Here is a 57,161-nt window from a genome sequence, read left to right as displayed (position 1 = left end):
CTCGTCGGTCTCCTCGACGACCAGCGCCCCCACCAGCGAGCCCCGGCCCTCGACGATCTTCGCCGCCTTGGTACCGAAACCGCCCCGCCCCTGGACACGGTACTCGTCCACCGGGGTCCGCTTGGCGTAACCGCCGTCGGTCGCGGTGAAGACGAAGGTGCCCGGACGGACCACGTTCATCGACAGCAGCTCGTCGTCCTCGCGGAACGACATGCCCTTCACGCCCGAGGTGGCGCGGCTCATCGGGCGAAGCGCCTCGTCGGTGGCGGTGAAGCGGATCGACTGGGCCTTCTTCGACACCAGCAGCAGGTCGTCCTCGGCGGAGACCAGCTCGGCGCCGATCAGCTCGTCGTCCTTGCCCTCCTCGTCCTGCCGCAGGTTGATCGCGATCAGGCCGCCGGAGCGCGGGGAGTCGTAGTCCTTGAGCGCGGACTTCTTCACCAGGCCGGCCCGGGTGGCGAGCACCAGGTACGGCTTGTCCTCGTAGGTGCGCACCGCCATCACCTGGGTGATGTGCTCCTCCGGCTGGAAGGCCAGCAGGTTGGCCACGTGCTGGCCGCGGGCGTCGCGCCCGGCGTCCGGGAGCTCGTAGCCCTTGGCGCGGTAGACCCGGCCCTTGTTGGTGAAGAACAGGATCCAGTTGTGGGTGGTCGTCACGAAGAAGTGGTCGACGATGTCGTCCTGCTTCAGCTGCGCGCCGCGCACGCCCTTGCCGCCGCGCTTCTGCGAGCGGTACAGGTCGGAGCGGGTGCGCTTGACGTAGCCGCCACGGGTGATGGTGACGACGATGTCCTCCTCGGCGATGAGGTCCTCGATCGAGAGGTCACCGTCGGAGGGGATCAGGGTGGAGCGCCGCTCGTCGCCGTACTTCTCGACGATCGCGGTCAGCTCCTCGGAGATGATCTCGCGCTGGCGGACGGGCGAGGCCAGGATCGCGTTGTACTCGTTGATCTTGGCCTGCAGCTCGTCGTGCTCGCTCAGGATGCGCGCGCTCTCCAGCGCGGCCAGGCGGCGCAGCTGCATCTCGAGGATCGCGTTGGCCTGCAGCTCGTCGATCCGCAGCAGCTCCATCAGGCCGGTGCGGGCCGCGTCCGCGCTCTCCGAGGCCCGGATCAGCGCGATCACCGCATCGATCTGGTCCAGCGCCTTGAGCAGCGCGCGCAGGATGTGCGCCCGCTCCTCGGCCTTGCGCAGCCGGAAGGTGGTGCGGCGGACGATGACCTCGACCTGGTGGCTCACCCAGTGCCGGATGAAGGCGTCGATCGAGAGGGTGCGCGGCACACCGTCGACCAGGGCCAGCATGTTGGCGCCGAAGTTGGTCTGCAGGTCGGTGTGCTTGTACAGGTTGTTGAGCACGACCTTGGCCACGGCGTCGCGCTTGAGCACGACCACCAGGCGCTGGCCGGTGCGCGAGGAGGACTCGTCGCGGACGTCCGCGATGCCCGCGATCTTGCCGTCCTTGACCAGGTCGGCGATCTTCAGCGCGAGGTTGTCCGGGTTGACCTGGTACGGCAGCTCGGTGATCACCAGGCACTGGCGGCCCTGGATCTCCTCGACCTCCACCACCGCGCGCATGGTGATCGAGCCGCGGCCGGTGCGGTAGGCGTCCTCGATGCCGCGGCGGCCGACGATCAGCGCCCCGGTCGGGAAGTCCGGGCCCTTGATCCGCTCGATCAGGGCCTCGAGCAGCTCCTCGTTGGAGGCCTCCGGGTGCTCCAGCGCCCACAGCGCGCCCGAGGCCACCTCGCGCAGGTTGTGCGGCGGGATGTTGGTGGCCATGCCGACCGCGATGCCGGTGGCACCGTTGATCAGCAGGTTGGGGATGCGCGAGGGCAGGACGGTCGGCTCCTGCGAGCGGCCGTCGTAGTTGGCGGCGAAATCGACGGTCTCCTCGTCGATGTCGCGCATCATCTCCATGGCCAGCGGCATCATCTTGCACTCGGTGTAGCGCATGGCCGCCGCCGGGTCGTTGCCCGGCGAGCCGAAGTTGCCGTTGCCGTCCACCAGCGGCATCCGCAGCGACCACGGCTGGGCCAGGCGCACCACGGTGTCGTAGATCGAGGTGTCACCGTGCGGGTGGTAGTTACCCATCACGTCACCGACGACGCGGGCGCACTTGTAGTAGCCCTTCTCGGGCCGGTAGCCGCCGTCGTACATCGCGTACAGCACCCGGCGGTGCACCGGCTTGAGGCCGTCGCGGACCTCGGGGAGCGCCCGGGAGACGATCACGCTCATCGCGTAGTCGAGGTAGGAGCGCTGCATCTCCGTCTCGAGCTCGATCGGCTCGACCCGGGAGACGAAAGTGTCGATGGCGGTGCTGTCGTCCGGCTGCTCGCCGTCAGGACGGTTCTCGTCGACCACTGGTGGTCAGTTTCCTTTCACGCGGACTGGAGGTGTGCGGGACTGTGCGTCCGTCACACGTCCAAGAAGCGGACGTCCTTGGCGTTGCGCTGGATGAAGGACCGGCGGGCCTCGACGTCCTCGCCCATCAGGACGGAGAACAGGTCGTCGGCGCGGGCCGCGTCCTCGAGGGTCACCTGGAGCAGCAGGCGGTGGGCCTGGTCCATGGTGGTGACCCGCAGCTCCTCGGCGTTCATCTCGCCGAGACCCTTGAAGCGCTGGATCGCGTCGTCCTTGGGCAGCCGGCGACCGTTCGCCACGCCCGCCGCGATCACGGCATCGCGCTCGCGGTCGGAGTAGACGTACTCGAAGTCGTCCTTGCCCCACTTGATCTTGTACAGCGGCGGCATCGCGAGGTAGACGTAACCGGCCTCGACCAGCGGGCGCATGAAGCGGAACAGCAGGGTGAGCAGCAGGGTGCGGATGTGCTGCCCGTCGACGTCGGCGTCCGCCATCAGGACGATCTTGTGATAGCGGAGCTTGGCCTCGTCGTAGTCCTCCTGGATGCCGCAGCCGAAGGCCGAGATCAGCGCCTGGACCTCGGTGTTCTGCAGCACCTTGTCGATCCGGGCCTTCTCCACGTTCAGGATCTTGCCGCGGATCGGCAGGATGGCCTGGGTGCGCGGGTCGCGGCCCTGCTTGGCCGAGCCGCCGGCGGAGTCACCCTCGACGATGAAGATCTCGCACTCGGCCGGGTCCTTGGACTGGCAGTCGCTCAGCTTGCCGGGCAGCGAGGCCGACTCGAGCAGGCCCTTGCGGCGGGTGAGGTCCCGCGCCTTGCGGGCGGCGACCCGGGCGGTGGCCGCCTGGATCGACTTGCGGATGATGTCCGCCGCCTCGACCGGGTTGCGGTCCAGCCAGTCGTTGAGCTGCTCGTGGACCACCTTCTGGACGAAGGTCTTCGCCTCGGTGTTGCCCAGCTTGTCCTTGGTCTGGCCCTCGAACTGCGGCTCGCCGAGCTTGATCGAGATGATCGCGGTCAGACCCTCGCGGATGTCCTCGCCGGAGAGGTTGTCATCCTTCTCGCGGAGCAGCTTCTTGTCACGCGCGTAGCGGTTGACCAGGCCGGTCAGCGCCGCGCGGAAGCCCTCCTCGTGGGTGCCGCCGCCGTGGGTGTGGATGGTGTTGGCGAAGGAGTACACGCTCTCGGTGTACGAGCTGTTCCACTGGAGCGCGATCTCGACGGAGATCCGCTTCTCCTTGTCCTCCGCCTCGAAGTCGATCACCGAGGGGTGGATGACGTCGCCCTTGCGCGAGTTCAGGTGCGCGACGAAGTCGGCGATGCCGCCGTCGTACTTGTACGTGACCGAGAGCGGCTTGCCCTCCTCGTCCACGTGCTCCGGGCGCTCGTCGGTCAGCGCGATGGTCAGGCCCTTGTTGAGGAAGGCCATCTCCTGGAAGCGCCGGGAGAGCGTCTCGAACGAGTAGACGGTGGTCTCGAAGATCTCCGGGTCCGCCCAGAAGGTGACCGTGGTGCCGGTGGTCTCGCTGGCCTCGTGCTGCTCCAGCGGGGCCACCGGGGCGCCGGCCTTGTACTCCTGGGTCCAGCGCGAGCCCTCGGTGTGGATCTCGACCGCGAGGCGGGTGGAGAGCGCGTTCACCACCGAGATGCCGACTCCGTGCAGACCACCGGAGACGGCGTAGCCGCCGCCGCCGAACTTGCCGCCCGCGTGCAGGACGGTCAGCACGACCTCGACGGCGGGCTTCTGGTAGGCCGGCATGATGCCGACCGGGATGCCACGGCCGTTGTCGACGACACGGACACCGCCGTCGGCCAGCAGGGTCACGTCGATCCGGTCGGCGTGCCCGGCCATCGCCTCGTCGACGGAGTTGTCCACGATCTCCTGCACCAGGTGGTGCAGCCCGCGCTCACCGGTCGAGCCGATGTACATGCCAGGGCGCTTGCGGACGGCGTCGAGGCCCTCCAGCACCTGGATGTTGCTGGCGTCGTAGGACGCGGCGGTCGACGGGTCGGTGGGGTCTGGGTTCTGGCTGGGGTTGCCGGAATCGGCCACGAAGCGCCCTCTCTGGCACAGCGCGCGGTCGCACCCCACCCCCGGTTCGGGCGGGCCTGCGACCACGGCGTTTCGACTCGGTTGCTGCGAGCAACAGCGTTTGGCTTCTAGTCTACCGGTAGGACTGACATAGATGGGCGTTTGGCAGCCCCTGAGGGCAGATGTGCCGCCCTGAATCCCCGCCGGACATGTCCCGATACTCGCCAGGGGGGCTTAGCGGCCGCAAAAGGGCCGTCAGCGGTTCCGGAGGATTCAGTTCCGGAGTCGCCCCGTCACCCCCAGGTGTCACCCGGGCCGCGACTGCCCGGCGCCCGCAGCCGCCCGTAGCCCCGGGCGGGGGCGTCCGGCCCCTGCACCTTGATCACCTTGACCGTGCCATGGCCCAGCTCGTGGTTCAGCCGGGCCACCAACTGACGTGCCAGCAGTCGGAGTTGAGTCGCCCACGCGGTGGAGTCGCACTGCACCGTCAGCACCGCGGCCGCCTCGTCGAAGGTCTTCGGCACACAGTGCGCGGCGATGTCCGGACCGACGATCTGGGCCCACCGCCCCATCACCCCGCCCACCGCGGCCGGCGCCTCCCAGCCCCGCTCGGTGATCAGCCGGCTCAGCGCCGCCCCCAACGGCACCGGATCCCGCCCGTCCGCCCGGGCCCCGCTGCGCAGCCCGTGCTTCTTCGCTTCCCGCTTCTCCCGCACCTGCTCCCCGCGCAGCCGCGCCTGCTCCTTGGCCGCACGCAACGCCACCCGGGCAAGATCCACGCCCGACAGCTCCGGATCGCTCACCGCGATCTCCTTTCCCCAGGCTGTGGACAGACCAGAGTACGTCTGAAAGGGACGGCCAGTTGCACGACCCAGGGGCGCAGGGCTCTGCTCATTAACTGCGTGCGCTGCCGACCATGCACCTCCGTCGAGGGCTGATCGCGCCGTTCCCCGCGCCCCTGGGTCGTGCAACCGACTAGAGGAGGGTCACTTCTCCGTCGGAGACGGCGTACCGGGCCCCGGAGAGAGCCTTCGGCACGTCCTCCGCCACCGCCGCCGTCACCAGCACCTGCTCGGCCGGAGCCACCAGCTCGGCCAGCTGCTCCCGCCGCCGTGCGTCCAGCTCCGCGAAGACGTCGTCCAGGATCAGCACCGGCTCCCCGCCGTCCGAGCGCAGCAGCTCGTACGAGGCCAGCCGCAGCGCCAACGCGTACGACCAGGACTCCCCGTGGCTCGCGTACCCCTTGGCCGGCAGCTCGCCCAGCCGCAGGCCGAGCTCGTCGCGGTGCGGTCCGACCAGCGTCAGCCCCCGGGCCAGCTCCTGGCCGCGCGCCTCGGCGAGGGCCGCGAGCAGCTGCTGCTCGGCCTCCTCCCGGCTGCTCGGCCGCTCGCCTTCGAAGGAGGAGCTGCGGTACTCCAGGACGGTGTCCCCACCCCCGGGCGCGAGCTGTGCATAAGCCGCCGCCACCAGCGGCTGCAGCGCGGCCACCAGCTGCAGCCGGAAGGCCGTCAGCTCCGCGCCGGTACGCGCCAGATGACCGTCCCACACCTCCAGCGTGGCCAGGTCCGAAGCCCGGCCACCACCGCTGCGGCGGGCCGCCGCGGCCGTCTTCAGCAGCGCGTTGCGCTGCTTGAGCACGCGCTCGTAGTCGGACCGCACCCCCGCCAGCCGGGGCGCCCGGGCCACCAGCAGCTCGTCCAGGAAGCGCCGCCGCTCCCCCGGATCACCCTTCACCAGGGCCAGGTCCTCGGGGGCGAAAAGCACCGTCCGCAGCAGGCCCAGGACGTCCCGCGGCCGCACGTTGTCCGAGCGGTTGATCCGGGCCCGGTTGGCCTTGCCCGGGGTGATCTCCAGTTCGACCAGGGTGGTCCGGGCCTCGCGGACGATGCTCGTGCGGACCACGGCGCGCTCGGCGCCGAGCCGGACCAGCGGGGCGTCGGTGGCCACCCGGTGGCTGCCCAGGGTGGCGACGTAGCCGATGGCCTCGACCAGGTTGGTCTTGCCCTGGCCGTTGGGGCCCACGAAGGCCGTCACGCCCGGACCGAGGGGTACCTCGGCCCGGGCGTAGGAACGGAAGTCGGCGAGCGACAGATGCGCAACGTGCATGGCTGTGGACTACGCCGCCTTCTGTGGAGAACTTCTGTGAACTACTTCGACTCGACCGCGTGGCCGCCGAACTGGTTGCGCAGCGCGGCGATCATCTTCATCTGCGGGGAGTCGTCCTGCCGCGAGGCGAAGCGGGCGAACAGCGAGGCGGTGATGGCCGGCAGCGGCACGGCGTGGTCGATCGCGGCCTCCACCGTCCAGCGGCCCTCGCCCGAGTCGGCGGCCCAGCCGCGCAGCTTGGCCAGGTGCTCGTCCTCGTCCAGCGCGCGGACGGCCAGGTCGAGCAGCCAGGAGCGGATGACCGTGCCCTCCTGCCAGCTGCGGAAGACCTCGCGCACGTCGGTGACCTCGGGGGCCGCCTCCAGCAGCTCCCAGCCCTCGGCGAAGGCCTGCATCATCGCGTACTCGATGCCGTTGTGGACCATCTTGGCGAAGTGGCCGGCGCCGACCTTGCCCGCGTGGACGCTGCCGAAGTCACCCTCCGGCTTGAGCGCCTCGAAGACCGGCTGGACCTTCGCGACGTGCTCGGCCTCGCCGCCGTACATCAGCGCGTAGCCGTTCTCCAGGCCCCAGACGCCGCCGGAGACGCCGCAGTCCACGAAGCCGATGCCCTTGGCGGCCAGCGTCTCGGCGTGCTTGATGTCGTCGGTCCAGCGCGAGTTGCCGCCGTCCACGACCACGTCGCCGGGGGAGAGCAGCTCGGCCAGCTGGTCGACGGTGTCCTGGGTCGGGCCGCCGGCCGGGACCATCACCCAGACCACGCGGGGGGCCTGCAGCTTGGTGACCAGCTGCTCCAGGCTGTCGACGTCGGCGAGTTCCGGGTTGCGGTCGTACCCGATGACGGTGTGGCCGGCGCGGCGGATGCGCTCGCGCATGTTGCCGCCCATCTTGCCGAGACCGATGAGGCCGAGCTCCATGACAGAGTCCTTCACTGTGGTGACGTGCCTGACAGCGGCGCCGTTGCCGCCCTCCGAGCCTATGCGGTGAGCGGGACGCCGCCGCGCAGCCACCTCGGGGAGGTTGTCCCCAGGTGGCTGCGCGGTTGTGGACGGCGCAGGTACGTCAGCCGGAGAGGCGGACCGGCATGATCAGGTACTGGTACGCGGCGTCGGCCTCCGCGTCGATCGCGGGCTTGCCGCTGAGCAGCGCGGGCTTGGTCGAGGTGGTGAAGGCGAGCTGCGCGTACGCGGCGTCGATGGCCTTCAGGCCCTCCTCCAGGTAGCCCGGGTTGAAGGCGATCGAGATGTCGTCGCCCTCGAGGTCGGCCTCGATCCGCTCCACAGCCTGTGCGTCGTCGCCCGAGCCGGCCTCCAGGGTCAGCACGCCCTGCTCGAAGCTGAGCCGGACCGGGGTGTTGCGCTCGGCGACCAGCGAGACGCGCTTGAGCGCCTCGAGGAAGGGCTGGGTCTGGATCGCGGCGGTGGCCGAGAAGTCCGTCGGGAAGAGGTTGCGGAACTTGGGGAAGTCGCCCTCGAGCAGCCGGGTGGTGGTGCGGCGCCCGGCGCCCTCGAAGCCGATCAGGCCCTCACCGGCGCCGCCGGAGGCCAGCGCGATGGAGACGTTGTCCCCGCTGCCGAGCGACTTGGCGATGTCCTGGAGCGTCTTGGCGGGCACCAGGGCGACGGCCGAGATGTCGGCCTGCTCGGGCTTCCACAGCAGCTCGCGGACGGCGAAGCGGTACCGGTCGGTGGCGGCCAGGGTGATCTTGTCGCCCTCGATCTCGACCCGGACACCGGTCAGCACCGGCAGGGTGTCGTCGCGCCCGGCGGCCACGGCGGCCTGGCTGACGGCGGCGGCGAACACGTCACCGGAGACGGTGCCGGTGGCGGTCGGCATCTGGGGCAGGGCCGGGTACTCGTCCACCGGCAGGGTCGGGAGGGTGAACCGCGAGCTGCCGCAGACCACGCTGACCCGCATGCCGTCGGTGGAGATCTCCACAGGCCTGTTGGGAAGGTTGCGCGAGATGTCGTTCAGCAGGCGGCCGGAGACCAGCACCGTGCCCTGCTCCTCGACGTCCGCCTGCAGCTCGACCCGGGCCGAGACCTCGTAGTCGAAGCCGGAGAGGGCCAGGGTGCCCTCCTGCGCCGTCAGCAGCAGGCCGGCCAGCACCGGCACCGGCGGCCGCGCCGGGAGGCTGCGGGCAGCCCAGGCCACCGCCTCCGCGAGGACGTCACGCTCCACCCGGAACTTCACCGGTAACCGCCTCCTGGGTCCTGCTGTCGCTTCGCTCTTGATCGTCTGCTTGGGGCAGCTGTGCTCCGGCCTCGACCGGTCGGCTCCAGTTGCCTAGGACAGTCTGACGTACTTCACCGACAGCCGGGGCAAGCGAGGGGTGAAGAGGCGAACAGTTGTCGGGTCGCGGTTGTCCACAGATTTCGGGCCACCCCACCGTTTTTCGGGTCGATGGCTCTATAGGTGTAGTGGTAGTAGTAGGGCCTGTGGATACCGTGGATAACCCTGTTTTCGCAGGTCAGACCCGGTTTTTTGTCCACAGTGCCTGTGGAGGGTTCCTGTGGACGAACACGGCCTTCTGTGGATGACCGAGAGTTACCCACAGCCCACTCGGAGTATCCACAGGTTATCCCCAGCTGCGTCCCCAGATCATGACCCGGTTATCCACGGGCGTCTGTCAACGCCACGTGACGCCTTTCACACCGGGTGGTGAACTCTTCCCCAAGCTTGTCGAACTGTGGACTCTGCTGTGGAGAAGCTGGGGATAACTGGCTTTTCCCTGGGGACAAGCGGTGGACAACCCGATCGGCCCCCTGACGGCCCGCCAGATTTCCACACCCTGTGGATAACCGTTGTGCACAAGTCCACAGGCCACTGACCTGCGCGGACGAGCGTAGCGGCGGCCGCCCTGTGGAGGAATTCTGGATAACTCCGAGCCCGGTGCACTGTGGACGGGGAAAACCCACCCGATCCTGTGGAAAACCGCCTCGCCGACCAGTCGCGTTCGAATTGCTGGTCAGATGTTCGGCAGGCACCCGGAGCTGACTGGGAAGATCCTGCCCCGCCCCACTTATAGCTACACCTGCTCGCGCCCCCGATACGCCGAAAGGGAGCCAGGACGGTGTCCTGACTCCCTCTCAAGGCCGCTGCGGGGCCCGGTACTAGGGCCTCTCTTTCGGATCACGCCGGGCGGTCGCCGCCGGGGCACGCACCTCGACGGCTTCTCCTCAGTCGCCGATGCTCCGCATGGACTCCCTCGTCGGCACCGCCGATGCACGCGCCCCAACGACGCCCGCTGATCCGACGTGATCCGAAAGAGAGGCCCTAACTCTTGATGCGGTTGGTGAGCTCGGTGACCTGGTTGTAGATCGAGCGCCGCTCGGCCATCAGCGAGCGGATCTTGCGGTCCGCGTGCATCACCGTGGTGTGGTCGCGGCCGCCGAACTGCGCGCCGATCTTCGGCAGCGAGAGGTCGGTCAGCTCGCGGCAGAGGTACATGGCGATCTGGCGGGCCGTCACCAGCACCCGGCTGCGCGAGGAGCCGCACAGGTCGTCCACACCCAGCCCGAAGTACGCGGCCGTCTGCTGCATGATGACCTGCGCCGTGATCTCCGGCCCGGCGTCCTCGTCCCCACCGGGGATGAGGTCCTTGAGCACGATTCCGGCCAGCTCCAGGTCGACCGGCGCCCGGTTCAGGTTGGCGAAGGCCGTGACCCGGATCAGCGCGCCCTCCAACTCCCGGATGTTCCGGGTGATCCGGGACGCGATGAACTCCAACACGTCGGCGGGAGCGTTGAGTTGCTCCTGGATCGCCTTCTTGCGCAGGATCGCGATCCGGGTCTCCAGCTCCGGCGGGGTGACGTCGGTGATCAGCCCCCACTCGAAGCGGTTGCGCAGCCGGTCCTCCAGCGTGGTCAGCAGCTTGGGCGGCCGGTCCGAGGAGAGCACGATCTGCTTGTTCGCGTTGTGCAGCGTGTTGAAGGTGTGGAAGAACTCCTCCTGCGTCGACTCCTTGGACGCCAGGAACTGCACGTCGTCGACCAGCAGGATGTCCATGTCCCGGTACCGCTTGCGGAACGCGTCCGCCTTGCCGTCCCGGATCGAGTTGATGAACTCGTTGGTGAACTCCTCCGAGCTCACGTACCGCACCCGGGTACCCGGGAAGAGGCTGCGCGAGTAGTGCCCGATCGCGTGCAGCAGGTGGGTCTTGCCGAGGCCGGACTCGCCGTAGATGAACAGCGGGTTGTACGCCTTGGCCGGGGCCTCGGCGACGGCGACGGCCGCCGCGTGGGCGAAGCGGTTGCTCGCGCCGATCACGAAGGTGTCGAAGAGGTACTTGGGGTTCAGCCGGGCCGCGGGCTCGTCCTTGCGGGAGCCGCCGGCCGGGGGAGCGCCGGGGGGCGCGGGCACGCCCGGGCTCGGGGTGCGCTCGGGCAGCCCCGGGGGAGTGGCGGGCCGCTCGGCGACGGCGCCGCCGGGGCGGGCCGCGGGGCCGGTGGGCCCGGCCGGGGGCCGCGGGGGAGCGGCCGGGCGGCGGCCTGCCGCACCGGGCCGCGGGCCGCGGTCGCCGCCGGGCGCGCCGTACGCACCGCCGAACAGGTCGCCCTGCCCGCCGCCGTCCTGGTCGCGCTCGCCGCCCTCCGTGCCGTAGCGGCTGCGACCCCAGCTCTCGGGCCGGTCCTCGCCCTGCGGGCCGGGCTGCTCGCCCCAGCCCGGCTGCTCCTCCCGGTACGGCGCGCCGCCCTGGTAGGGCTGCTCGTCGGCTGGCTGCGGGTTGCTCGCGTACGGGTCGGGGCGCTGGTCGTAGGAGGCGCTGTCGTAGCGGCTGCGGCCGGCCCCGCCGGTGCCGTAGGAGGGCTCGGCGGGCTGCTCGTAGGAGCGGCCGTAGTCGCGCTCGGGGTAGCCCTCGCCACTGCCGGGCCAGCGGCCGGCCTCGCGGGCGCCGTACGGCGGCTCCTCGCGGTAGGAGGGCTGCTGCCAGTCGTCCTGGCGGGGCTGCTCGGCGGCCGGGGGCTCCGCGGGTGCGGCGGCGGGCGGCACGGCGTTGGCGTCCACCATCACGGCGATCCGCACCGGGCGGCCGAACTCACGGCTCAGCGCCTCGCTCAGCTGCGGCATCAGCCGGCCCTCGAGCACCTGCTTGGCGAACTCGTTGGGGGCGGCGAGCAGCGCGGTGTCGTGCATCATCCACATCGGCTGGGTGCGCCGCACCCACGCCTTGTCCTTGTCCCCGACACCGGTGTCGTTGACCAGCCGCTCGACGACCCTCGCCCAGACCACGACGAGATCGCTGTTGACATCAGCCACTGGTGCACGCTTTCTCGTTCCCCGGCAGGGGGGTGTCAAAGGTCGGACTTGCGGGGCGGTCTCTTGCTGGGGGCGGTCCGGGCCGGATGGTGACGAACAAACCAGACAAGTCCTGCAACGGTAGTCAGCGGGCAGAGCTGATTCAAGTTGCTGTCCACAGGCTGTGGGCAGGCGGGCTCAGGGCCAGGGTACGGCGGCCCGGCGGGTGGGCGGAGTGCCAGCCGGTTTGACCCTCCACCCCCCTCCCGCGTACCGTAACCAGGTCGAGTTGTCGATGGCCGCTGCCGCATGTCCGCGGGTCCTCCCGCTTCCAGAGGCGCGCAGCACGGGCGCCGTGGAATGCTCCGAAACCCAGCCGACCTGGGAAGTCGGAGCCGTACCGCCACCCACCGGGAGACCGGTGGGCAGGGGATCACGCGGACGCACGGTGACGGCCAAGCGATCTCCCGTCATCCTTCGATTCACCTCAGGAGCCCCCGAGTGAGCAAGCGCACCTTCCAGCCGAACAACCGTCGCCGCGCGAAGACCCACGGCTTCCGGCTGCGGATGCGTACCCGCGCCGGCCGCGCCATCCTGGCGTCTCGCCGTGGCAAGGGCCGCGCCGCCATCTCCGCCTGATCCGCGCAAGGGTCTGCAGTGCTGCCCTCCGAGAATCGGCTGCGGCGGCGCCAGGACTTCGCGACCGCGGTGAAACGCGGTCGCCGAGCCGGTCGGCCCCTTCTGGTCGTCCACCTCAGCAGAGCTGAGGAGACCGAGGGGCCGGCCGACCGGAACAGCGACTCCAGCCCGCACGTCGCCGAGGGGCTTCCTTCGGCGCGTGCGGGTTTCGTCGTGAGCAAGGCCGTCGGCCCCGCCGTGGTCCGCAACCAGGTGAAGCGTCGTCTGCGTCACCTGGTCCGGAGCCATCTGGCGCGCCTGCCCGCAGGTAGCCTGATAGTGGTACGCGCGCTGCCCTCGGCCGGGTCGGCCACGTACGCCGAACTCGAGCACGACCTCGCAGCGGCGCTGCGGCGGCTGCTCAAGGAGCCTTCCGGCAGTACGCCGACGGGAGCAGGGCGATGAAGTACCTGCTGATGGGGCTGATCAGGCTCTACCAGTGGACGATCAGTCCGTTGCTCGGCCCGGTCTGCCGTTACTACCCCTCGTGCTCGCACTACGGGTACGAGGCGGTGCGGGTGCACGGAGCGGTCAAGGGCAGTGGCCTGACCGCCTGGCGCATCCTGCGCTGCAACCCGTGGTCGCCCGGTGGGGTCGATCATGTTCCCCCGCGCAAGCATCCGGTCTGGCACCGTCGGCTGCGCGATCTGCTGAGCCCGAAGAGCGGGACCGCCGGGCCTGAGCCGGTGGCCGAGCCCGATGCCCACCAAGGAGTCTGACCGGTGACCTGGTCCTTCCTCAACCCTCTGTACACCGCGGTGTCCTGGATCATCGTCCAGTTCCACTCGCTGTACAGCCACGTCTTCGATCCGAACGGCGGCTGGGCCTGGGGCCTCGCGATCGCCTCCATGGTGATCGTCATCCGGATCTGCCTGATCCCGCTCTTCGTGAAGCAGATCAAGTCGACCCGGGCGATGCAGGCCATCCAGCCCAAGATGAAGGCGATCCAGGAGCGGTACAAGAACGACCGGCAGCGCCAGTCGGAAGAGATGATGAAGCTGTACAAGGAGGCGGGCACCAACCCGTTCTCCTCGTGCCTTCCCATCCTGGTGCAGATGCCGTTCTTCACCGCCCTGTACGGCGTGCTGAGCAAGGTCGCGCACCACGAGCCGATCGGCGTCATCAAGGGTGACCTGCTGGCGAGCGCCGGCCAGGCCCACATCTTCGGTGCCCCGCTCTCGGCGACCTTCCTGGGCAGCCCCCAGACCAGCGTGAAGATCGTCACCGCGGTGATGATCATCCTGATGTCGCTGTCGCAGTTCATCACCCAGCGCCAGCTGATGACCAAGAACATGGACCTCACGGTCAAGACGCCGTTCATGCAGCAGCAGAAGATGCTGATGTACGTCTTCCCGGTCATGTTCGCCGTGATGGGCATCAACTTCCCCGTCGGTGTGCTGGTCTACTGGCTGACCACCAACGTCTGGTCCATGGGCCAGCAGCTGATCGTCATCCGCAACAACCCGACGCCGGGCAGCCACGCCTTCGCCGAGCGCCAGGAGCGCCTGAAGCGCCAGGGCCGGATCAACGCGGACGGCTCGATCAAGAAGGTCGGCCTCGCGGCGCTGTTCTCGGGCAGCAAGGGTGCCGCCACCGGCACCTCGGCCAGTGCCGGGGAGACCGTCGAGGCGGCCGTGCAGGTGCGCCGGCAGCAGCCGCGCAAGCAGACCAAGTCGCAGCGGCAGCAGACCGGCCACACCAGCCTGACCAAGGAGCCGCAGGACGCGGCACCCGAGGCGGCCCCGGCCGACGAGCCCACGGAGACCACGGGTGCCGGTGCGGGCAAGGCGGCGGCCAAGCCGGGCCAGCGCCAGCAGCCGAAGCGCGGCGGCCAGCAGGGCGGCCAGGGGCGCAAGAAGAAGTAGGCCCCGGCAGGCCCCGCCCAGCCCCTCTCGAACCTCGTTCTCGGCCCCACCCGCGGGCCCATTCCGAAGGAGTCCATCAGTGACGGAAGGCACCACCTCCGCGACCAAGGCCGAGGCCGCGCCGGAGAGCCTCGTCGCCCGCCTGGAGCAGGAGGGCGACATCGCGGCCGACTACCTGGAGGGTCTGCTCGACATCGCCGACCTCGACGGTGACATCGACATGGACGTCGAGGGCGACCGCGCCCTGGTCTCGATCGTCAGCGACGGCAACGACCGCTCGCTGCAGCGGCTGGTCGGCCAGGACGGCGAGGTGCTGGAGGCGCTCCAGGAGCTGACCCGACTGGCCGTGCACCGCGAGACCGGTGAGCGCAGCCGCCTCATGCTGGACATCGCGGGCTTCCGCGCGCGCAAGCGCTCGGAGCTGGCCGAGCTGGGCAGCAAGGCCGCCGAGCAGGCGAAGAGCAGCGGAGAGCAGGTCAAGCTGCGGCCGATGACGCCGTTCGAGCGCAAGGTCGTGCACGACGCCGTCGCGGCGGCCGGCCTGCGCAGCGAGTCGGAGGGCGAGGAGCCCCAGCGCTGTGTGGTCGTGCTCCCGGCCTGACGCGGTTGCCTGACGTCCGACCCCGCCCGCTGCTGCGGGCGGGGTCGTCGTCGGTCTGAGGGCTCTGGACGTGCCGTGTTTCACGTGAAACACCGCATACGTGAAACAGTGGGGTGAGCGGTGGTGGATACGGTGAGCGGAGAGGCTGAGATGGACGCGGACGGCGAGACGACCGAGGGCATCCCGGCGCAGGAACCGGAGGGGCTGCCCGAGGCGCCGCCCGTGGCGCGGGAGGTCTTCGGGGAGCGCTACGAGACCGCCGTGCGGTACACGGAGCTGCTGGCCACGGCGGGCGTGCGGCGCGGCCTGATCGGCCCGCGCGAGGTGCCCCGGCTCTGGGACCGCCACGTGCTCAACTGCGCGGTGCTCGCCGAGCTGCTGCCCGCGGACGCCTCGCTCTGCGACGTCGGCTCCGGCGCCGGCCTGCCGGGCATCCCGGTGGCGATGGCCCGCCCGGACGTCTCGGTGACCCTGCTCGAACCGCTGCTGCGCCGGACCACCTTCCTGGAGGAGGTCGTCCGCGAGCTCGGCCTGGACAACGTCACGGTGCTGCGCGGCCGGGCCGAGGAGATGGTCGGCAAACTCGCGGTGGACGTGGTGACGGCCCGCGCGGTGGCGCCGATGGAGCGGCTGGCGGGCTGGGGCCTGCCGCTGCTGCGCCCGTACGGGCAGATGCTGGCGCTCAAGGGCGACACCGCCGAGCAGGAGCTGGCCGAATCGCGCTCGGCGCTGGCCAAGCTGGGCGCCGTGAAGTGGACGGTCATCTCGGTCGGCGAGGGCACCCTGGAGACCTCGACCCGGGTCGTCCAGGTCGAGGCCGGCGAGAGCCCCGGCGGCGTCAAGGCCGCCACCCGCCGGGCCAAGGCCGCCCGGGCCGGCCGCGCCGGCAACAAGACCGCCGACGGCCGCGGCCAGTCCCGCCGCCGCCGCTGAGCTGTGTCCAAGGCTCGTTGACCAGCCCCGGGGCGTAATCCCCGGGGCTGGTTGCTGTCTACCGTCGGAGTGTCGCACCGTCAGATTTCCGACATTGCGGGCATGGTGTTTTACGTGAAACGTCGCTCGCTGCTTCCAGGAATCCTCCGTCGCGGCCGGGCGGCGACTGTTGCCGCTCCGGTTTCACGTGAAACACTGACCCCCATGCAGGACTCGGAGACCATCGACCAGATCGATGACACGCCTATCGCACGGGCTGCCCAGGCCGCCGTGCAGGCCATCGGGCGGGCGGGGGAGGGGCTGCCCAGGCCCGCTTCGACCCGGGTGATCGTGGTGGCGAACCAGAAGGGCGGGGTGGGGAAGACCACCACCACCGTCAACCTGGCCGCCTCGCTGGCCATGCACGGGCTACGCGTCCTGGTGGTCGACCTCGACCCGCAGGGCAACGCCTCGACCGCGCTCGGCATCGACCACCACGCCGAGGTGCCGTCCATCTACGACGTCCTGGTCGAGGGCAAGCCGCTCGCCGACGTGGTGCAGCCGGTGGTCGAGGTCGAGGGCCTGTTCTGCGTGCCCGCCACCATCGACCTCGCGGGCGCCGAGATCGAGCTGGTCTCGCTGGTCGCCCGGGAGAGCCGCCTGCAGCGGGCCATCGCGGCCTACGAGCAGCCGCTGGACTACATCCTGATCGACTGCCCGCCCTCCCTGGGCCTGCTGACCGTCAACGCCCTGGTGGCCGGCCAGGAGGTGCTGATCCCGATCCAGTGCGAGTACTACGCGCTGGAGGGCCTCGGCCAGCTGCTGCGCAACGTCGAGCTGGTGCGCCAGCACCTCAACCAGCAGCTGCACGTCTCCACCATCCTGCTCACCATGTACGACGCCCGGACCCGGCTCGCCGCCCAGGTCGCGGAGGAGGTGCGGACGCACTTCGCCCAGGAGGTGCTGGCGACCGCCATCCCGCGCTCGGTGCGCATCTCCGAGGCGCCGAGCTACGGGCAGACGGTGCTGACCTATGATCCGGGTTCCACCGGAGCGCTCTCCTACCTGGAGGCGGCCCGCGAGCTCGCGCTGCGCGCGGTCGGCGCGGGCACGGTGGGGCAGCAGCGCAGCGGCGCCGCTGAGATGGCACAGCACGGCACGATGGAGGACAACCGGTGAGCGGTGGGCGCAGGGGACTCGGACGAGGGCTCGGGGCACTGATCCCGGCGGCGGCACCCGCCGCCGCGCCCGGTGCGGCCACGGTGGCTCCGGCGCGCTCCGGCGCGGCGCCGATCGTCCCCGCGGGGGCGTCCGGCACGGGGGCCCTCTCGCCCGCCGCGGTGCCGCTGCTGCCGACCGACCGCGGCACGGTGGCCGCCAAGGCCGCCGCGGAGTCCGTCCGGGACCAGCTGCTGACCCCGGTCGAGGGCGCCCGCTTCGCCGAGCTGCCGCTGGACGCCATCACGCCCAACCCGCGCCAGCCGCGTGAGGTCTTCGACGAGGACAAGCTGGCCGAGCTGGTCGCCTCCATCAAGGAGGTGGGCCTGCTCCAGCCGGTGGTGGTGCGCCAGGTCTCGGCCGACCGCTTCGAGCTGATCATGGGCGAGCGGCGCTGGCGGGCCTCCCGCGAGGCCGGTCTGGAGCAGATCCCCGCGATCGTCCGGGCCACCGAGGACGACAAGCTGCTGCTGGACGCCCTCCTGGAGAACCTGCACCGCGCCGAGCTGAACCCGCTGGAGGAGGCCGCCGCCTACGACCAGCTGCTGCGCGACTTCTCCTGCACCCACGACGAGCTCGCGGACCGGATCGGCCGCTCCCGCTCGCACGTCTCCAACACGCTGCGCCTGCTGCGGCTGTCGCCCGCCGTGCAGCGCCGGGTGGCCGCCGGTGTCCTCACCGCCGGCCACGCCCGCGCCCTGCTCGGGGTGCCGGACGGTGAGCGGCAGGACGCGCTGGCCAAGCGGATCATCGCGGAGGGGCTCTCGGTGCGCACCACCGAGGAACTGGTCGCGGTGATGGACCAGGAGGAGAAGCCCCAGCGCGGCGCCGGCCCGAAGGCCGGCCGGCTGATCTCCCCGGCCTTCAACGACCTGGCCGGGCGGCTCTCGGACCGCTTCGACACCCGGGTGAAGGTGGAGGTCTCCCAGCGCGGCGGCAAGCTCGGCAAGGGCAAGGTCGTGCTGGAGTTCGCCTCGGTGGAGGACCTGAACCGGATCCTGGACAGCCTCGCCCCGGGCGAGGAGGGGCTGCGCCTCTCGCAGGGCTGAGCCGTCCGGAGCCGAACAGGGGCATGTTTCACGTGAAACATGGAGGTGTGGGGCGTGGGACGCCGGATCGCTCCGCTGACGCTGGACAACCTGGCCGATCTTCCGAGCACCTGCCGCTCCTGCGTGTTCTGGGAGCTGGACCCGGTGACCGCCAAGGCGGCCGTCGAGTCCGGTAGACCGGAGCTGGAGAAGGAGGGCTGGATCTCGGCCGTCCTGCTGGAGTGGGGCTCCTGCGGCCGGATCGCGTACGTGGACGAGGTGCCGGCGGGCTACGTGCTGTACGCGCCGCCGGCCTACGTGCCCCGGTCGGGGGCCTTCCCGACCAGTCCGGTCTCGCCGGACGCCGTCCAGCTGATGATCAGCCGGGTGCTGTCCGGCTACCAGCGGCAGGGGCTGGGCCGGGTGCTGGTGCAGCAGGTGGTCAAGGACGTGGTGGCCCGCGGCTTCAAGGCGGTCGAGGCCTTCGGCGCCGTCGGCCGGGAGATCCCCAGCTGTGTGCTGCCCGCCGAGCACCTGCTCGCGGTGGGCTTCAAGACCGTCCGGCCGCACCACCGCTACCCCCGGCTGCGCCTGGAGGCCCGCACCACGCTCTCCTGGCGCGGCGACGTGGAGGGCGCGCTGGAGCGCCTGCTCGGCGGGGCGCGGAAGAAGGAGCTGGCCCTGCGGCCGTTCTGAGGCCTGGGGGGACGGCTGAGGGCGGGCCCGCACCAGCGGACCCGCCCTCAGTCGTACTGCCTACAGGTACTCGGCCAGCTCGCGGAGCAGGGCCGCCTTCGGACGGGCACCGGTGATGGTCTTCACCAGCTCGCCGCCCTGGTACACGTTCAGCGTCGGGATCGAGATGACGTTGTACGCGGCCGCCGTCTCCTGGTTGGCGTCGACGTCGATCTTGGCGACGGTGAGCTTGTCACCGTGCTCGCCCGCGATCTCCTCGAGGATCGGGGCGACCATGCGGCACGGGCCGCACCAGGTGGCCCAGAAATCGACCAGGACGGGCTTGTCGCTCTGGAGGACCTCGGTCTTGAAGGTTGCGTCGGTCACTTCGATGGTGGCGCCGGCCACGGGGACTCCTAGGGGTGTGGGAGGGTGCGGTACAGGTGGAGCGGGGGTGCTCAGACGGCGGCGACGGCGGCGGCCTGCGCCTCCAGGTCGTCCAGCGCGGCCAGGTAGCGCTCGGCGTCCAGCGCGGCGGAGCAGCCGGTGCCGGAGGCGGTGATCGCCTGGCGGTAGGTGTGGTCGACGACGTCACCGGCGCCGAAGACACCCGGGATGTTGGTGCGGGTGGAGGGGGCCTCCACCTTCAGGTAGCCCTCCGCGTCTAGCTCCAGCTGGCCCTTGAAGAGCTCGGTGCGCGGGTCGTGGCCGATCGCGATGAACAGGCCGGTGACCGGCAGCTCGCGCAGCTCGCCGGTGGTGGTGTCGCGCAGGGTCACGCCGCTCAGCTTCGGGTCCCCGTGGATGGCCTCGACGGCGCTGTCCCAGGCGAAGCTGATCTTCGGGTCGGCGAAGGCACGCTCCTGCATGGCCTTGGAGGCGCGCAGGGTGTCACGGCGGTGGATCACGGTGACGGAGTTGGCGAAGCGCGAGAGGAAGGTGGCCTCCTCCAGAGCGGTGTCGCCACCGCCGACCACGGCGATGTCCTGGCCCTTGAAGAAGAAGCCGTCGCAGGTGGCGCACCAGGAGACACCGCGGCCGGAGAGCTTGTCCTCGTTCGGCAGGTCGAGCTTGCGGTGCTGCGAGCCGGTGGTGACGATCACGGCGCGGGCGCGGTGCACGGTGCCCTCGGAGTCGGTCACCGTCTTGATGTCGCCGGTGAGGTCGACCTCGACGATGTCGTCCGGGATGAGCTCGGCGCCGAAGCGCTCGGCCTGGGCCCGCATGTTGTCCATCAGCTCGGGGCCCATGATGCCGTCCCGGTAACCCGGGAAGTTCTCGACCTCGGTGGTGTTCATCAGCGCGCCACCGGCGGTGACGGCACCCTCGAAGACCAGCGGCTTGAGGGAGGCTCGGGCGGTGTAGAGCGCGGCGGTGTAACCGGCGGGGCCGGACCCGATGATGATCACGTTACGGACGTCGCTCACTGCATCTCCTGATCGCTTCGCAAGGCTGGACCGCGGGTGGGGCGCTTCTTGCGCGGAGGGCGGTCCTGCTCCGCCGCCCGGGACAACGACACACAAGTGTCGCTCATTCCCAGCCCGCTCCGCAGCCGACGCCCGAGGGGTGGGCGCTGTCTCGTCAGGTCGTGGACGCGAGGTTTCGCCGGCCGGGCCGCTGGATCAGGAGCCGGACGGGACGGTGGTGTGGAGCAGCACGGTGGAGCCGGGGCAGGAGGGGGTGACGAGATACACGTCGAGCTGACCCGGCTGCTCGGGCAGCGGGTAGACCAGGGCCTGCACCGGGGCGCCCTGGTAGCTGCCGGGGGTGCTGAGGAGTACGGCGGTGTCGGCCGGGTGGCCGGTGGCGGCGGCCTGGCAGGGGGCGGGCACGGTGGTCGCGTTCGGCTCCTGGGCGCTGGCCATGCCGTGCACGGCGCCCGGGCTGGCCTTGGCACCGGCCGGGAGCAGCGACCTGATCTGCTGGGGGAGGGCACCCTCGGTGAAGGTGACTCCCGGCCGGGCCGCCGCCCCGGCGGCCGCAGGGGAGCCGCTCGGCTCGCTCGGCCCGGACAGGTCGATCCGGGAGATCAGGGTGCCGAGGGCCAGGGCGGCGGCGAGCCCCAGGGAGGCGACCAGCAGGCGGCGACGGCGCCGGGGGCGGTGGACAGGGGCGGCGGGCTCGGGGAGGGCCGTGGCGGGCCGTGCCGGGGCCTCGGCGGGCCTCGGACGGGCCTCGGGGGCCGGGGCCTCGCGCGGGGTCAGCTCCTGGCGGGCGGCGGCCTCGGCGGCGAGGGCGGCGTCGATCCGGTCGGCGACCGCGGTCGGCAGCGGGGGAGCGGGCTCGGCGCCGAGCAGTTCGCGGACCTCGAGCAGGGCGGCGTAGCTGTCGGCGCACTCCGGGCAGGCCCGCAGGTGCTCGCGCAGGGCCGGGGCCTCGGCCGGGTCGGTCAGCTCCTCGGCGAGGTCGGCCAGCTGCTCCAGCTCGGGGTGTCCGTCGGTCGGCCGGGGGTCGGAGGCGTGCGGCGTCATCGGGGGGTCACATCCCCTTCCAGGGCCGGTCGTGGGGCGGCGTCTCCTTGGACGGACCGGGGGGCTTCCGGGTTCCCGCCCGTCTCCCGCGGCCTCGTTGTTTCACGTGAAACGGCGGCGGTGCCGGTCCCGGCTTCACGTGGCCCCGCTGTTTCACGTGGCCCCTCCGTTTCACGTGAAACTGCCGCCGACCGCCCGAGGTGACGCACCAGTGGCAGCAGGCGGGCCCGCCCCCGGGCGCAGCGGCTCTTGACCGTGCCGACCGGCACCCCGAGCACGGCGGCCGCCTCGGCCACCGGGTACCCCTGCATGTCGACCAGGACGAGCGCCGCGCGCTGGTCGGCCGGGAGGGTGGCCAGCGCGGCGCCGAGCTCCTGGCGGAGTTCGGCGCGGACCACCACGGCCTCGGTCGGCTCGGCGCTGGGGAGCAGGGCGTCCAGCCGCTCGGGGGTCTCGTCCAGCGAGCCGGTGCGCCGGGACGCCGCCCGGCGGGCCCGGTCGAGGCAGGCGTTGACCACGATCCGGTGCAGCCAGGTGGTGACGGCCGAGCGGCCCTCGAAGGTGCCCGCGGCGCGGAAGGCGGAGACCAGCGCGTCCTGCAGGGCGTCGGCGGCCTCCTCCGGGTCGCCCAGGGTGCGGACGGCGACGGCCCAGAGGCGGTCCCGGTGGCGGTGGACGAGCTGCCCGAAGGCGTCCGGGTCACCGGCCGCGTGCCGGGCCAGCAGCTCGGCGTCGGTGGGCTCCGCGGGGCCGGCGCCGGGCGGGGAGGCGTCTGCTGCGGGCATCTCGCCTCCCCTTCTGTCCGCCGGTCAGCCGGTGACCTTGATCTCGGCGATCCGGCCCTGGTACCTGCCATCCACATCCTTGGGCAGGTTGGTGAGCCAGATCAAGAGGTAGCGGCTGTTCAGTGGGTGCGCCGGGTCCAGCTCGATGTCGGTGCCGGTGCCCTTGGCCAGCGCGCTGCCGTAGGCCGGCAGGTCGCTGCTGTCGGTCGGGGCGGCACCGGTGACCGAGGCCGCCGTGGCGTGCAGCTCGACGGTGGTGGCACCCTTGGCCAGCACGTGGACGGCGGAGACGCGCTGCACCGAGCCGAGGTCGACCACGATCCCGGTGCCCGCCTTCGAGACGCCGAGCTGGTCGTAGTAGCCCGAGGTCTGCCAGAAGGTGTCCGGATTGCCGTCGAAGACGTTGCCGGTGCTCTCCGGGTGCTCGGCGCTGTTGCCGAGCGGGTTGAAGAACTGCGCCCCGACGATCTTCAGCGGCTTCCCGGCGGAGGCCGGGGGCAGCGGGGCGACGCTCTGCGAGGTGCCGCCCTGGGAGCCGCCGTCCGTCCCCTTGGTGCCGGCGTTGAGGTGGGTGACGAGCTGCCAGGAGCCCAGGCCGATGGCGGCCAGCGCCACGGCCGAGGCGGTCCACTTGGCCAGCCGGACGAGCCGGCGCCGGCGGCCGCGGCGGCGCGGCGGCGCGGGCGGGGCCGGGTGCGCACCGGGGTGGGCACCCGGGTGCCCGGCGGGCGCGGGAGCGGGCCGGGCGGTCGCGTACCGGGGCGTGGCGGCGACGGGCGGGATGACGGCGGTGGGCGGCTCCGGCTGGCGGACCCGGGGCATCAGCGCGATCGCCTTGGCCAGCTGCTCGGGGCTGGTGACCGGCTCCAGGTGGTGCGGCGGCTGCTCGCACAGCGCCCGCGCGGTGAGCTCGGAGAGGCCCTTGTGCACGCCCGCGCGCACCTGGTCCGGGGGCACGCAGCCGAGGTCCTTGGGCAGGCCCTGGAGGTCGTACCGGTCCTCCGGGTAGGGCCAGCGGTGGGTCAGCGCCGCGTACAGCAGGGCGCCGATCGCCCGGGTGTCGGTGCGCTCGGCGTCCTCGGTGGGCAGGCCGCGCAGGGCGGCGTCCACGGCGAGGCCGTTCAGCCGGTACTGGCCGGAGCTGGTCCGGAGCACGCAGCGCGGGGTCAGCCGCAGGTGGGCCTGGCCGCGCCGGTGGGCGGCGGCGACGGCGTCGGTGACCTGACGGACCATCTGGAAGGCGTCGTACGGCTCCATCGGGCCGTCGGTGAGCAGCGTGGCGAGATCGGTGGCGTCCGGCAGCCACTCGCGGACGACGTAGACCAGCTCGCCCTCCTGCACGGCGTCCAGGACCTGGACGAAGCGCGGGTCGCCCAGCAGGGCGGCCGACTTGGCGGCGGCCAGTACGGCCCGGGCGCGCTGGTGCCCGGGCGCCAGCAGGTGCACGCCGACGGCGCGGCGCAGCTTCTCGTCCACGGCCCGCCAGCTGCTGAAGGCCTGGCTCTGGGTGACGCACTCCTCCAGCCGGTACCGGCCGGCGATCTTGTCGCCGCTGTGGCGCAGCGGGGCGGGCAGCAGGAGGGGGAGTGAGCCGGTGTCAGCGTCGCCCTCGGCCGGCTCGCCGGCCGCCTTGGCGGCGGGCTTCCCGGAGCCGGCCGGGTCGGCGGCGAGCTGCAGGGCGGCGGAGGAGAGCGCGGCGGCGCCGACGGCCAGTTCGGCGGCGATCTCGGCGGTGGAGAGCGGGGCCGTCCGCTCGACCGGATCGTCGGAGGCCTTGGCGGCGGGCTCCTCGGCCACCGGCTGCCCGGTGGGCTCCTCGGCCACCGCGGACTCGCTCACGGCGGGCTGGGCAGTCGCCGCCTTGGCCTTCGGGGGCCGGGGCCCGGTGGTGTCGGTGCGGGCGCCCTGCGGCGTCGGGGCGGTCGGGGGAGTGACGCCCGGGGTGGACCCGAGTGCCACGGCCAGCGCCGCCCCGTCCGCCTCGGACGTGTCGACGACTGCCTTGGTGCCATCAGCCACCGTGGTCCTGCCTCCCCTTGTATCGCCCCGGTCCGCTCGGTCCGGCCGACCCGACCCCGTCGAAGGAGGTGCGCCGCGCCAGGACAATTGTGCCCACTGTTGGTGCCCGGCTTCGACCGGGCGGGGGCCGACTGGCCGCCTCCGGGTGTCCGGCAGGGGCGTTCACCTGCGAACGGGCCGGATTCGACGAATATCGCCGAATCCGGCCCGGTGTCCGCCGCCTGAGGGAGAGCCAGCCCGTGGCGTCCCGGATCAGCGGCCGAGGCGGCTGCGGACCATGCCGACCATGGCGTTGAGCTCCTCGATCCGCATCCGCCGGGCGATCAGCAGGAAGACTCCGACCTGCAGCCCGGCGGCCACCACCAGGGTCACCACACTGCCGACCCAGCCGTCGAGCACCCCGCCGAGCAGCAGCTCGGCGGCCAGGCCGACGGCCGCCGCGGGCAGCGAGGCGATCGCCAGCCGGACGTACGTCTTGGCGATCCGTCCGGTGTCCAGCCCGCCGATCTTCGCCTTCAGCTTGGGCACCGCCACGGCCACACCGACCGCGTACGCGGCGCCGTAGCCGAGTGCCATGCCGGTGACGGCCCACTGGGCGGGCAGCACCAGGTAGCAGAGCATGGCCGCAGCCGCCTGGCAGACGGCCACCCAGACGGTGTTGGAGAACGGCGTACGGGTGTCCTCGTACGCGTAGAAGCCGCGCAGCAGCACGTACTGGACGGAGTACGGGATCAGCCCGAGGGCGAAGGCGGAGAGCATGAAGCCGACGGCGGTGGTGCCGTGGGCGACGGCGCCGCCGTTGCCGAGGCCGTAGATGGCGCTGCCGATCACCGGGCCGAGCACGAGGAAGAGGAAGGCGGCGGGCACGATCGCCACGGCGGAGGTGCGCAGGCCGTAGCTGAGGTCGTCCCGGACGGCGCCGGGGTCGTTGTCGGCGGCGGAGCGGGAGAGCCGGGGCAGCACGGCGCTCATCACCGAGACGGTGATCACGGCCATCGGCAGCTGCCAGATCAGCAGCGCGTTGGAGTAGGCCGCCAGGCCGACGCCCAGGTGCCCGGCCCGCTCGGCCTTCGCCCCTGCGGCGGTGGCCAGCTGGGTGATGATCAGGTAGCCCGCCTGGTTGGCGAGCACGAAGAGGAAGGTCCACTTGGCCAGCCTGGCGGCCTTGCCGAGGCCGTGGCCGCGCCAGTCGAAGCGGGGCTTGAAGCGGAAGCCGGCGGCCCGCAGGTACGGGATCATCGACAGCGCCTGGACGGCCAGGCCCAGCAGGGTGCCGACGCCGAGCAGCCGGATGCCCTCGGGGGAGACGGTCTGCGGGGTGACCTCGCTGTGCTCGAAGGTGCCGAAGACCCAGAGGTACATCCCGAAGGTGAAGATCACCACGACGTTGTTGAGGACCGGTGTCCACATCATCGCGCCGAACCGGCCCCGGGCGTTGAGGATCTGGCCCATCACCACGTGCACGCCCATGAAGAAGATGGTCGGCAGGCAGTACCGGGCGAGCGCCACGGTGGTGTCGGCGCTGGCCTGGTCCTTCATCAGCGAGTGCGAGATCAGCTGCACCAGCAGCGGCGCCGCGATCACCGCGACGAAGGCGACTCCGGCCAGGCCGGTCATCACCAGGGTCAGCAGCCGGTTGGCGTAGGCGGTGCCGCCGTCCTCGTCGTGCTTCATGCTGCGCACCAGCTGCGGCACGAAGACGGCGTTCAGCGCGCCGCCGCCGATCAGGATGTACAGCAGCGTGGGCAGGGTGTTGGCCGCGTTGTACGAGTCGCCCATGGTGCCGACGCCGATCGCGGCGGCGATCACCATGGTGCGCAGGAAGCCGGTGCCACGGGAGACCAGGGTGCCGGCCGCCATCACCGCACTGGAGCTGAGCAGGCCGGCGACCTTGCCGCCGCCGTTACCGCCGCCGCTTCCGGGGGCCGGGGGCTCGGCGGTCTCCTCCGGCACCAGGTGGGCGGGCGGCAGCTGGACGGCCGCGACCTGGAGGTTGGCCTCCTCCTCCGAGAGTGGCGGGTCGAACTCGATCGGGGGGACGAGCGGCTGCTCCGGACGTGGTGGCCCAGCGGGCTCCTCGGCCGCCGCGCGGGCGCCGAGCAGGGCGTCCACGCCGACGTACTCGGTGGTCTCGGTGTTGTACGGGGAGCTCTCGACGGCCGCCGGCTCGGGGGCGCGCAGCTCCATGGTCAGCTCGGGGCTCTCGGCCGCCTTCGCCTCCGCCGCGCGGAGCTCCACCGTCAGCTCGGCGGGCTCGGCAGGCTCGGCTGCTGTCGGCTCGGGCTCGGGCGCGAGGTCGGCCTTGAGGTCGGCCAGGTCGGCCGCGAGCTCCGTCCAGTGCGTCGGCGGCGGAGTCAGGGCGGGCTCCGGCGGGCCGCTCTGCGGCGGGAGCGGCGCGGTGGCCGGGCGGGGCGGCGCAGCGTCCGCGGCCCCGGCGTGCTCGGCGTGCTCGGCGGCTTCCGTGGCCCGCAGCCCGTACGGGTCCGGCCCGCCGTCGGGGTCGTAGGCCCCGGCCGCGAACGGGTCCTGGGCGTAGGTGTCGGTGAGGTACCAGTCGGCGGGCCGCGCGGCCTCCGTGGCGCCGTCCGACTGGTCACGCCCTCGGGCCTGCTGCGGCCGCTGCTCGCTCATGCCACCTCTTCGTCACCGGTGTGGAGCGCCCGGGCGGCGCCGCCTCAGTGACCCACCTTCTCATCACCGGCGGCCCGATCAGTGGCATCTGCGGCGGCTTCCGGCTCCGCGTCCCCGCCGTCCTCCGCGCCGTCCGCCGCGTCCTCGGCGAGCGGCGCGTCCGGGTCCTCCACCGGCTCGCCCGCGCGCTTCTTGCGCTGCAGGTAGAACCGCCCCCCGGCCAGCAGCATCAGCACCGCACCGCCGCCGATGACGTACAGCACGCCCTGGGTCACCGAGGTGACGTCCACCGTGAAGGGCACCGCGTCGCTGTACGGGGCGGCGTCCGGGCCGGTGGTCCAGAGCTGAGCGGTCATCTGGACGGTGCCGTTGACCTGGGCGTGGGCCGGGAAGCGCAGCGTGCGGCTGGTGGAGGCGTCGAGCACCACCGTCTCCGGCACGCCGACGTTGAGGCGGTTCGGCTGCACCGAGGTCAGGCGCAGCTCCAGGTTGCCGACGGCCTGCGACAGGTCGTTCTTGACGCTCACCAGCAGCGTGCCGGAGTCACCTGGGAGAGTGATCACGCTCTTCGCCGGGACCTTGACCGCCGTGATCAGGTTGTGCAGGTACTCCTGCACGCCCTCGCGGTACGCCGCCCCGGCGGTGGTGTCGCTGCGCCAGGCGGTGGACATCGAGCGGAGCATCGCGGCGCTGAACGGGCTGCGCACCCGCTGCGGCTGGGTGAGGATGCGCAGCAGCTGGTCGAGCTGGGACTGCATGTGCATCACGTCGGCCAGCTCCGTGTCGGAGAGCTCGGTGGCCCGTGCCCCGGCCGGGTACTCGACGGGGGAGGTGGCCGCCCCTTCGTCGGGCTTGGCGGCCGCGACGTCGGCCAGCTTCGCCGAGGCCAGCCAGCCGCCCCGCTGGGCCTCCTTGAGCGCCGTGCGCAGCGCGTGGGCGGTGCCCACCGTGAGGTCGCGCGGCGGCATCACCAGCAGGCTCCGCTGGGTGTCCGGCAGCTGCTGGGTGATCGTCATCGTCTCGGCGAGGAACCGCTGGACGGCGGCGGTGACCTCCTTCGGGGTGGTCAGGTCGCGCTGGAAGGGCTCGGAGACTGCCGGGTCGGCGACCACCGCCGTCAGGCCGTTGCCGAGCGGGCGGACGGCGTTCGGGGTGTACTTCAGCGAGGCCGGGTCCGGCAGGCTGGCGCCGTTCACCAGCACCAGGCTGTCCCCGGCGGTGCGGGCCGTCCCCTCGATCGGCTGGTCCAGGTAGCCGCCGTACGGCCAGGCCACGCCCGAGGTGACGTCGGCGGACAGCCGCCCCTCGGCGGTCAGCCGGCCGGCCGTGCCGGCCTTCTGCAGCACGGTGTCCATCCCGGGCAACCCGGCGCCGTTGTGCGCGATCGAGGACAGGTCCGGGTCACCGTACGGGAGCGCGACGATCTGGTTGCCGGGCTTGGTGGCCGCCGCCTTCAGCAGGCCGAGCCAGGTGGTGGCGACGTCCTTGCCGGTGCCGGGCACGGTGTTGTCGTTCTGGGCGGTGTCGCCTGCGGTACCCGGCTTCTGCACCCGGTAGGTGCGGGTCATCGCGTACGCCGCGTCCAGCAGGTCCGGGTCGACCACCCAGGTCAGGTTGGTCAGGTCGTTGCCGGTCTGCACCAGCTCGTAGAGCCGCCCGCCGGGCGCCAGGTCCTTGGTGAGGCTGTCGTCGCGCAGGACGGGCGTCTGCTCGTTGTCCTGCATGGTCTGGGCGACCAGCTCGGGGGAGTGGGTGATCGGCCAGAGGGTGGCGGCCCTGGTCGGGGTGGAGGAGGCCGGGGTGTTGTAGGGGAGGAAGCTGCGGGCGATGCCGAGCGAGTGGCCGCCCTTGAGCGGGGTGCCCTCGTAGACGTCCACCGCGAGCTCGTACGCGCCGGCCTTGGGCAGGTCCAACTGGTCCAGCGGCACGTCCAGGATGAACGAGCGGGTCTGGCCGGGGGCGAGGCCGTCGAGCGACTGCTGCGGGGAGTCGAGATCGACTCCGTCGGTACCGGTCGGGGTGGTGCGGGTGGCGGTCAGGTTGATGTCACTGCGGGTCGCCAGCGGCTCGGACTTCTTCGAGCCGGGCTTGCGGACCGCCAGGCGGGTGTCCGTGAAGGCGGTGCCGCCGGAGTTGGTGACGGTGCCGGTGAGGTGGACCGTCCCGGTGGACTGGTCGGCGAACGCGGGTGTGACGGTGTCGATGCTCACCAGCGCCGGGTACTCGGGGCTCGCCGTGAGGTACGTGTGCACGCCCGGCCCGGCGGCCAGCGCGGGGGCGGTACTGGTGACCAGGGCGGTCAGACCGGCGAGCAGCGCGGTGAAGCGCCGCCCGGTGTGTGCTGTGCGCTTCGTCCGGTCGCTCACGCGCTCAGCCCTCGCCGTTTCTCGATCAGTCCGTGGGGTGGGCACAGCTCGCTCGGCCCGGGCGTGGCTGCGGAGCTGACGAGGCACCGGGCCGGTGCGTGTCCCACCGGCATGGTAACGACGTGGTGCGGCTCGCAGTGTTGCGGGCCCTGGGCTGAGCCCACCCGGGGAGCGGCGCCCGGAGGAAACGGACGGGCGGTGGGGCGGCCCGGGCACGTACCCTTGTGTGCCGTGTCCACTGCCAAAGAGCCCCTCGCCCAGTCCAGCGCCGATAGTGCCGGTACCACCCACTCCGGCCCCGTGTCCGTACCGGGGCTGAGCCAGGCGCAGGCCATGGGTCTGCAGGAGCTGCTCCGGGTCTCCCCGGTCGCCGACGAGATCGCCCGCCGCTTCGAGGCGGCCGGGCACCGGCTGGCCCTGGTCGGCGGCTCGGTGCGGGACGCACTGCTCGGCCGGCTCGGCAACGACCTCGACTTCACCACCGACGCCCGGCCCGAGCAGGTGCTCAAGCTGGTGCGCGGCTGGGCGGACGCCGTCTGGGACGTGGGCATCGCCTTCGGCACCGTCGGTGCCCGGAAGGACACCTCGGACGGCAGTTTCCTGATCGAGATCACCACCTACCGCTCCGAGGCGTACGACCGCACCTCGCGCAAGCCCGAGGTCACCTACGGCGACACCATCGAGCAGGATCTCGTCCGGCGGGACTTCACCGTCAACGCGATGGCCGTCGACCTGCCCGGACGGGGCTTCGTCGACCCGCACCACGGCCTGGAGGACTTGGAGGCCCGGGTGCTGCGCACCCCCGCCACCCCCGAGGAGTCCTTCTCCGACGACCCGCTGCGGATGATGCGGGCCGCCCGCTTCGCCGCCCAGCTGGACTTCACCCCGGCCCCCGAGGTGGTCGCGGCGATGACCGCGATGGCCGAGCGGATCACCATCGTCTCGGCGGAGCGGGTGCAGGCCGAGCTCAACAAGCTGCTGCTCGCCGCCCACCCCGTGAAGGGCCTGCGCCTGCTGGTCGACACCGGGCTCGCCGGGTACGTGCTGCCCGAGCTCCCGGCGCTGCAGCTCGAGGCCGACGAGCACCACCGCCACAAGGACGTCTACGAGCACTCGCTGACGGTGCTCGAGCAGGCCATCGACCTCGAGCAGGACGGCCCTGACCTGGTGCTGCGCCTGGCCGCGCTGCTGCACGACATCGGCAAGCCGCGCACCCGCCGCTTCGAGTCCGACGGCCGGGTCTCCTTCCACCACCACGAGGTGGTCGGCGCGAAGATGACCCGCAAGCGGATGCGGGAGCTCAAGTACTCCAAGGAGATGATCGAGGAGGTCTCCCGCCTGGTCGAGCTCCACCTCCGCTTCCACGGCTACGGCGGCGGGGAGTGGACGGACTCGGCGGTGCGGCGGTACGTGACCGACGCCGGCCCGCTGCTCGAGCGCCTGCACAAGCTGACCCGCTCGGACTGCACCACGCGCAACAAGCGCAAGGCGGCGGCGCTCTCCCGGACGTACGACTCCCTGGAGGTCCGGATCGGCGAGCTCAAGGAGCAGGAGGAGCTCGACGCGATCCGCCCCGCGCTGGACGGCAACGAGATCATGACCCTGCTCGAGCTCAAGCCGGGGCCGGTGGTGGGGAAGGCCTACAAGCACATGCTGGAGCTCCGGCTCGAGCACGGGCCGATGGAGCACGACGCGGCGGTGGCGGCCCTGCGCGAGTGGTGGGCGGCGCAGCAGTAGTTCGATTCGGGTCGGTTTTTCGATTTTCAATGGATCGAGTGTGAGTTCCTTTAGCAACTCCGCTCGAATGTGCGGTACTCATCGGTAGGTCGTACTGGCTGATCAGTGGCCTCGTTGCTCCATCCGAGGGGCGGGAAGGTCCCGCTTCCTCGGAAGGAGAACTGATCATGGCCATCGATACCGTGCTGCTGGAGTCCCCGACCATGCGCGCGACGGTCGCCGACCGCGTCGAGGTCCTCGACAAGGTCCGGGCGCTCGTCATGCTCCCGGACGGGATGCACGTCACGACGCAGGGCGTCGCGCAGTACTTCGAGGTGGACATCCAGGCGATCCACTCCCTGGTCTTCGACCACAAGGCCGAGCTGGAGAGCAACGGCTACTCGGTCGTCTCGGGGCAGCGGCTGAGCTCCTTCAAGGAGCTCAGTGCACTGTCGCCCAGGGTGAAGTCGCTCGGCGTGTTCACGCGACGGGCGGTGCTGAACGTCGCGATGCTGCTGCGGGACAGCGAGGTGGCCCGGCAGGTGCGGTGCTACCTGCTGGACGCCGAGGAGAACAGGTGGCGCCAGCCTGTGGACAACCCCTCCGGAGGGGTTGTGGACAACCCGCCGTTCGCGCCGGGGAGCGTCGACGAGGCGGTCGCCCGGGTCTCGGAGCGGGTGGTGCGGAACGTCATCCACACCTCGGTCACGCCGCTGCTGAACGCGCTGATCGTGGAGGTCGGCAACAACAGCCGCAAGCTGGACGCGATGGGCGACCGGGTCGACCGGCTGGAGCGGATCGTGCTGGACGACGAGGAGAAGGCGATCGCCCGGCGGCGGCAGCGGCTCCTCCGTGCCATGGACGAGGGCAAGGATGTCGAGGAGCTGCTCGGCTGAGGTGCTCCCTCTGAACTGAGTTGCCCGAAGCAGCGCAGTTCAGAGAGCTGTGGAAATTGAAGCTTCACATACTTCCTTCAAGGAAGTATGTGAAGCTTCAACCACTTCGCCGCGCTGCGCGCCAGTACAGCCCCGCCGTCGCCGCGTAGACGACCGCCACCCCGACGACCACACCCGCCGAGCGCCCGTTCAGCGGCAGCACCAGGGCTGTCACTCCCGCTGCCGCCACGAACGCCAGGTTGAAGAGCACGTCGTAGATCGCGAAGACCCGGCCCCGGAACTCGTCCTCCACAGCCTCCTGCACGAGCGTGTCGGCGCAGATCTTGGTGCCCTGGGTGACGATGCCGAGCAGGAGGGCGGTCAGGAGGGCGGGGCCGGGGGCGAAGAGGAGGCCGAGGGTGGGGACGAAGAGGGCGGCGAGGGCGGAGCAGGTGGTTAGCCAGCCGGGGATGCCGAGGCGGCGGCTGCACCAGGGGCTGATCACGGCGGCGAGGAAGAAGCCGAGGGCGGAGACCGCGAGGGTCTTGCCGAGGGTGGCCATGCCGGCGGCGGTGTCGCCGGGGTCGTTGAAGGTGTAGCGGGAGAGCATCAGCACGACGACGACCAGGACGCCGTAGCAGAACCGGGAGAGGGTGACGGCGGCCAGCGCGTGCACGGCGGGGCGGCAGTCGCGGAGCAGGTGGTGGACGCCTTCTGTGAGGTCGTGGGCGGCCTCGCCAATGGCCCGGTGCAGCGGAGGGTGGTCGGTGCGGGCGTCCGGGCCGAGCAGGTCGGGGGCCATCCGGCGGGCGGACAGGGAGGCGGAGAGGTAGAGCAGGGCGGCCAGCGTGACCAGGGCGGCGTCGGCGGTCTTGCCGGGCGGGAGCACCAGGTGGACCAGGAAGCCGATCCCGCCACCGGAGGCCGCGGCGACGGTGCCGAGGGTGGGGGAGAGCGAGTTGGCGGTGACGAGCTGCTCGGGCTCGACCACCCGGGGGAGGGCGGCGGAGAGCCCGGCCAGGATGAATCGGTTGAGCGCCGTCACCAGCAGGGCCGCGCCGAAGAACAGCCACTCCGGTGCGTGGGCCAGCAGCAGCCCGCCGGTGATCAGGCCGAGCCCGAAGCGGGCGAGGTTGCCGAGGTAGAGCACCTGGCGCCGCCGCCAGCGGTCGAGGAGGACACCGGCGAAGGGGCCGATCGCCGAGAACGGCAGCAGCAGCACCGCGAGCATCGAGGCGATGTCGGCCGGGCTGGCCTGCCGCTCGGGGGAGAAGATCACGTAGGAGGCGAGCGAGACCTGGAAGACCCCGTCGGAGAGCTGGGAGAGCACCCGGGCCGTCAGCAGCCGCCGGAAGTCGCGGCCGCGCAGCAGCCCTCCCAGGGTGGCGCTGCTCGGACGCCGGGTGTCACCGGGGGCGGTGCTGCTGTTCTCCGTGAGGGCCACCCGCCCAGGGTGCCATGCCTCCTGCCGGTGTTTCACGTGAAACATGACGTAAACCGGGAGGTACCGGCCCCGGACAGCCCGAAGGGTCCAGGTGCGGAAGCACCTGGACCCTTCGAGGGAGATCAAACGAGCTCAGCGCTCAGCGCTCGACAGCGAGCAGGCTTCGCTGCGCTCAGCGCTCAGCGCTCGACAGCGAGCAGGCTTCGCTGCGCTCAGCGCTCGACCTCGCCACGGATGAACTTCTCGACGTTCTCCTTGGCCTCGTCGTCGAAGTACTGAACCGGCGGCGACTTCATGAAGTAGGAGGACGCGGAGAGGATCGGGCCGCCGATGCCGCGGTCCTTGGCGATCTTCGCGGCACGGACGGCGTCGATGATGACACCGGCCGAGTTCGGGGAGTCCCAGACCTCGAGCTTGTACTCGAGGTTCAGCGGGACGTCGCCGAAGGCGCGACCCTCGAGGCGGACGTACGCCCACTTGCGGTCGTCGAGCCACGCGACGTAGTCGGACGGGCCGATGTGGACGTTCTTGGCGCCCATGTCACGGTCGCGGATCTGCGAGGTGACGGCCTGGGTCTTGGAGATCTTCTTGGACTCCAGGCGCTCGCGCTCGAGCATGTTCTTGAAGTCCATGTTGCCGCCGACGTTCAGCTGCATGGTGCGCTCGAGGATGACACCGCGGTCCTCGAAGAGCTTCGCCATCACGCGGTGCGTGATGGTGGCGCCGACCTGCGACTTGATGTCGTCACCGACGATCGGCACGCCGGCCTCGGTGAACTTGTCCGCCCACTCCTTGGTGCCGGCGATGAACACCGGGAGGGCGTTCACGAAGGCGACCTTGGCGTCGATGGCGCACTGGGCGTAGAACTTGGCGGCCTTCTCCGAGCCGACCGGCAGGTAGCAGACCAGGACGTCGACAGCGGCGTCCTTCAGGGCCTGGACGACGTCGACCGCGGCCTCGTCGGACTCCTCGATGGTCTCGAGGTAGTACTTGCCCAGGCCGTCGAGGGTGTGGCCACGCTGCACGGTGACGCCGGTCGGCGGCACGTCGCAGATCTTGATGGTGTTGTTCTCGGAGTTGCCGATGGCATCGGCCAGGTCGAAGCCGACCTTCTTGGCATCGACGTCGAACGCGGCGACGAACTCCACGTCACTGACGTGGTAGTCGCCGAACTGAACGTGCATCAGCCCGGGGACCTTGCCGGCCGGGTCGGCGTCCTTGTAGTACTCGACACCCTGCACCAGCGACGCGGCGCAGTTACCGACGCCCACGATGGCTACGCGAACCGAACCCATTCCGGTTGCTCCCTGTGTTCTCATGAGGCCCGCCGGGGAGGCGGTACTCAGCTCAACTTCTGTTCTGACTGGTCGACGGGCGCGCACGGCGCCCGCTCGGTGCCACGCGCTCGGGCGGCAGGGCCGCCTGGCGTGCGTGGCGTCAGCGCTCCATGGCGGAGCGCCCCGGGCGGTCGTGCGGTGGCCTCGGCGGGTCCGATGACCCGGCCTCCTGGCCACGGCCGTCCGAAGTACTGGGGTCGGTGGCGGAGGGCCCGCCCCGACCGGTGCGGTTGGCCCGCTCGGTCTCGATCAGCTCGTTCAGCCAGCGGACCTCGCGCTCGACCGATTCGAGACCGTGCCGCTGGAGCTCGAGCGTGTAGTCGTCGAACCGCTCGCGGGTGCGGGCGATGGAGCTGCGCATCCGCTCCAGCCGCTCCTCCAGCCTGCTGCGACGGCCCTCCAGCACGCGCATCCGCACCGCCCGGTCGGTCTGACCGAAGAACGCGAAGTGCACGCCGAAGTGCTCGTCCTCCCAGGCGTCCGGCCCGGAGTCGGCGAGCAGCTCCTCGAAGCGCTGCTTGCCGTCGGGGGAGAGCCGGTAGACGATCTTCGACCGCTTGCCGTTGAGCGCGGTGGCGGGGACGTACTCGATGTCCGGGTTGTCCTCGACCAGGAAGCCCTGGGCCACCAGGCTCTTCAGGCAGGGGTAGAGCGTGCCGTATGAGAAGGCACGGAACGATCCGAGCAGCACGTTGAGCCGCTTGCGGAGCTCGTACCCGTGCATCGGGGCGTCGTGGAGGAGGCCGAGAACGGCGAATTCCAGCACTCCGGAGCGCCTGCTCATCCTGCCCGTACCTCCCACCCTGTCACCGGCTCCGGTGCGGTCGCACCGGTTATGCCGCCTCGATGTATCGGCTCGATATATCGAGAACAGTAAACCTGGGTCACGAAACGGGCAAGGGGGGCTCGCGTGAATGTGATCACGTGGGCTTGGACAGTGCGTCAGATCGTGCCCGCGCGGCGGCGGGAGGCCGTGTCGGCGGGGTAGAACGCAACGGGCAGGTAATGATCTGGCGGCGGTCTGTACGCCTATGCGACAGATGCCCGATTAGTACGTAATTACAGGTGCGTACGCTGTCGCGTGTGCACGAGGACCACCTCCCGGGGACTAGGCGGTTGCGGGCATCGGAAGTGAACCCTGCCCTCAGGCCTGAGTGGCCTGACCGAGGAGTTGCTGGAAGATGAGCGAACACCGGCGGAGGTCGTCCAACCCGGGCGGCGGTGAGCAGCCTCCCGGCCGTGGTGGCCCGGACGGGCGCCCCTATGCCTACGGCACCCCGCCCGAGGGCGCGCCCCGCTACGACCGCCCGGCTCCGGGCCCCCGTGAGACGGCGCAGCAGCCCCGGCTGACCAGGGCCGAGATGCGCAAGCAGGCGGGCGGCAAGGGCGGCCGCTCCGGCGGCGGCCGTGGCAACGGCGGCGGCCCGGGCGGTCCCGGCGGTCCGGGCGGTCCGGGCGGTCCCGGTGGCCCTGGCGGCCGGTCCGGCGGCCGGGGCAAGGGCGGTGGCCCGAGCGGTCCCCGCAAGAAGCGCTTCATCGACTACCCCCGCTTCGGCAAGCAGGGCGTCTGGCGCTGGATGCCGTCCTGGAAGCAGGTGCTGTCGGCCTTCGTGCTCTTCTTCGGCAGCTGCGTGGCGGCTGTCGGCATCGCGTACGCGACCACCGACATCCCCAAGCTGAACGACCTGGTCCACGACCAGAACAACATCTACTACTGGGCCGACGGCTCGGAGATGACGCGCCAGGGCTCGACCAACCGTCAGGTGGTCCAGCTCGACAGCATCAGCCCGAACGCCCAGAAGGCGGTGATCGCGGCCGAGAACGAGAGCTTCGAGACCGACACCGGCATCGACCCCAAGGGCATCGCCCGCGCCGTCTACAACATGGCGACCGGCGGCCAGACCCAGGGTGGCTCGACCATCACCCAGCAGTACGTGAAGAACGCCTACCTGAGCCAGGAACAGACCCTGAGCCGCAAGGTGGACGAGCTCTTCATCACGCTCAAGGTCAACCAGAAGCTGACCAAGCCGGAGATCCTCACCGGCTACCTCAACACCAGCTGGTTCGGCCGCGGCTCCACCGGCATCGAGGCCGCCGCCGAGTCGTACTACAACGTGAAGGCCAAGGACCTGGACGTCTGCCAGAGCGCCATGCTGGCCGGCCTCCTCAAGGGCGCCAACCTGTACGACCCCTCGCTGAACCCGCAGAACAAGCAGCGCATGGTGGAGCGGTGGAACTGGATCCTCGGCCGGATGGTGATCACCAAGGCGATCACCCCGGAGGAGAAGGCCAAGTGCACGACCTTCCCTGACCCGGCCCCGAAGCGGCCGGCGGCCAACATGAACGGCCAGATCAGCTACATGGTCGACATGGCCAACAACTTCGTCGAGACCAAGGACAAGACGATCACCGACGCGACCCTGGCCAAGGGTGGCTACCAGATCTGGACGACCTTCGACAAGGGCAAGACCGCCGCCCTGGAGAAGGCCGTCAACGACGTCAAGTCCGAGGCGCTGGACCCGCAGAAGCGGCCCAAGTTCGACACCTTCGTGCAGGTCGGCGCCGCCTCGGTGGTGCCCAATGACGGTGCGATCGTCGCCATCTACGGCGGTGACGGGGTGGAGAACAAGCACTACACCAACAACGCCGACGGTCACGGTGTCCCGGTCGGTTCGACCTTCAAGCCCTTCGTGCTGGCCACCGCGATGCAGAAGGGCGTGCTGACCAAGAAGACCGACGACGGCCAGCCCACCCGGATCAACGCCAGCAGCCTCTACCTGGCCGACGACATGGCGCCGATCTACAAGGCGGACGGCTCGCCCGCCATCGGCGACGACGGCAAGCCGTACCACCAGAGGAACGACAGCCCCGGTGACAAGGGCTACGTGCCGCTGAAGACGGCCATGCAGTACTCGTACAACGTGCCGTTCGTGCAGCTCGGCCAGGACGTCGGCAACGACAACGTCAAGGCACTGGCGATGGACATGGGCCTGACCGGCCCGTTCGCGCCCACCACCTCGCTCACCTTCCCGCTCGGCACCTCGACCCCGAGCGCGATCCGGATGGCCTCGGCCTACTCGGTCTTCGCCGCCCGGGGCCTGCAGACGGACCCGTACTCGGTCAGCAAGCTGGTCAAGGACGGCGTGGTGCAGCACGGCTTCGACAAGCCGAAGGCCAAGCAGGTGATCGAGCAGGCCGTCGCGGACAACATCACCGACGTGCTGGAGAACGTGGCGCAGCACGGTACCGGTACCAAGACCAACGCCCTGGGCCGTCCGGTCGCGGGCAAGACCGGTACCACCGACGCCGGCACCTCGGCCTGGTGGGTGGGCTACACCCCGCAGCTGACCACCTCCGTCGGTATGTGGCGTGAGCAGCCGGGCAACCCCGGTCTGCTCTCGCTGGACGGCACCGCCGGGCACACCTCGGTGCACGGTGGTGACTTCCCGACCGACATCTTCACCCGGTACATGAAGGTCGCCCTGGACGGCCAGGAGAAGATGCCGTTCCCCGACCCGGAGCCGATCGGGCAGGCCGTCAACTCCTCGGGCGCGCCGTCCACCGAGTCGCCCTCGGCCTCGCCGACCGACTCGCAGTCGGCCACCGCCCCGGCCAGCAGCGCGCCGGCGACCACGCCGAGCCCGAGCAGCAGCAAGACCGGTGGCAAGCCCACCGACTCGCCGAGCTCCTCGCCGACCTGCTTCCTCGGCCTGTGCGAGAGCATGACCCCGGCGCCGACCAGGACCAAGCCCGGCAAGCCCACCAGCACACCGACCGACACCACGAGCCCGGCCGCCGGTGGCGGCGGAGCGGGCAACGTCGGTTCACCCGGCTGAGCAGCGGAGGGATGAGGAAGGGCGCGGCGCATGCCGCGCCCTTCGTTCATCTGCCCCTCCGTCACTGCCGGTCCGCACGGGATATGGCGACCAGCCTCTTCGTCCGCCCAGGAATCGTGCGGCATCATGTCCGCCATGACGTCGAGCGAGCGTGACGAAGCTGCCGTGGCCACGATGGGGCCGCCGCCGGGCACCGTGGTCGTCCCGGCGGACGAGGATCCGATCGCCGCCGCGGGCAGCGAGGTGCTCGGCGGGCCGCCCGGCCGGCGCGCGCTGCTCGGGGTCTCCTGGTGGGTGCCGGCCCGATTCCTGGCCGTCGCGGTGATCATCACCTCGGTGCTCGGCATGGTGCAGAAGCTGCCCTGCTACGACGGCGCCTGGTTCCACGGTGCCGCCGCCCAGTACACCCACGCCTGCTACAGCGACATCCCGCATCTCTTCACCGGCCGCGGCTTCGCCGCCGGGCTCCACCCGTACCTCGACAGGCTCCCGCAGCCCTCCCCGGACATGCAGTACCTGGAGTACCCGGTGCTGACCGGGCTCTTCATGCAGGTCGCCGCCTGGCTGACGCCGGCGGGCGGCACCGGCGAGGCCCGCGAGCAGTGGTTCTGGATGATCAACGCCGGCATGCTGATGATCTGCGCGGTGGTGATCGTGGTCGCGCTCAGCCGCACCCACCGCCGCCGCCCCTGGGACGCGCTGCTGTTCGCCCTGGCTCCCTGCCTGGCCCTGGACTCGACCGTCAACTGGGACCTGCTCGCCGTCGCCCTGGCCGCCGTGGCGATGGCCTACTGGTCGGGCGGCCGCCCCGGCTGGTCCGGTGTGTTCATCGGCCTGGCCACCGCCGCCAAGCTCTACCCCGTCCTGCTGCTCGGCCCGCTCCTGGTGCTCTGCTGGCGGGCCGGCCGCTGGCGCGAGTTCGGCGCGGCCGCCGGGGGCACGGCGCTGGCCTGGCTGGTGGTGGACCTGCCGATCATGATCGCAAATTGGCAGGGCTGGGCCACCTTCTACACCTTCAGCCAGGGCCGCAAGGAGGACTACGGCTCCTTCTGGCTGATCCTGATGCAGACCCGCAACGAGCAGCTGAGCACCCTCAACACCTGGATCGCCATCCTGCTGGTCCTGGCCTGCCTGGCGATCGGCTGGCTCGCGCTCTCCGCCCCGCGCCGCCCGCGCTTCGCCCAGCTGGCTTTCCTGGTGGTGGCCGCCTTCGTGCTCACCAACAAGGTCTACTCGCCGCAGTACGTGCTCTGGCTGATCCCGCTGGCCGCGCTCGCGCGCCCGCGCTGGCGGGACTTCCTGATCTGGCAGGCCGCCGAGGCGCTCTACTTCCTCGGGATCTGGTCCTACCTGGCCTCGATCAGCGACTCCAAGCAGCACGGCATCGGCCTGGACTGGTACCACTTCGCCATCGCACTGCACCTGATCGGCACGCTCTACCTGTGCGCGGTGGTGGTCCACGACATTCTGCGCCCCGAGCGCGACCCCGTGCGCTGGGACGGCAGTGACGACCCCTCGGGCGGCGTCCTCGACGAGGCCCCGGACGTCTTCGTGCTCGGCGCCGCCCGGCGGCTGCAGGAGGAGGAGACGTACGAGGAGTTCCGCCTCGCCGACCTCGACTGGGCCAAGCCCGTCGCCCACGAGGACCGCGAAGAGGTCTAGGGACGGGACCCTAGCGGTCGACCACCCGGTCGAAGTGGGTGGTGGTGTGCCGGGTGTTCAGCGGGAGCTCGTCACCGATCACCGGGGGCTTGGTGTCACCGGGCAGGAAGAGGATGCTCACCTGCATGTGCGGCGGCTCGGCGAACCAGAGCTGACGCCCTGTCCAGGAGTACGGCGAGAGGGTGCGGTTCACGGTGGCCAGGCCCGCCCGGGCCAGGCCCTTGGCCCGCGGCACCATGCCGTGCAGGTACTTCGGGGCCTCCAGGCCGACGCCGTGCGCCGTGCCGCCGGTGACCACCAGCAGGTGCCCGTCCGAGGGCGCCCGGTGCTGGCGGTAGCCGTACCGGTCGCCCTTGACGATGGGCGTCACGTCGAGCACGGTGGCCCGGGCGGTCAGCGCGCCCGGGTCGCCCAGCCAGAGCCGGGTGCCGATCCGGGAGCGGAAGTCCGTCCCCGGGAACCGCGCGGCGAGCCGGGCCACCCCCGCCGCGCCGAGGTGGCTGAGGAAGACGGTGCCGGTGGGCAGCCCGGCCGCCGCGACTGCCTCGACCCAGCCGGTCACCTCGGCCACCGACGCTTCGTCACCGGGGGCCTCACCCGGCCGGTCCAGCGGCAGGTGCAGCGCGAAGCCCTCGAACACCACCCCGTCCATCGGCAGTCTGGGCAGGTCCGCCGGAGCGATCCCGTGCCGCCGCATGCTCGTCATGCACTCCACCACCACCCGGCTCCCGGGCGGCAGCGCGCGCAGCGCCTCGAGGTGCGCCACCGTCCGGATCACCCGCGCGGGCAGCTCGGCCTGGTCCTCGCCGGCCCGGTACGGCGTCAGCACCAGGACGTCACCACGGAAGTGGTCGAGCACCGCCGCGGCCTCCGCCGCCGTCCCCACCGCGAGCAGCGGGGTGCCGAGCAGCTCGGCCTCCGCCGCCAGCCGGGCGTTGCCCAGCCCGTACCCGTTCCCCTTGGCCACCGGCACCAGGCCGGGGAACTCGGCCAGCACGGCGCGTTGGTGGGCCCGCCAACGGGCGGTGTCCACGGCGAGCGAGAGGGTCATCGGTGTACTCCCGAGAGCTAGGACGTTCAGCGGCGCGACATGTAGAGGTCGAGCGCCTTGTGCAGCAGCTTGTTGAGCGGGAAGTCCCACTCGCCCAGGTACTCGGCGGCCTGGCCGCCGGTGCCGACCTTGAACTGGATCAGGCCGAAGAGGTGGTCGTCCTCGTCGAGGGTGTCGCTGATCCCGCGCAGGTCGTAGATCCCGGCGCCGAGCGCGTACGCGTCGCGCATCATCCGCCACTGGATCGCGTTGGAGGGCTTCACCTCGCGCTTGTGGTCGGCCGAGGCGCCGTAGGAGTACCAGACGTGCTCGCCGACGGTGAGCATCGTGGTCGCGGCCAGCGGCTCGCCCTCGTGGTAGGCCAGGTAGAGCCGCATCCGGTCCGGGCCCTCGGCCGCCAGCGCCTTCCACATCCGCTGGAAGTAGGCGAGCGGGCGCGGGGTGAAGCCGTCCCGCTGGGCCGTCACCACATAGAGCTGGTGGAAGACCGCGAGGTCCTCGTAGCCGCCCTGGACGACCTCGACCCCGCTCTTCTCGGCCTTCTTGATGTTGCGCCGCCAGAGCTGGTTGAAGCCGCGCTGGATGTCGTCCAGCGAGCGGTTGGCCAGCGGCACCTGGAAGACGTACCGCGGCTGGACGTCGCCGAAGCCGGCCCCGCCGTCCTCGCCCTGCAGCCAGCCGGCCTTGCGCAGCCGGTCGGCCACCTCGAAGGCGCGCGGCTCGTACCAGCTCGGCTCGACGTCCCGCAGGCGCTTGGCCTCCTTGCCGGCGATCGCGTCCTTGATGGTCGGCGCGTCCCAGCGGCGGATCACCACCGGCGGGCCCATCTTCACCGAGAACGCGCCCTGGGCCTTGAGGTGCGCGAGCATCGGCTGCAGCCACTGCTCGAGGTCGCGGTCGAACCAGTCGATCACCGGCCCCTCGGGCAGGTAGGCCAGGTAGCGCTTGACCTTCGGCAGCTGCCGGTAGAGCACCAGCCCCACGCCGACCAGCTGCCCCTGGGCGTCGAACCAGCCGATGCTCTCCGAGCGCCACTCGGCCTTCACATCGCCCCAGGAGGGCACCTGCATGTGACTGGCGGACGGGCGCTCGCCGATGAACGCCAGGTGCTCCTCGCGGGTGATCGTCCTCAGGCGCAGGCTCATGCTGGGGTGTTCCTCCTCGGTCGGCCGGTCGAGAGTGACCCTATCGCCCGAATGGTCCGTTTCTCGGGCGGCCGACGCGGCGGCGCTCTCCTCACGAAACCCGAGTGCAGGTCCAAGACGTGAGGAGAGCGCCTCAAGTTACGCCGTCCGGGCTAACAGCCCGCCGGTTCACCCGATCAGCCCGCCATGGGCGAGACCGATCCCGAGCCCGAAGGCGGCGGCGCCGAGCGCGATCACCGTGACGAACCGCTCCGCGGTGGTGACCGAGACGAACTGGCTCCACAGGCCGGTCACCACACCGGCCAGGCCGGTCCAGGAACTCAGCATGTGCACGCTGTGGAAGAAGGAGCTGATGAAGGCCAGCAGCCCGAACACCACGGTCAGGCCGACCAGGGTGTTCTCACGGGGGTGCGGATGGCCGTCGGTGTTGAGGGTCAGGGCCGGCATGCGGCGGACGGTCTGTGCCATGAAGGACCCACCTCCTGAGGAGGAAGACGTGCCGTTCGGTACCCACCGGGCACCGCTTCGACCAGATTGCGGCGATTGGGGCGTGGATCACAAGCCCTATGCGTTTTGTTCGGCCGTACGGGTGCAGGTAGGCTGTGCGGTCTGCACTGGTGTAGTTGTGCCCCCGTCTGCCCTCCGGCAGGCCAGGCACTGTCACACGGCACCAGTGTCGACGCTGCACAACCCTCCTGCCACGGAGAGACCGTGGCCGTTGAGTCCAAAGGAGGTGGGTTTCTCATGCGTCACTACGAGCTGATGGTGATCCTCGACCCCTCGGTCGAGGAGCGCGCTGTCGCCCCCCTGATCGAGAACTTCATGGCTGTCGTCCGCAACGGCGGCGGCAAGGTCGAGAAGATCGACACCTGGGGCCGTCGTCGTCTGGCCTACGAGATCAACAAGCAGTCCGAGGGCATCTACTCGGTCATCGACCTCAAGGCCACCCCTGAGGTCGTCAAGGAGCTCGACCGCCAGCTTGGCCTGAGCGAGTCGGTTCTGCGGACCAAGGTCCTGCGCCCGGACACCCACTGAGCCACTTCCTGACGCCCTAGGCGTCGGGTTGGTTCACGCCCGGTGTTTCACGTGAAACATCCGGGCGAGCACCGCAGAACTTCTTTCCGAGAGGTCATCACCACCATGGCAGGCGAGACCGTCATCACCCTCGTCGGCAATCTCGTCGACGACCCCGAGCTGCGCTTCACCCCGTCGGGTGCCGCGGTCGCCAAGTTCCGCATCGCTTCGACGCCGCGGACCTTCGACCGTCAGACCAACGAGTGGAAGGACGGCGAGAGCCTCTTCCTCACGTGCAACGTCTGGCGTCAGCCCGCGGAGAACGTCGCCGAATCGCTGCAGCGCGGCATGCGCGTCATCGTGCAGGGCCGACTGCGCCAGCGGTCTTACGAGACCAAGGAAGGCGAGAAGCGCACGGTCTTCGAGGTCGAGGTCGACGAGGTCGGTCCGAGCCTGCGTTCCGCCACCGCCAAGGTCACCCGGGCCAACCGGTCCGGTGGTCAGGGCGGTCCCGGTGGTGGCTTCGGTGGCGGCGGCGGCCAGGGCGGTTACGGCGGCGGCCAGCAGGGCGGCGGTTGGGGTGGCCCGCAGGGCAACTCCGGCGGTCAGTCCGGCCCCTCCGACGACCCGTGGGCGTCCAGTGCTCCCTCTGGTGGAAACCAGGGTGGCGGCGGCTGGGGTGCCCCGTCCGGCGGCGGCTACTCGGAAGAGCCCCCGTTCTAAACGGGAGCCAGTAGTTCCAAGCGGTATGGCGCCGGCCCTCGGGCCCGGCGAACGCTGACAGATTTCGTAATCACAGGAGCAAACGATGGCGAAGCCGCCTGCTCGCAAGCCTAAGAAGAAGGTTTGCGTCTTCTGCAAGGACAAGGTCAACTACGTTGACTACAAGGACACGAACCTGCTTCGCAAGTTCATCTCCGACCGCGGCAAGATCCGCGCCCGCCGGGTCACCGGCAACTGCACCCAGCACCAGCGTGACGTCGCCACGGCCGTGAAGAACAGCCGTGAGATGGCGCTGCTGCCCTACACCTCCACCACGCGCTAAGAGAGGGTGACCGAAACATGAAGATCATCCTCACGCACGAGGTTCCCGGTCTCGGCTCGGCCGGCGAGGTCGTCGAGGTCAAGGACGGTTACGCCCGTAACTTCCTGGTCCCGCGTGGCTTCGCCATCCGCTGGACCCGCGGTGGCCAGAAGGACGTCGACGCCATCCGTCGCGCCCGCAAGATCCACGAGATCCAGACCCTCGAGGCTGCCAACGAGATCAAGGGCCAGCTCGAGGGCCTGCAGGTCAAGCTGGCCGTTCGCTCCGGCGACGCCGGCCGCCTGTTCGGCTCGGTGACGCAGGCCGACGTCGTGGAGGCCATCAAGGCCGCCAACGGCCCGGTCGTGGACAAGCGCGCCGTCGCGATCGCCTCGCCGATCAAGACCGTGGGCACCCACCGCGTCTCGGTCAAGCTGCACGCCGATGTCCAGGCCAACCTGGACGTCGCCGTCGTCGGTGCCTGAGCTCTCCGAGCCCAGGCCGAGCTGACTCGGCTGTGAGGGCCGGGTTCCCCTTCGGGGGAGCCCGGCCCTTCGCCTTTCCGGTCCCTTCCCGCTCAGGCCCGGACGGCTGGTTCAGGCCCGGACGGCGCCCGGGACGGCCCACGCGCCCGTACGGAAGCGGTGCCAGAGCAGGGCGGCCCGGGTGAGCATGAACAGGTTCATCGCCCACCAGAGCCCGGCCAGGCCGAGCCCCAGGGCCGGTACGGCGAACGCGGCCGGGGTGAAGACCACCAGGTTGGCGAGCATCGCCCAGGCCAGGTAGGTGCCGTCCCCGGCGCCCATCAGCACCCCGTCCAGCACGAAGACCAGCCCGCCGACCGGCTGGGTGAGCGCGGCCAGCAGCAGGGCGGTGCCCAGCTGGTGCCGGACCGCCGGGTCGGTGGTGAACAGCGGTACGTACAGCGGCCGGGCCAGCACCAGCGCCAGCCCGAGCAGCACCCCCGAGCCGATGCCCCACTGCACCATCCGCCGGGCGGCGGCCCGGGTGCCCGGCAGGTCGCCGGCGCCCAGGTAGCGGCCGATGATGGCCTGCCCGGCGATCGCGATGGCGTCCAGCGCGAAGGCCAGGAAGCCCCAGATGGTCATGGTGATCTGGTGCGCCGCGATCCGGGTGTCACCCAGCCCGGCGGCCACGGCGGTGGCGATCACCAGCACCGCGCGCAGGCTCAGGGTGCGGATCAGCAGCGGCCCGCCGGCCCGGGCGCAGGCCCGGATGCCGGCTGCGTCCGGCCGCAGGCTCGCCCCGGCCCGGCGGGCGCCGCGGACCACCACGACCAGGTACGCGGCGGCCATCCCGGTCTGCGCGATCACCGTGCCCCAGGCCGAGCCGGCCACGCCGAGCCCGGCGCCGTAGACCAGCCCGAGGTTCAGCGCGATGTTGGCGCCGAAGCCGCCGATCGCCACCAGCAGCGGGGTGCGGGTGTCCTGGAAGCCGCGCAGCACGCCGGTGGCGGCCAGCACCATCAGCATCCCCGGGATGCCCAGTGCGCTGATCCGCAGATAGGTGACCGCGTACGGCGCGGCGGTCGGGGAGGCGCCGAGGGCGTCGGCCGCCTGCGGGGCCAGCAGCAGGGCGGCCGCGGCCACGCCGACGGAGAGCAGCAGGGCGAGCCAGATGCCGTCCATGCCCTGCTGCACGGCCGCCCGGCGGTCCCCGGCGCCGATCCGGCGGGCCACGGCCGCCGTGGTCGCGTACGCCAGGAAGACGAAGACCCCGGTCGCGGTGGAGAGCAGGGTCGCGGCGACGCCGAGACCGGCCAGCTGGGCGGTGCCGAGGTGGCCGACGATCGCGGAGTCGGCGAGCAGGAAGAGCGGCTCGGCGACGAGTGCGCCGAAGGCCGGGACGGCCAGGGCGAGAATCTCGCGGTCGTGGCGGCGCCGGTCCTGTGGGCGGGGAGCGGGGGCGGTGGTCACCGGGTCAGCCTACTCATCCACAGGTAATGAGCGCTATGGCCTATTGGGGATTACGTCACAAGCTGTGGACAGTGGTGGGCGACTGCTCCGCGGGAGTGAGCGCGGGGCTGTGTGAAGAATTTCTCATGCACAGCCGGTGGAGGGAGTATTTGCAGGTCAGAGCGTTGACGCCGAGTAGATCGTGTGGTTATCCACAGTGATGTCCACAGAGTTGTGCACAGGTTCGAGGCAGTTACCCACAGGCCGGGGACAGTCGTCCACATGTCCTGTGGATAACCATCTTGGCCGATCGCCTCCCGGCCCCTTAGCGTGGACGCCTGCCCGCCGTGCCTTCCGGGCGACACCCGCCCCCCGACGTCGGATTTGTCCGGCCGGTGGCGTATGAAGGAAGCACCTGCCCACCACTCCTGGTTGACCGCTCCAACCGCACCGCTCGCTGATCGGGGAACTCGCGTGACCGGCCCCCAGTACGACGACCACGACGTGCCTCCGCCGCCGGAGGACGACTGGCAGCCGTCCGACGATGCCTTCCCCCCGGGGCCCTTCCCGGACGGGCCGGGCGACCGGCTGCCCGTCTCGCGCCGGGACGGCTCCGGCTCCGGCTCTGGCTCCGGCTCCGGCGGGTCCGGTGGCTCCGGCGGCGGCAAGGGCTCCTTCAACGGGAAGGGCGGCTCCTTCGGGGGCAAGGGCAAGCGGGACGGCGGCTCCGGTGCCGAGGAGGAACGCTCCGCCGCCGACAGCTTCGAGCGGGTGCCCCCGCAGGACATCCCGGCCGAGCAGTCCGTGCTCGGCGGCATGCTGCTGTCCAAGGACGCCATCGCGGACGTGGTCGAGGTCCTCAAGCCCATCGACTACTACCGCCCCGCCCATGAGCTGATCCACAGCGCGATCCTCGACCTCTACGCCCGCGGCGAGCCGGCCGACCCGATCACCGTCGCCAGCGAGCTGACCAAGCGCGGCGAGCTGGCCCGGGTCGGCGGCGCCTCCTACCTGCACACCCTGGTCAACTCCGTCCCGACGGCCGCCAACGCCGAGTACTACGCGGAGATCGTCCACGAGCGCGCCGTCCTGCGCCGCCTGGTCGAGGCCGGTACCCGCATCGCCGGCATGGGCTACGCCGCCGAGGGCGACGTCGACGAGATCGTCAACGCCGCCCAGGCCGAGATCTACGCCGTCACCGAACAGCGCACCAGCGAGGATTACGCCCCCCTCGCCGACATCATGGAAGGCGCCCTCGACGAGATCGAGGCCATCGGCTCCCGCCAGGGCCAGATGTCCGGCGTCCCCACCGGCTTCGCCGACCTCGACGCCCTCACCAACGGCCTCCACCCCGGCCAGATGATCGTCATCGCGGCACGACCGGCTATGGGTAAGTGCCTAAGTGGCAGTTCAGTCATTACTGAGGCTCTTTCCGGAGAGCGCGTCACTGTCGCAGACTTCGTGCACCGGGGGCAGGCCGGTGAGCACCTCGAGGTGCACACTCTCGACGATGAGTGGAAGTTGCGTGCTGTCCAGCCCTCGGACTTCATCGACAACGGCCGCCGGGCCGTGCTCACTCTGACCACCCAGCTCGGACGCTCCATCACCGCGACGCCGAACCATCCCTTCCGCACTCTGCGGGGCTGGGTGCCGCTGGAGGAGCTGCAGCGGGGCGACCGGATCGCCGTGGCCCGCGACCTCCAGGCGGGGGCGTCGGCCGAGCTGCCGAGCGCGCTGGTGGCTCTGACGGGCTATCTGCTCGGTGACGGCAGCCTGCTGGGGAAGACCCCGTCCCTCACCGCCTGCTCGGCCGCGATCCGCGCCGACGCCGACCGCTGGGCCCGGCAGCTGCTGCTGCGGCCGCACCACGGTGTCGGGCGGGCCTGTTCCGACCGGGACTGCGCGCAGGAGCAGCCGCACGACCACCCCTCCCGGGTGACGCTCTCGGCTGCTCTGGACGGCGGCAACCCGCTCACAGCGCGCCTGCGCGAGTGGGGCCTGATGGGCACGGGCAGTCACACCAAGTTCGTCCCCGTGCCGATCTTCCGGCTCCCCGAGCCGCAGATCGCCCTCTTCCTCTCCCGGCTCTACGCCACCGACGGCTGGGCCTCGGTCTCCAAGCCGGGCAACCAGCCGCAGATCGGCTACTGCTCGGTCAGCGAGCGGTTGGCCCGGGACGTGGCGCACCTGCTGCTGCGGCTGGGCATCGTGGCCGAGGTGGTGCGCCGCACGGTGGCGTACCAGGGTGAGCGGCGGCCGGCCTTCCAGGTGTTGATCCACGACATCGACCAGATCCGCACCTTCGCCGCGCGGGTCGGGATCTTCTCGAAGGAAGCGCAGCTGGCCGAGGTCCTGGAGAGCTTCGGTGAGCGGGTGGGCCGGCCGAACCTGGATCTGATCCCCGGCGAGGTCTGGGATCTGGTCCAGGCTGAGAAGGGCAGGCTGAGCTGGGCCGAGCTGAGCGCGCGAGCCGGGCGTCCGCGTAGCCACAACTGGCACGTCGGGCAGGCGGTGAGCCGGCACCGGCTGATGGAGCTGGCGAAGGCGCTGGACTCGCGGGCCCTGCTGGACCTGGCCTCCTCCGACGTCCAGTGGGACGCGGTCGAGTCCGTGGTCCCGGCGGGCGAGGAGCAGGTCTTCGACCTGACGGTGGACGGCACCCACAACTTCGTCGCCAACGACATCGTGGTGCACAACTCCACTCTCGCGTTGGACTTCTCCCGCGCCTGCTCGATCACGAACGGGCTGCCTTCGGTCATCTTCTCCCTTGAGATGGGGCGCAACGAGATCGCGATGCGCCTGCTCTCGGCGGAGGCGCGGGTGGCGCTGCACCACATGCGGTCGGGGCAGATGACGGACGACGACTGGACGCGAGTCGCCCGGCGGATGCCGGATGTGACGGCGGCTCCGCTGTACATCGACGACTCGCCGAACCTGTCGATGATGGAGATCCGGGCGAAGTGCCGGCGGCTGAAGCAGCGTGCGGACCTCAAGCTGGTGGTCATCGACTACCTCCAGCTGATGCAGTCCGGTGGCTCGCGCCGGGCCGAGAACCGTCAGCAGGAGGTCTCGGACATGTCCCGTAACCTCAAGCTGCTGGCGAAGGAGCTCGAGGTGCCGGTCATCGCGCTCTCCCAGCTGAACCGTGGCCCCGAGCAGCGCACCGACAAGAAGCCGATGGTCAGCGACCTGCGTGAGTCCGGCTCGATCGAGCAGGACGCGGACATGGTCATCCTGCTCCACCGTGAGGACGCCTACGAGAAGGAGTCCCCCCGCGCCGGCGAGGCGGACCTGATCGTCGCCAAGCACCGTAACGGCCCCACCGCCACCATCACCGTGGCCTTCCAGGGCCACTACTCCCGCTTCGTCGACATGACCCGGGAGTAGCGCCCCCGGTAAGGCTCAGTCGCTGGAGAGATGGGCCTGAACGTTGGAGAGGCGGGCCTGAAAACTGGTGGCGACGTCGCCGCCGGTGTTCAGAGCCGCCACGCCGTCCGGCCAGTCCTCGCCCCATGCCGGGCTGACGGGCCTGCCCTGCGGAGCGAGGTGCTCGGACTGGCCGTCGACCAGGACCCGAGCGACGGCACCGGCATGCGGCGCGGACGCCTGGACGGTGACGGCCGTGCCGAAGCCGGCGACGGCCAGGGCCGCGGCGGCGAGGCCGGTGGCGATGGCGAGCGTTCGAGTGTGACGGATCGGCATCTCTGTTCCCCCGTGAAGTCCCGCACCCGCCCGAGTCGGCGGCTGCGGGGACGACCCAATCACCACAGGGCCTCTGCAGCAAGGGCCAGGGCCCGGGTCTTGGCGAAACGGGTGGACGACGACCGGAGAATATCCGCTATGGGGACGGACATCAGTGGCTTGGTGGAGTGCCGGGCCTGGCGGTTGCACGAGGAGGGGGAGCCGGTCTGGCACGCGGCCGTCAACCTCTTCATGCTTTACCGGGGTAGGGACTACGACGCCTTCGGCTGCCTGTTCGGGGTCCGCAACTACGCCAACTTCCGGCCGCTGGCGGCGGGTCGGGGGAGGCCGGCGGACGCCTCGGATGCGGTGAGGGCGGAGCTGGACCGGCTGGCGCAGTGGCCGGAGTCGGTTTCCGGCACCAGCTGGATCACCTGGGCCGAGCTGAAGGCGGTCGACTGGACCGAGCTGACCGAGAAGGACGACAGCCGGATTCACGAGTACCGGCGGACGGCCGACGGGCTCGAGTACGTGGGCAAGTCCGCGTGGTCCCGGGAGTTCGCCGAGGTGTCCGGCATCGACCGGCGGGTTTCCGAGCAGGAGCCGACCTGGCCCGAGGGCAGCGAGTGGCGCAGCGGCGACAGGGTCTACCGGTCCACTCGGATCAGCCGTCGGGACGCCGTCGAGGAGAACGGCGAGTGGCAGCCGGTCTGGACGGTCATGGAGACGCTCGCCGCCTTGCACGGGGACGAGAACGTCCGGCTGGTGGTCTGGTTCGACAGCTGAGGAGGGCGGCCGGTGGGCCGAGGCGGTTCACTGCCACAGGTCCGCGCCGTCCCGGCCGCTCGGGTCGGTGGTCAGCAGGTCTTCGTGCAGGCCGTCGAGGGTGCGGCCGGTGGGGGAGCCGTCGTCGGTGGATTCCATGAGCAGCCAGCCGGTGTCGATCCCGGGAACGTCCGTGTCCGGGCCGGTGTCGAGGGTGTCCACCGTGGCGAAGACGGATTCGTAGGCGGCGGCCCGGGCGAGGAGCAGCAGGTCGTCCCGGTCCGCTCCTGCGGCCAGGAGGCGTCGGGCCGCCGGGATCTGTTCCAGGGCGCCCGGGGTGCCCCAACTGTCGATCGCGACGTCCCACAGGGAGCGGAGCAGCAGGAAGCGGGCGAGGTGCGGTTGGGCCTCGTCGATCGCTGAGGTCACCCAGGTGGGGGCGTCGGTGGCACCGAGGGCCTCGAAGCGGGTGCGGAGGGTCTCGGCTGCGGCCCGCTTCGAAGGGGTGAGCCCGGACAACCACGACTGCCATGCTGTTTCGGCGTCACTCATGGCCTGAGGATCTCGTACTGGGTGTCGTACGGGGGCGGCGGACTCGGCCGCATGCGTGAGAGATCCGTCGAGTCGGGGACCATCACTGCGCCGTCCGGGGTGATGGTGCTCGGCACGGCTGGGTGGATCGGCCACTGGCAGGAGCCGGGCCGGCCCCAGTCCGAGCGGGCGACGGATGCGGCTGCGTCGGACCGTACGGGTGGCCGTACCTGGTCTCGGTCGGCAAGCCCACCGATCCGCCCTACGGCTTCGGGTCGAGCCGGCCGGCCAGGACGCAGAACTCGTTGCCCTCCGGGTCGGCGAGGACGGCGCACCAGAACCGGGCGAGGGCGGCGGGATCGGCGCAGTCGATCGCGAGTTCGGTGAACTTGGCAGCCATGGCAGGGCCTCCGGCGAGAAGAGGGGGGCGGACGGGAGCACGCCTACCCTGGCGCGATGAAGAACATCACCGCGACAGCCACCGGGCAGACCCGGGGCCCGGAGTTGGAGCCGCTGCCGGGGCGGGTGGTCCAGCTGTTGGAGCGGGCGGCCGCACCGCTGCGGCTGGTGGCCCATCTGCGGGCCGTCCATGACGTGGCGTCACAGTTGACGGAGTGGGTGGCGGCGCAGTGTCCGGGGCTGGAGATGGACCGGGAGGCGGTGCTGTTCGGGGCGGCCACGCATGACATCGGCAAGGCGCTGCACCCCGCCGAGCTGTCCGGGCCGGGTTCTGAACACGAGGTGGCCGGGCGGGAGTTGCTGCTGGGGTACGGGGTGCCTGCGGAGCTGGCCCGGTTCGCCGAGGGGCATGCCCGGTGGGGAGGGACCGGGATCGAGGACCTGCTGGTGAGCCTGGCCGACAAGGTCTGGAAGGGCAAGCGGGTGCCGGAGCTGGAGGAGCTGGTGGTGGCCGAGCTGGTGCGGTGCAGCGGTCGGCCGGAGTGGGAGGAGTTCCTGAGGTTGGACGATCTGTTGGGGCGGATCGGGGAGGGGGCGGACGAGCGGTTGGCGTACCAGGGGGCTCACCCGGTGTAGTAGGTCTCGACGGGGGTGCGGGCGAGGTCGTAGAGGGCGGGGCCTTCGTGGGTGGGGGTGGGCCAGGTGCCGGAGGCGGGGTTGAGGGCGATGAGTTGTCCGGTGGAGAGGGCGTGCACGACGCGGCCCAGGCCCGAGCGCTGGAGGGCGCCCTCGCACATGGTGCAAGGCTGGCAGCTGGTGAACATGGTGGTACGGGCGGCCGTGGCGGGGTCGAGCTCGCGGGCGGCCCAGCGGGCGAGTTTGAGTTCGGGGTGGGCGGTGATGTCGTCGTCCCGGCGGACGGTGTTGTGGGCCTCGGCGAGGACGGTGCCGTCCGGGGCGGCGAGCAGCGAGCCGTAGGGGGCGTCGCCGAGGGTGACGGCGGTGGCGGCGATCTCGATGGCGCGGCGCAGGAGTGCTTCGTCGGCGGGGGTGATCACGGTGCTGCCTTCCAGTGGGTGGCGACGGCGGTGAGGTCGCGCCAGGCGGTGGCGGGGGTCAGGGTGGCGGCGGGGTCGCCGTGGTACGGGTCGAGGACGACGCTGTCGGCGCCGAGCCCGCGCAGCTCGCGCAGGTCGGTGAGGACTTGGCCGAGGGTGCCGACCCCGGCGGTCCGGTCGGGGTCGGTGACCGGGGTGGTGGTGAGCCGCAGGGCGATCCGGGGCGCGAGGCCGGGGAGCGGCTGCTCGGGGAGGGTGGCGCGCAGCCACGGGAGGGTGGGCCGCAGCGGGTGCCAGGCGTCGCCGTACGCGAGGGTGCGGCGCAGGCCGGCGGCGCTGTTGCCGCCGATCCAGAGCGGGATGTCGGTGCCTTCGGCCTGCCAGGTGCGGCGCAGGGTGGCCAGGGCCTGGTCGGTGCGGCGGCCCCGGTCGGCGAACGGGATGCCGAGGGCCTCGAACTCCTGGCGGGCCCAGCCGATGCCGGCGCCGAGCACCAGGCGGCCTTCGGTGAGCCGGTGCAGGGTGGTGGCGGTGCGGGCGGTCAGCAGCGGGTCGCGGTAGGGCAGGATCAGCACGGTGGTGCCGAAGCGCAGCCTGCTGGTGGCGCCGGCCAGCCAGGCGAGCGTGGTGAAGGGCTCGTAGAACGGCTCGGGGTAGCGCTCGGCCACGTCCGGGGTGATGACCAGGTGGTCGGACATCATGAGCAGGTCGTAGCCGAGGCCCTCCACCGTCCGGGCCCACTCGCGCAGGACGCCGGGGTCGGTGCCGGGCCCGAAGTTGGGGACGTTGACGCCTAGGTGCATGGCAGCGACGCTATCTTGGCGGTCACCTCGGATTGAACGGACTTCTCCTGGTAAACCGAGGTCTGCGCCATGGATCTGACGGTATGTTCGGCCGGTGACCGGGAATCTTGACGACGTGGACTGGGCCATCATCGGGCAGTTGCAGGGCGAGGCGCGGATCTCCCTCAGCGAGCTCGGGCGCCGGGTGAGCCTGAGTGCCTCGGCGACCACCGAGCGGGTGCGCCAGCTGGAGGCGCAGGGGGTGATCACCGGCTACCGGGCCGAGGTGGATCTGACCAGGGTGGGGTACCCGGTGCTCGCGGTGGTGCGCCTCAAGTACCCCGGCAGCCGCCACGAACCGCTGCACCGGCTGCTCGCCGAGCGCCGCGAGATCCTGGAGTGCCTGCGGACCACGGGCGACGACTGCTACACCCTCAAGGTCGCGGCGACTTCGATGGGCCATCTGGAGCGGCTGATCGACGAGCTCGCCGCCTTCGGGTCCACCACGACGAGCATCGTCTACCGCCAGACCCTCCCCTTCAGAGGCCCGGCCCGCCCGGACCGGGCGGGGGCGTGAGACGGCCTCGCAGTGAGGCCGTCTCACGCCCCCGGGCGGCTCAGCGCTTGCGGGCCAGGGTGACGCCGTCGCGGACCGGGAGCATGACCGAGTCGACGCGCTGGTCGGCGGCGATCCGGTCGTTGAGCTCGCGCATGGTCACGTACTGGGGCCGGTCGCAGGCGGGGTCGACGACGGCGCCGGCCTGGAGGACGTTGTCGAGCACGATCAGGCCGCCGGGGCGCAGCCGCCGGACCAGCTCCTCGAAGTAGAGCGGGTAGCTGACCTTGTCGGCGTCGATGAAGGCGATGTCGATGTTCTCCTCCAGCGGGAGGGCGCGCAGGGTCTCCAGGGCCGGGGCGATCCTCAGCTCGATCCGGTCGGCCACGCCCGCGCGCTCCCAGTACGGCTTGGCGCGCGAGGTCCACTCCTCGCTGACGTCGCAGGCAAGCAGGTGCCCGTCGGCGGGCAGGCCGCGCGCGATGCAGAGCGAGGAGTACCCGGTGAAGACGCCGACCTCGACGGCCCGGCGGGCGCCGACCAGCTGGGTCAGCATGGTGAGGAAGGCACCTTCGTCGTGCGAGATCTGCATCCCGGCGGCGCCGCCGGTGGCCTCCCTGGTCTCGGTGACCAGGTCCTGGAGGATCTCGTCCGGCGGCGTGCAGTGGGTGAGCAGGTAGTCGCCGACCAGCGGGTGGGTGATCTGCAGGTTCTCGCCGTCGACCGGCTCGGACCACTCGACGGTGAGCTTCGGGTCCGCGGCGGCCAGCCGCTCGGTCACGTCGCGGCGGACGGCCGCCAATGCCTCGGAGGTGAGCGCGGTGGCGATCAGGTCGAGGTACCTGCCGACCGGGTGGAGCACGCAGGTGCCCTCGGCGTACGTGAGGGTGGCGCGGCCGTCCCGGCCGACGACGGCCGCCACGCCGGGGCCGGCCTGGGCGGCGGCGCGGGCGTATTCGGCGGAGTTCGGGGTTTCTACCAGCGCGGTGGAGGCGGGCATGGTGGCTCCTTGGACGCGGTGGGGCGGCTTGATCAGAGAGTAGACGAACCGACGGGCCGGCAGGTGGCACAGTGGGGCGATGGACCATGTCTCCCACTTTCGCCGTGAGGTACGGGCGTTCGAGGCGGCGATCCGCCCGGCGCTGCTGGTCGAGCCGGTGCCGATGGTGCCTTCCTGCCCCGCCTGGTCGGCCGCCGACCTGACGGTGCACCTGGGTGGTGTGCACCGCTACGTGAGCCGGATCCTCGGCCGGCGCCTGACCACCGAGCCGGACCCGGCCGATCTGACGATCTACGGGCTCCCGGCGGACCTGACCGGCTGGCCGCTGCCGACGGCCGCGCCGAACCGGGGCGCACCGCCGCCGCTGCTCGCGGACTGGTTCGCCGAGGGCGCCGACGAGTTGGCCGCTCTGCTGGGGGCGGCCGACCCGGCGGAGCCGGTCTGGACCTGGGCGCCGGAGCAGTCGGCCGGCTTCTGGCTGCGGATCCAGACCATCGAGGCCGCCGTGCACCGCTGGGACGCCGAGGGGGTGTTCGGCACCCCGGCGCCGGTCGACGCCGAGCTGGCGGCGGACGCCGTGCCGCAGTTCTTCGAGGTGATGGCCCCGGCCCGCCGGGCCTGGCGCGGCTCGCCGCCGGGAGCCGGCGAGCGCTACCGCCTCCGGCGTACGGACGGGCCCGGGTGCTGGACGGTCTGTTTCGACGGCGCGCAGGTCAGCGTCGCTGCGCCGGAAGGCGGTGCCTGTGACCTCGAACTGGCCGGTACCGCATCGGACTTGATGCTCCACCTCTGGCGCCGCGGCCCGGCCGACCGGCTGGCCGCCACCGGCGACGAAGCCCTGCACGCCCGCCTCTTCGAGCTGGTCCCGCCGGAGTGAGAGGCAGCCGACGGATCGTCACCCCGGTCGTCGCGCTGGCGGTAGCCGCTACAGCGTGACCGTGGCGCGGAAGACGGTGGCGGCGGGGGCGCCGGTCAGGGTGGTGTCCCGGCCGTCGGCGGGCAGGAAGGCGGAGTCGCCCGGGCCGAGGGTCAGGGTGGTGCCGTCGGCGGCGGTGAGCAGCGCGCCGCCCTCGGTGCAGAGGAGGATCTGCGGGGCCGCGCCGGTCAGCCGGGCGGCCCCGTCGGCCAGCTGGTACCGGGACAGGCGGAACTCGTCGATCGGCACCGGGTACAGCTGCTCGCCGTCGGCGGCGGTGGCGGGGCGCAGCACCTCGGGGTGGCGCCCTTCGAAGATGACCACGCGCAGCAGCTCGGGCACGTCGATGTGCTTGGGGGTGAATCCGCCGCGCAGCACGTTGTCGGAGTTGGCCAGGATCTCGACGCCCAGGCCGCGCAGGTAGGCGTGCGGGATCCCGGCGCCCAGATAGAGCGCCTCGTTCGGCTTCAGGCGCACGTAGTTGAGCAGCAGGGCGGCCAACAGGCCGGTGTCGCCGGGGAATTCACGGGCGGCGAAGGCGTACCCGGAGAACTGCCCGTCCGGCTCGGCCGCTGCTGCCCGCTCGACCGCTTCGGCCACCTTGGCGATCGTGTCGGTGGCGGCCGGGCCGGTCATCGACAGCACGGTGGCGAGCGCCTCGCTGAGCGCCTCGGCCTCCGGCTTGGTACGCAACAGGTGGATCAGGTCGAGCAGTTCGGCGACCTCGAGCGATTCGAGCAGCTCGGCCGCCTCGGCCACCGGGCGGAACCCGCACAGGCCTTCGAACTCGGTGACGGCGCAGATGAGTTCGGGCTTGTGGTTGGCGTCGCGGTAGTTGCGGTTCGGCGCGTCGGCCGGGATGCCCCGGGCCTCCTCCGCGGCGTACCCGGCGCGGGCCTGGGCCAGGTCGGGGTGGGCCTGGATGGAGAGCGGCAGGCCGGCGGCGAGCACCTTGAGCAGGAAGGGCAGCTCCGGCCCGAACTTGGCGACGGCCGCCGCCCCGAGCTCCCGCTCCGGCGCCGCGGCGATCAGCTCGGCCAGCGACTGCGGCCCCGCGCCCCGGTCGACCCGCGAGGGCGCGCCCGGGTGGGCGCCCAGCCACATCTCCGCCTGCGGTTCACCGGTCGGCTCCTGGCCCAGCAGCTCGGGGATGTACGTGACCGAGCCCCAGGCGTAGGGGCGGACGGTGTTGGCGAGCTTGTCCATGGTCACGGGTCCTTCGAGGTATGGCTTCCGGAGTACGGGGGGTTACGGCGTGCGGTGCCCGGTGCCGACGGGCCTGCGGAGGGATCGACCCTAACCCAGCTTTCGTGACGGCAGGGTGACACCCGGGTGGCCGTGTGGAGCCGCCCGGGTGCACCGGCACCGCCTTCGGGGTCAGGCGCGGACGAGTCCGAGGACGGTGTCGCGCAGGTCCGCCATCACGGCCGGGTCCTTGGCCTCGACGTTCAGGCGCAGCAGGGGTT

At 71.3% G+C, this 57,161-nt stretch carries 49 protein-coding genes and 1 pseudogene (1 of these 50 running past the window's edge); 22 read left to right on the top strand and 28 right to left on the bottom strand.

Annotation, left to right across the window (positions count from 1 at the left end):
• From gyrA to dnaA, 7 genes are all read right to left on the bottom strand, one after another.
• Positions 1-2,361, bottom strand: partial view of a DNA gyrase subunit A gene (gyrA, locus tag ABT095_RS21750; RefSeq protein ID WP_502884956.1) — the 5' portion only. 237 nt of this gene lie to the left of the window's left edge; only the first 2,361 of its 2,598 coding nucleotides appear in the window; the start codon lies at positions 2,359-2,361; its stop codon lies off the left edge, out of view.
• A 53-nt stretch (positions 2,362-2,414) separates the two neighbouring features.
• On the bottom strand, positions 2,415-4,415 hold the full coding sequence (gene gyrB / locus ABT095_RS21745; protein WP_350531107.1) for a DNA topoisomerase (ATP-hydrolyzing) subunit B: 2,001 nt from the start codon (positions 4,413-4,415) through the stop codon (positions 2,415-2,417).
• Between the two features lie 272 nt (positions 4,416-4,687).
• Positions 4,688-5,203: a DciA family protein gene (locus ABT095_RS21740; RefSeq protein ID WP_502884960.1), complete on the bottom strand. Its 516-nt coding sequence runs from the start codon at positions 5,201-5,203 to the stop codon at positions 4,688-4,690.
• Positions 5,204-5,369: 166 nt separating this feature from the next.
• On the bottom strand, positions 5,370-6,500 hold the full coding sequence (recF, locus tag ABT095_RS21735; protein WP_350531105.1) for a DNA replication/repair protein RecF: 1,131 nt from the start codon (positions 6,498-6,500) through the stop codon (positions 5,370-5,372).
• Positions 6,501-6,541: 41 nt separating this feature from the next.
• Positions 6,542-7,417: a phosphogluconate dehydrogenase (NAD(+)-dependent, decarboxylating) gene (gene gnd / locus ABT095_RS21730; RefSeq protein ID WP_350531104.1), complete on the bottom strand. Its 876-nt coding sequence runs from the start codon at positions 7,415-7,417 to the stop codon at positions 6,542-6,544.
• 145 nt (positions 7,418-7,562) lie between these two features.
• Positions 7,563-8,693, bottom strand: coding sequence for a DNA polymerase III subunit beta (gene dnaN / locus ABT095_RS21725; protein ID WP_350531103.1), 1,131 nt, complete (start codon positions 8,691-8,693; stop codon positions 7,563-7,565).
• A gap of 1,083 nt (positions 8,694-9,776) precedes the next feature.
• Positions 9,777-11,759 (bottom strand): chromosomal replication initiator protein DnaA, encoded by a 1,983-nt coding sequence (gene dnaA / locus ABT095_RS21720; RefSeq protein ID WP_350531102.1) that lies wholly within the window; start codon positions 11,757-11,759, stop codon positions 9,777-9,779.
• Between the two features lie 480 nt (positions 11,760-12,239).
• On the opposite strand from dnaA, the gene rpmH reads away from it, so the two are divergent.
• From rpmH to ABT095_RS21675, 9 genes are all read left to right on the top strand, one after another.
• Entirely contained in the window at positions 12,240-12,377 is a 138-nt protein-coding gene (gene rpmH / locus ABT095_RS21715; protein WP_104817273.1) for a 50S ribosomal protein L34, read from the top strand.
• Between the two features lie 18 nt (positions 12,378-12,395).
• Positions 12,396-12,821: a ribonuclease P protein component gene (gene rnpA, locus ABT095_RS21710; RefSeq protein WP_350531101.1), complete on the top strand. Its 426-nt coding sequence runs from the start codon at positions 12,396-12,398 to the stop codon at positions 12,819-12,821.
• Positions 12,818-13,135: a membrane protein insertion efficiency factor YidD gene (yidD, locus tag ABT095_RS21705; RefSeq protein ID WP_350531100.1), complete on the top strand. Its 318-nt coding sequence runs from the start codon at positions 12,818-12,820 to the stop codon at positions 13,133-13,135. Before rnpA ends, yidD begins: the two co-directional genes overlap by 4 nt.
• A 3-nt stretch (positions 13,136-13,138) precedes the next feature.
• Complete coding sequence (gene yidC / locus ABT095_RS21700; protein WP_350531099.1) at positions 13,139-14,281, top strand: membrane protein insertase YidC; 1,143 nt, start codon at positions 13,139-13,141, stop codon at positions 14,279-14,281.
• Positions 14,282-14,360: 79 nt separating this feature from the next.
• A complete protein-coding gene (locus tag ABT095_RS21695; RefSeq protein WP_350531098.1) occupies positions 14,361-14,882 on the top strand; it encodes a Jag family protein in 522 nt (173 codons plus the stop codon).
• 150 nt (positions 14,883-15,032) lie between these two features.
• Complete coding sequence (gene rsmG, locus ABT095_RS21690) at positions 15,033-15,815, top strand: 16S rRNA (guanine(527)-N(7))-methyltransferase RsmG (protein ID WP_350531159.1); 783 nt, start codon at positions 15,033-15,035, stop codon at positions 15,813-15,815.
• 204 nt (positions 15,816-16,019) lie between these two features.
• Positions 16,020-16,973: a ParA family protein gene (locus ABT095_RS21685; protein WP_502884955.1), complete on the top strand. Its 954-nt coding sequence runs from the start codon at positions 16,020-16,022 to the stop codon at positions 16,971-16,973.
• A complete protein-coding gene (locus tag ABT095_RS21680; protein WP_350531097.1) occupies positions 16,970-18,061 on the top strand; it encodes a ParB/RepB/Spo0J family partition protein in 1,092 nt (363 codons plus the stop codon). Before ABT095_RS21685 ends, ABT095_RS21680 begins: the two co-directional genes overlap by 4 nt.
• A gap of 54 nt (positions 18,062-18,115) precedes the next feature.
• Complete coding sequence (locus ABT095_RS21675) at positions 18,116-18,736, top strand: GNAT family N-acetyltransferase (protein ID WP_350531096.1); 621 nt, start codon at positions 18,116-18,118, stop codon at positions 18,734-18,736.
• Between the two features lie 60 nt (positions 18,737-18,796).
• Here ABT095_RS21675 and trxA read toward each other — a convergent pair whose 3' ends face one another.
• The 7 genes from trxA to ABT095_RS21640 form a co-directional block, all read right to left on the bottom strand.
• The gene (gene trxA, locus ABT095_RS21670; protein WP_350531095.1) at positions 18,797-19,123 is read right to left on the bottom strand and encodes a thioredoxin; all 327 of its coding nucleotides are present in this window, start codon (positions 19,121-19,123) and stop codon (positions 18,797-18,799) included.
• Between the two features lie 50 nt (positions 19,124-19,173).
• The gene (trxB, locus tag ABT095_RS21665) at positions 19,174-20,142 is read right to left on the bottom strand and encodes a thioredoxin-disulfide reductase (protein ID WP_350531094.1); all 969 of its coding nucleotides are present in this window, start codon (positions 20,140-20,142) and stop codon (positions 19,174-19,176) included.
• 195 nt (positions 20,143-20,337) lie between these two features.
• Positions 20,338-21,186 (bottom strand): anti-sigma factor family protein, encoded by an 849-nt coding sequence (locus ABT095_RS21660; protein WP_350531093.1) that lies wholly within the window; start codon positions 21,184-21,186, stop codon positions 20,338-20,340.
• Positions 21,183-21,971 carry an RNA polymerase sigma factor SigM gene (gene sigM / locus ABT095_RS21655; RefSeq protein WP_350531092.1) on the bottom strand — a complete coding sequence of 263 codons (789 nt, stop codon included), beginning with the start codon at positions 21,969-21,971 and terminating at the stop codon, positions 21,183-21,185. The genes ABT095_RS21660 and sigM overlap by 4 nt, the downstream gene beginning before the upstream one ends.
• 24 nt (positions 21,972-21,995) lie before the next feature.
• Positions 21,996-23,768 (bottom strand): protein kinase family protein, encoded by a 1,773-nt coding sequence (locus tag ABT095_RS21650; RefSeq protein WP_502884959.1) that lies wholly within the window; start codon positions 23,766-23,768, stop codon positions 21,996-21,998.
• Positions 23,769-24,242: 474 nt separating this feature from the next.
• On the bottom strand, positions 24,243-26,621 hold the full coding sequence (gene murJ / locus ABT095_RS21645; RefSeq protein WP_350531090.1) for a murein biosynthesis integral membrane protein MurJ: 2,379 nt from the start codon (positions 26,619-26,621) through the stop codon (positions 24,243-24,245).
• Between the two features lie 44 nt (positions 26,622-26,665).
• Positions 26,666-28,987, bottom strand: a complete 2,322-nt coding sequence (locus ABT095_RS21640; RefSeq protein ID WP_350531089.1) for a DUF6049 family protein — start codon at positions 28,985-28,987, stop codon at positions 26,666-26,668.
• A gap of 333 nt (positions 28,988-29,320) precedes the next feature.
• On the opposite strand from ABT095_RS21640, the gene ABT095_RS21635 reads away from it, so the two are divergent.
• Together ABT095_RS21635 and ABT095_RS21630 are read left to right on the top strand one after the other, a co-directional pair.
• On the top strand, positions 29,321-30,724 hold the full coding sequence (locus ABT095_RS21635; RefSeq protein ID WP_350531157.1) for a CCA tRNA nucleotidyltransferase: 1,404 nt from the start codon (positions 29,321-29,323) through the stop codon (positions 30,722-30,724).
• Between the two features lie 167 nt (positions 30,725-30,891).
• Entirely contained in the window at positions 30,892-31,599 is a 708-nt protein-coding gene (locus ABT095_RS21630; RefSeq protein ID WP_350531088.1) for a restriction endonuclease, read from the top strand.
• Between the two features lie 97 nt (positions 31,600-31,696).
• Here ABT095_RS21630 and ABT095_RS21625 read toward each other — a convergent pair whose 3' ends face one another.
• The 3 genes from ABT095_RS21625 to ABT095_RS21615 form a co-directional block, all read right to left on the bottom strand.
• Complete coding sequence (locus tag ABT095_RS21625; protein ID WP_350531156.1) at positions 31,697-32,959, bottom strand: MFS transporter; 1,263 nt, start codon at positions 32,957-32,959, stop codon at positions 31,697-31,699.
• A gap of 275 nt (positions 32,960-33,234) precedes the next feature.
• The gene (locus ABT095_RS21620; RefSeq protein ID WP_350531087.1) at positions 33,235-34,317 is read right to left on the bottom strand and encodes an inositol-3-phosphate synthase; all 1,083 of its coding nucleotides are present in this window, start codon (positions 34,315-34,317) and stop codon (positions 33,235-33,237) included.
• 142 nt (positions 34,318-34,459) lie between these two features.
• Positions 34,460-35,143 carry a PadR family transcriptional regulator gene (locus tag ABT095_RS21615; RefSeq protein ID WP_350531086.1) on the bottom strand — a complete coding sequence of 228 codons (684 nt, stop codon included), beginning with the start codon at positions 35,141-35,143 and terminating at the stop codon, positions 34,460-34,462.
• A gap of 397 nt (positions 35,144-35,540) precedes the next feature.
• Between ABT095_RS21615 and ABT095_RS21610 the strand changes: the two genes are divergently transcribed.
• Together ABT095_RS21610 and ABT095_RS21605 are read left to right on the top strand one after the other, a co-directional pair.
• Positions 35,541-38,195, top strand: a complete 2,655-nt coding sequence (locus ABT095_RS21610) for a transglycosylase domain-containing protein (protein ID WP_350531085.1) — start codon at positions 35,541-35,543, stop codon at positions 38,193-38,195.
• Between the two features lie 126 nt (positions 38,196-38,321).
• Positions 38,322-39,857, top strand: a complete 1,536-nt coding sequence (locus tag ABT095_RS21605) for a glycosyltransferase family 87 protein (protein WP_502884954.1) — start codon at positions 38,322-38,324, stop codon at positions 39,855-39,857.
• A 10-nt stretch (positions 39,858-39,867) separates the two neighbouring features.
• Here ABT095_RS21605 and ABT095_RS21600 read toward each other — a convergent pair whose 3' ends face one another.
• The 3 genes from ABT095_RS21600 to ABT095_RS21590 all read right to left on the bottom strand — a co-directional run bounded on the left by ABT095_RS21600 (position 39,868) and on the right by ABT095_RS21590 (position 42,521).
• A complete protein-coding gene (locus ABT095_RS21600; protein ID WP_350531083.1) occupies positions 39,868-40,908 on the bottom strand; it encodes an alanine racemase in 1,041 nt (346 codons plus the stop codon).
• Between the two features lie 26 nt (positions 40,909-40,934).
• The gene (locus tag ABT095_RS21595) at positions 40,935-42,053 is read right to left on the bottom strand and encodes a lipid II:glycine glycyltransferase FemX (RefSeq protein WP_350531082.1); all 1,119 of its coding nucleotides are present in this window, start codon (positions 42,051-42,053) and stop codon (positions 40,935-40,937) included.
• A 168-nt stretch (positions 42,054-42,221) separates the two neighbouring features.
• Entirely contained in the window at positions 42,222-42,521 is a 300-nt protein-coding gene (locus ABT095_RS21590; protein WP_350531081.1) for a hypothetical protein, read from the bottom strand.
• Between the two features lie 276 nt (positions 42,522-42,797).
• Here ABT095_RS21590 and rpsF point away from each other — a divergent pair, with 276 nt between their 5' ends.
• The 4 genes from rpsF (at position 42,798) to rplI (ending at position 44,576) form a co-directional block, all read left to right on the top strand.
• On the top strand, positions 42,798-43,088 hold the full coding sequence (gene rpsF, locus ABT095_RS21585) for a 30S ribosomal protein S6 (RefSeq protein ID WP_350531080.1): 291 nt from the start codon (positions 42,798-42,800) through the stop codon (positions 43,086-43,088).
• Positions 43,089-43,193: 105 nt separating this feature from the next.
• Positions 43,194-43,790 (top strand): single-stranded DNA-binding protein, encoded by a 597-nt coding sequence (locus tag ABT095_RS21580; RefSeq protein ID WP_350531079.1) that lies wholly within the window; start codon positions 43,194-43,196, stop codon positions 43,788-43,790.
• An 85-nt stretch (positions 43,791-43,875) separates the two neighbouring features.
• A complete protein-coding gene (rpsR, locus tag ABT095_RS21575; RefSeq protein WP_030270170.1) occupies positions 43,876-44,112 on the top strand; it encodes a 30S ribosomal protein S18 in 237 nt (78 codons plus the stop codon).
• A 17-nt stretch (positions 44,113-44,129) separates the two neighbouring features.
• Positions 44,130-44,576 carry a 50S ribosomal protein L9 gene (gene rplI / locus ABT095_RS21570; RefSeq protein WP_350531078.1) on the top strand — a complete coding sequence of 149 codons (447 nt, stop codon included), beginning with the start codon at positions 44,130-44,132 and terminating at the stop codon, positions 44,574-44,576.
• A 111-nt stretch (positions 44,577-44,687) separates the two neighbouring features.
• Here the strand turns inward: rplI and ABT095_RS21565 are convergent, their stop codons facing one another.
• A complete protein-coding gene (locus ABT095_RS21565) occupies positions 44,688-46,028 on the bottom strand; it encodes an MATE family efflux transporter (RefSeq protein ID WP_350531077.1) in 1,341 nt (446 codons plus the stop codon).
• Between the two features lie 453 nt (positions 46,029-46,481).
• Between ABT095_RS21565 and dnaB the strand changes: the two genes are divergently transcribed.
• Entirely contained in the window at positions 46,482-49,394 is a 2,913-nt protein-coding gene (gene dnaB, locus ABT095_RS21560) for a replicative DNA helicase (RefSeq protein ID WP_502884953.1), read from the top strand.
• Positions 49,395-49,409: 15 nt separating this feature from the next.
• Here the strand turns inward: dnaB and ABT095_RS21555 are convergent, their stop codons facing one another.
• Positions 49,410-49,709 (bottom strand): hypothetical protein, encoded by a 300-nt coding sequence (locus ABT095_RS21555; RefSeq protein WP_350531076.1) that lies wholly within the window; start codon positions 49,707-49,709, stop codon positions 49,410-49,412.
• Positions 49,710-49,847: 138 nt separating this feature from the next.
• Here ABT095_RS21555 and ABT095_RS21550 point away from each other — a divergent pair, with 138 nt between their 5' ends.
• Positions 49,848-50,474 (top strand): hypothetical protein, encoded by a 627-nt coding sequence (locus ABT095_RS21550; RefSeq protein WP_350531075.1) that lies wholly within the window; start codon positions 49,848-49,850, stop codon positions 50,472-50,474.
• 27 nt (positions 50,475-50,501) lie between these two features.
• On the opposite strand, the gene ABT095_RS21545 is transcribed toward ABT095_RS21550, so the two are convergent.
• Both ABT095_RS21545 and ABT095_RS21540 read right to left on the bottom strand, forming a co-directional pair.
• Complete coding sequence (locus ABT095_RS21545; RefSeq protein WP_350531074.1) at positions 50,502-51,005, bottom strand: hypothetical protein; 504 nt, start codon at positions 51,003-51,005, stop codon at positions 50,502-50,504.
• A 301-nt stretch (positions 51,006-51,306) separates the two neighbouring features.
• Positions 51,307-51,384: pseudogene (locus ABT095_RS21540) on the bottom strand (VOC family protein); the annotation flags it as partial.
• 56 nt (positions 51,385-51,440) lie between these two features.
• Here ABT095_RS21540 and ABT095_RS21535 point away from each other — a divergent pair.
• A complete protein-coding gene (locus ABT095_RS21535; RefSeq protein WP_350531073.1) occupies positions 51,441-52,019 on the top strand; it encodes an HD domain-containing protein in 579 nt (192 codons plus the stop codon).
• Here the strand turns inward: ABT095_RS21535 and ABT095_RS21530 are convergent.
• A complete protein-coding gene (locus ABT095_RS21530; protein ID WP_350531072.1) occupies positions 52,007-52,441 on the bottom strand; it encodes a nucleoside deaminase in 435 nt (144 codons plus the stop codon). The two genes, ABT095_RS21535 and ABT095_RS21530, sit on opposite strands and share 13 nt — an antisense overlap.
• Complete coding sequence (locus ABT095_RS21525) at positions 52,438-53,244, bottom strand: LLM class flavin-dependent oxidoreductase (protein WP_350531071.1); 807 nt, start codon at positions 53,242-53,244, stop codon at positions 52,438-52,440. Before ABT095_RS21525 ends, ABT095_RS21530 begins: the two co-directional genes overlap by 4 nt.
• A 94-nt stretch (positions 53,245-53,338) precedes the next feature.
• On the opposite strand from ABT095_RS21525, the gene ABT095_RS21520 reads away from it, so the two are divergent.
• Positions 53,339-53,800, top strand: coding sequence for an Lrp/AsnC family transcriptional regulator (locus ABT095_RS21520; RefSeq protein WP_350531070.1), 462 nt, complete (start codon positions 53,339-53,341; stop codon positions 53,798-53,800).
• A gap of 40 nt (positions 53,801-53,840) precedes the next feature.
• Here ABT095_RS21520 and ABT095_RS21515 read toward each other — a convergent pair whose 3' ends face one another.
• Entirely contained in the window at positions 53,841-54,488 is a 648-nt protein-coding gene (locus ABT095_RS21515) for an O-methyltransferase (protein ID WP_350531154.1), read from the bottom strand.
• 370 nt (positions 54,489-54,858) lie between these two features.
• Between ABT095_RS21515 and ABT095_RS21510 the strand changes: the two genes are divergently transcribed.
• Positions 54,859-55,656 (top strand): maleylpyruvate isomerase N-terminal domain-containing protein, encoded by a 798-nt coding sequence (locus ABT095_RS21510; protein ID WP_350531069.1) that lies wholly within the window; start codon positions 54,859-54,861, stop codon positions 55,654-55,656.
• A 48-nt stretch (positions 55,657-55,704) separates the two neighbouring features.
• Here the strand turns inward: ABT095_RS21510 and manA are convergent, their stop codons facing one another.
• On the bottom strand, positions 55,705-56,901 hold the full coding sequence (gene manA, locus ABT095_RS21505; RefSeq protein WP_350531068.1) for a mannose-6-phosphate isomerase, class I: 1,197 nt from the start codon (positions 56,899-56,901) through the stop codon (positions 55,705-55,707).
• Positions 56,902-57,161: the final 260 nt, after the last annotated feature.

Origin of the sequence: Kitasatospora sp. NPDC002227 (assembly GCF_040296285.1) — a bacterium.
GTDB lineage: Bacteria > Actinomycetota > Actinomycetes > Streptomycetales > Streptomycetaceae > Kitasatospora.
The sequence above is the reverse complement of the archived record's forward strand: the minus strand, read 5'-3'. Positions and strand labels throughout refer to the sequence as shown.

Bases quoted from the DNA above. Each gene is read 5' to 3' on its own strand.
- rsmG (WP_350531159.1), top strand. From the start codon at position 15,033: ATGGACGCGGACGGCGAGACGACCGAGGGCATCCCGGCGCAGGAACCG.
- ABT095_RS21510 (WP_350531069.1), top strand. From the start codon at position 54,859: ATGGACCATGTCTCCCACTTTCGCCGTGAGGTACGGGCGTTCGAGGCG.
- ABT095_RS21610 (WP_350531085.1), top strand. From the start codon at position 35,541: ATGAGCGAACACCGGCGGAGGTCGTCCAACCCGGGCGGCGGTGAGCAG.
- ABT095_RS21590 (WP_350531081.1), bottom strand. From the start codon at position 42,521: ATGGCACAGACCGTCCGCCGCATGCCGGCCCTGACCCTCAACACCGAC.
- recF (WP_350531105.1), bottom strand. From the start codon at position 6,500: ATGCACGTTGCGCATCTGTCGCTCGCCGACTTCCGTTCCTACGCCCGG.
- sigM (WP_350531092.1), bottom strand. From the start codon at position 21,971: ATGCCCGCAGCAGACGCCTCCCCGCCCGGCGCCGGCCCCGCGGAGCCC.
- rpsR (WP_030270170.1), top strand. From the start codon at position 43,876: ATGGCGAAGCCGCCTGCTCGCAAGCCTAAGAAGAAGGTTTGCGTCTTC.
- ABT095_RS21550 (WP_350531075.1), top strand. From the start codon at position 49,848: ATGGGGACGGACATCAGTGGCTTGGTGGAGTGCCGGGCCTGGCGGTTG.
- ABT095_RS21620 (WP_350531087.1), bottom strand. From the start codon at position 34,317: ATGGGTTCGGTTCGCGTAGCCATCGTGGGCGTCGGTAACTGCGCCGCG.
- ABT095_RS21535 (WP_350531073.1), top strand. From the start codon at position 51,441: ATGAAGAACATCACCGCGACAGCCACCGGGCAGACCCGGGGCCCGGAG.
- ABT095_RS21660 (WP_350531093.1), bottom strand. From the start codon at position 21,186: ATGACGCCGCACGCCTCCGACCCCCGGCCGACCGACGGACACCCCGAG.
- ABT095_RS21615 (WP_350531086.1), bottom strand. From the start codon at position 35,143: ATGAGCAGGCGCTCCGGAGTGCTGGAATTCGCCGTTCTCGGCCTCCTC.
- ABT095_RS21630 (WP_350531088.1), top strand. From the start codon at position 30,892: ATGGCCATCGATACCGTGCTGCTGGAGTCCCCGACCATGCGCGCGACG.
- yidD (WP_350531100.1), top strand. From the start codon at position 12,818: ATGAAGTACCTGCTGATGGGGCTGATCAGGCTCTACCAGTGGACGATC.
- ABT095_RS21605 (WP_502884954.1), top strand. From the start codon at position 38,322: ATGTCCGCCATGACGTCGAGCGAGCGTGACGAAGCTGCCGTGGCCACG.
- ABT095_RS21600 (WP_350531083.1), bottom strand. From the start codon at position 40,908: ATGACCCTCTCGCTCGCCGTGGACACCGCCCGTTGGCGGGCCCACCAA.
- ABT095_RS21525 (WP_350531071.1), bottom strand. From the start codon at position 53,244: ATGCACCTAGGCGTCAACGTCCCCAACTTCGGGCCCGGCACCGACCCC.
- ABT095_RS21595 (WP_350531082.1), bottom strand. From the start codon at position 42,053: ATGAGCCTGCGCCTGAGGACGATCACCCGCGAGGAGCACCTGGCGTTC.
- murJ (WP_350531090.1), bottom strand. From the start codon at position 26,621: ATGAGCGAGCAGCGGCCGCAGCAGGCCCGAGGGCGTGACCAGTCGGAC.
- rpsF (WP_350531080.1), top strand. From the start codon at position 42,798: ATGCGTCACTACGAGCTGATGGTGATCCTCGACCCCTCGGTCGAGGAG.
- ABT095_RS21555 (WP_350531076.1), bottom strand. From the start codon at position 49,709: ATGCCGATCCGTCACACTCGAACGCTCGCCATCGCCACCGGCCTCGCC.
- rplI (WP_350531078.1), top strand. From the start codon at position 44,130: ATGAAGATCATCCTCACGCACGAGGTTCCCGGTCTCGGCTCGGCCGGC.
- manA (WP_350531068.1), bottom strand. From the start codon at position 56,901: ATGGACAAGCTCGCCAACACCGTCCGCCCCTACGCCTGGGGCTCGGTC.
- ABT095_RS21635 (WP_350531157.1), top strand. From the start codon at position 29,321: ATGGGTCTGCAGGAGCTGCTCCGGGTCTCCCCGGTCGCCGACGAGATC.
- ABT095_RS21580 (WP_350531079.1), top strand. From the start codon at position 43,194: ATGGCAGGCGAGACCGTCATCACCCTCGTCGGCAATCTCGTCGACGAC.
- ABT095_RS21545 (WP_350531074.1), bottom strand. From the start codon at position 51,005: ATGAGTGACGCCGAAACAGCATGGCAGTCGTGGTTGTCCGGGCTCACC.
- gnd (WP_350531104.1), bottom strand. From the start codon at position 7,417: ATGGAGCTCGGCCTCATCGGTCTCGGCAAGATGGGCGGCAACATGCGC.
- ABT095_RS21685 (WP_502884955.1), top strand. From the start codon at position 16,020: ATGCAGGACTCGGAGACCATCGACCAGATCGATGACACGCCTATCGCA.